The sequence below is a fragment of the Micromonospora jinlongensis genome, from assembly GCF_013410645.1.
Classification (GTDB): Bacteria; Actinomycetota; Actinomycetes; order Mycobacteriales; family Micromonosporaceae; genus Micromonospora; species Micromonospora zamorensis.
In genome coordinates this window covers 4,162,084-4,217,765 of sequence record NZ_JACCHK010000001.1, presented here as the reverse complement: position 1 = coordinate 4,217,765, position 55,682 = coordinate 4,162,084, and the positions used below count along the sequence as shown (strand labels likewise).

The window sequence follows — 55,682 nt, the reverse complement described above, 5'->3', positions numbered from 1 at the left end:
AGGCGTCGTCGCTCATGTCGCCCGGGTGGTTGAGCACCGCCTCGGCGCCCGCTCGCGAGAGCGAGGCGGCCAGCCCGTCGACCGGCTCACCGCGTACCTGCCGGGACAGCTCCCAGTCGGCCAGCGCGCTGATGTTGCTGATCACGTCGCCGATGCCGGCCCGGTTGTGCCGGTCCGGACCGCTCTCCACGAAGTCCAGGTCGACGATCACCCCGATCGGGATGTGGACCCCGTAGGAGCCCTTGATCCCGTCGGTGATCAGGCTGGCCACCGGGGAGGCGATCCCGTCGTTGGCGAGGCTGGTCGCCACCGACACCATCGGTAGCCCGCGACGGGTCGCCGCGTACTTGGCCACGTCGATGGTCTTGCCGCCGCCGATGCCGACGACCGCGTCGTACGACCGGGCGCGGAGTTTGCCGCCCAGGTCGTCGGCGGCGTCCAGCGTCCCGCCGGAGACGGTGAAGACATCCGCCGAGCGCAGCGAGGGTCGGATCAGCTCCGCGATCTGGGCGCCCTGACCCGGGCCGACCACCACCGCGACGTCGCCCCCGGAGGAGATCCGCCCGTCGGCCAGGATCGCGCCCAGGTCGGCGACCGCCCCGCGTCGCACGTCGATGTGCAGCGGGGTGAGGACGCTCCGAGCTAGTAGCGGCACGCGATCTCCCGCGCGCGGGCCAGGTCGGCGTGGTTGTCGACCTCGACCCACGGGACGTCACCGATCGGCGCCGCCCGCACCTCCCCGCCCCGGTCGGAGAACTCCTGGTAGCCGTCCTCGTAGTAGAGGTTCGGGTCCCGTCGCCAGGTCGCCTCAAGCGCGTCGGCGAGGGCGTCGGCGACCTGCGGCTCGATGAGCGTGGCACCGATGTACTCCCCGTACGCCTCGCCCGGGTCCATCAGCTTGGTGATCCGGGTGAGCTGACCGGCGGCGTCGAAGGTCGTCTTCATCTCCTCCTCGGCCAGCGGCTTGAGGGTGTCCACGGCGAGCAGGATGCCCGGGCCACGCTCGGCGAGCAGGGTTTTCTCCACGCTCACCGGGTGCACGGTGTCCCCATTGACCAGCAGCACCCCGCGCGCGAAGTACTCCCGGGCCAGCCAGAGCGAGTAGGCGTTGTTCCACTCCTCGGCCTTGTCGTTGTGCACCAGGGTGATCGTGACCCCGTACCGCTTCTCCAGGTCGGCCTGCCGCTCGCGGACCGCGTCCGCCGCGTAGCCGACCACGATCACCACGTCGGTGAGCCCGACCTCGGCGAGGTTGCCCAGCGCGATGTCCAGGATCGTGGTCTCGCCGTCCACCGGCACCAACGCCTTGGGCAGGGTGTCGGTGTACGGGCGCAGCCGGCGTCCCGCTCCGGCCGCGAGCACCATTCCGATCATCGCGACATCCTCCCTCGTCCTGCTCCCCGTCATCGCTGGAGGATAGCGCCGGTTGGTCGGGCCGCTCTGGTCAACCGGGTCAGCCGGGCAACGCCGCCAGGTCGGCGAGCATCGTCAGTCGCTCCTCCGCGCCGAGAGTGACGTACGGGCCGGCCGCCCGGCGATCGGTCTCCAGCTCGATGGCGGTCCGCTCGGGGCCGGCCGGCAGGGCGGCGACGCTCGATGCGGTGTGCCCGGCGGCTTCCCAGGCTGCGGCGTGCGCGTCGGCCCGGTGGTATCGCAGCGTGCCGAGTCGGTTGAGCAGCAGCACGCCCGACGGTGTGCCGTCCGGCTCGTGCGGGGGTGCCATCGCGGCGAAGGCGGAGCCGCCGCGGTCTCCCTCCTCGTCGGCCAGCACCAGGGCGTACGACAGCAGCCGGCCGAGGGCTGCCACCAGGCGTGACACCCGTTCGCCGTGCCCGTCCCACAGTTCCTCGGTGACCTCAGCGTGCACCTGGTACAGCTCGGTGAGGAAGGCCGCCCCCCGCTCGGTGGCGGAGAGTGTGCCGTCCGGGCCGCGGTGGAGCATCCCGTACGCCACCTGCTTGTCCACCGTCCGCCGGCAGACGGCCGGGTCCTGGTAACGGGTGATCGCCGCGAACCCCGGCCCGTCGACAGTGCCACCGGGTGCCGCCAGTCGGGTCCGCAGGTCGACCAGGAAGCCGGTCGCCGCCACTCCTCCGTACCGCTGGGACAGAACGGCCCCGCCACCGTCGCGGCCGGCCAGCATGCCGGCGCGGAAGGCGCGGTCCACGGCCGGGGCGAGCAGCCCGGCGAACCGGTGCGGCGCCAGCTCGACGGTGTTCACAGACCGATCGACCGCAGGACGGCGAAGCCCTCTTCCGCGATCCGCCGGATCAGCCCGTCGTTGACGTGGCGGTGCTCGTCCAGCAGGCTCACCTCGTCCTCGGCCAGCCAGCGGTATTCGGTGTGCTTGCCGGCCTCCAACCTCGGGCGGTCGAGGTCGCCGTCGACGCGGACCAGGAAGTCGTACTCGATGCGGGCCAGGCCGTCGTCGCCGACGTAGCGGTATTCGCCCACCTGGCCGAGGACGTGCGAGAGGACCCAGCCGGTCTCCTCGGTGATCTCCCGGCGCAGCGCCTCGTCGATGTCCTCGCCGGGGTCCAGGTGGCCGCCGACGATGTCCCAGCAGTTGGGGAAGAGGCGCCGTTGGGGTGAGCGGCGCTGGAAGAAGATGCGGCCGTCGTGGTCGACGATCAGCGCGCCGGCGCAGCGCAGGGGCTCGGTGGACACCGTTCGACAGTAGCGAGCGTCCGCTGTTGCGCCGAGGCTCGGTCTTGTCCCGGAAACATCCACGGACGACCATGTCGGTACCGGATGCCACCGTCCCAAGGGAGTGATGTGTGATGCAGGTACGGGATGCGATGTCCAGCCAGGTCCTCGTCGTCGGTCCGGAGCACACGCTCCGCCAGGCGGCCCGGATGATGTCGGCCCGCGGTGTCGGGTCGGCGGTCGTGATCGACCCGGACTCCGAGGGCGTCGGGATCATGACCGAACGCGACGTGTTGAAGGCCATCGGCGCCGGCCTGGACTGTGACGTGGAACGCACCGGCGCCCACCTGACCTGGGACGTGGTCTACGCGGGGCCGGAGTGGACGGTGGCCGAGGCTGCCGCAGCGATGGCCCGTGGCGGGTTCCGGCACCTGGTGGTGCTGGACGGTCGGGAGGTGGCCGGGGTGATCTCGGTGCGGGACATCATGCGGGTGTGGGCGGAAGATCAGGCCGCCGTCTCCACTACCTGACCAGGCGGGGCCGGAATCTCGGCCCGCGCAGGTGTGCCTGGCCGGATAGACGGGTAGGGATTCCTCGCGGGCGCGGAGATGCCGCCGCCCGCGGGGGAGGTCCCGATGCGCGACGCGGAGCGGCTGGTCGAGCAGCAGTACGCCATGCTCCTGCGTCGGGACGTGGCCCGTCTACCGGATCTCTACGCCCCGGAGGCGTTCTACGCCATGCCGGGCGTGACGGTCCGTCCGATCGAGCTGCCCGCACTCCTGCGCACCTGGACGGGCGCCTTCCCGGACCTCCGGGTCGACCCGGTGGGCGCGGTTCGCACCGGCGGTGGCGCCGCCGTCGAGCTGCGTCTGACCGGCACCCACACCGGCACGCTGCATTCGCCGTACGGCACCGTCGCTCCCACCGGTCGGACGGTGAGCTGGGAGGTGGCCGACGTGGTCCGGGCCCGCAAGGGTCGGATCACCGCCTGGCGTTCCTACTTCGACTGGAGCCAGCTCCTCGACGCGCTCGGCGTGCAGTTGGAGGGCCTTTCCCGGGAGGCGCACCACGACGCGCTCGCCCTTCCGGTCTGATCTGTCGCCGACCGGTGGAGTCGGGTCACCCGTCCCGGTGGCTCAGGATGCGGACATCGCCGTGCCGTCCGCGCGTCCCCCACCGCCGCCCGTACGCTCAACATCCATGACCGCCGAGCAGTTGATCTCCTTTGCCCGTGGGGCTCCCTCGCTGGACATCGTCGATGTCGAGGGGCTCAAGGCCGCCGCCGTCCGCGCCTTCGACGCCGACCCTGCGGGGGTCACGGCGTACGGCACCTCCGTCGGCTACCTTCCGCTGCGGAAGTGGATCGCCGAGAAGCACGGGGTGGAAGCCAACCAGGTGCTGGTCACCAACGGGTCGCTTCAGGCCGACGCATTCCTCTTCGACCACCTGGTCCGCCCGGGCGACGCGGTGGTGGTGGAACGCCCGACGTACGACCGGACGCTGCTCAACCTCCAGCGGATGGGCAGTGAGCTGCACGGCATCTCGGTCCAGCCGGACGGCCTGGACACTGCCGAGCTGCGCAAGCTGCTGGAGTCGGGGGTCCGACCCCGGCTCGCGCACGTGATCCCGAACTACCAGAACCCGGCCGGCATGACGCTCTCGGAGGGGAAGCGTCGGGAGTTGCTCGACCTGGCCGCCGAGTACGAGTTCACGATCTTCGAGGACGACCCGTACGCGGACATCCGCTTCCGTGGTGAGGCGCTGCCGTCGATGCTCTCGCTGGACACCCGCAACGTGGTGGTGCACGCGTCGAGCTTCACCAAGACGGTCTGCCCGGGTGTCCGGGTCGGTTATCTGGTCGGCCCGGCGGACCTGATCGCCGACATCGCCAAGAACGCGACCAGCCTCTACATCTCGCCCGGCATGGTGTCGCAGGCGATCGTGCACCAGTTCTGCGTCTCCGGTGACATCGACCGCTCGATCGAGACGGTCCGCGCGGCGCTGGGCGAGCGGGCTCAGGTGCTCGCCGAGTCGTTGCGCCGGCACCTGCCGCAGGCGCGCTTCGTGGAGCCCGACGGCGGCTACTTCCTCTGGGTGGAGTTCCCGGAGGACGTGCTGGTCGACCGGCTCGCCCCGGCTGCCGCCGAGCGTGGGGTCGCCGTGGTCAAGGGCAGCGACTTCGTGCTGGACGGTGGGCAGCACGCCCTCCGGTTGGCCTTCTCGGCGGTGACCGCCGACCGGATCGACGAGGGTGTCCGTCGCCTCGCGGAGGCCGTCGAGGCCGTCCGCGCCTGAGCCAACTGTCGGGTTCCTGACAAAACGACGATGCTGGCCGTCCCGGGACTCCCGTCCGGGGCGGCCGGCGGCCCACAATGCTGCGAGCGTCACCCGTGGATGTAGCGGAGATCACCGCCCGGCCTCCGGGTCGGCCCCCCATCTCGGGTGACGCGGCAGCACAACCTCCCGCCCCCACCGGTGCCGGGTGGGCCGTGTCGTCCCCGCACACCCCCCGATGCGGCCCGGCCCGCCCGGCACCACCCCCACGCGACAGCCGTCACACATGTCCTCGACAGCAGTCGGCGTAGCCTGCAAGCCGCAGCCGAGCGTGGGAGGTGACGCGATGACGGATCGGACAGAGCGGGACCGGACGGCGTCGTCCACCCCCGGTCGGGTGTTGCGACCTCGGGCCTGGCCTTCCCCGGTCCGGGCGATGACCCGGATCCTCAACGCCGACGGCTCGCCGCCCGTGCCGACCCCGACCGGCACCGACCGCAGCTCGGTGGTCGACTGCGCGCTGTACGTCGACGGCAAGCGGCAACCCGGCGAGTGGACGTACGCGGACGCCCTGGCGGCGGCCCGCCGCGAGGAGCACGGCTTCGTCTGGCTCGGTCTGCACCAACCGGAGCTGGCCGAGATGACCGCCATCGCGGAGACCTATGGTCTGCACGAACTCGCCGTCGAGGATGCCGTCAAGGCCGAGCAGCGCCCCAAGCTGGAGCGGTTCGGCGATGTCGTCTTCCTGGTGCTGCGTACCGCGAGGTACTGCGAGCACGCCGAGCTGACCGAGAACTCCGAGGTCGTGGAGACCGGGCAGGTGATGCTCTTCATCGGCCCGAACTTCGTGATCAGCGTCCGGCACGGCGACGCCTGCCGGCTCGCCCCGATCCGCGCCGACCTGGAGACCAAGGAGGATCTGCTGCTCCAGGGCCCGTGGGCGGTGGCGTACGGGGTGACCGACCGGGTGGTCGACCTCTACCTGGAGGTGGCCGACCAGCTCGAGGACGACCTGGATGTGCTGGAGGCCGAGGTTTTCGACCGCCACAGCCATGGGCGGATCCAACGGATTTATCAGATGAAGCGGGAGCTGGTGGAGTTCAAGCGGGCGGTGGTGCCGTTGCAGCGGCCCCTGATGACGCTGACCTCCCAGGTCAACCGGGACGTTCCCAAGGAGATCCGCCGCTACTTCCGGGACGTGCAGGACCACCTGAGCCGCACCGTGGAGCAGGTCAACTCCTACGACGACCTGCTGAACTCGATCCTCCAGGCGCGGCTCGCCCAGGTCACCGTCGACCAGAACAACGACATGCGCAAGATCGCCGCCTGGGCCGGTATCGCCGCGGTGTGGACCGCCATCGCCGGTATCTACGGGATGAACTTCGACAACATGCCCGAGCTGAAGATGACGTACGGCTACCCGGTGGTCCTGGCCATCATGCTCGGCGTCTCGTTGGCCCTCTACCGCTGGTTCCGCCGCAACGGCTGGCTCTGACCGCCGGGGGCGGAAGCACCCGCCCTGCCATGTGATCAACTCGGCTTTCGTGAAATCGGGGCATCCCGTACACCTGGATGCCCCGATTTCAAGGAAACCGAGTGGGTCTTGCTCGCCGCTCACGCGGGGCGCGGGGCGCGCGGCGAGCGCCGGCATGCGACAGCGCCGGCGAGCGGGGGTGACCCCCGCTGCGCCGGCGCTCGATGCTGTCGCTGGGTCAGCGACGGCCGTTGGTGCGGGCCGTGTCCTTGCCCAGTGCCTTGGTGAGGTCGTCGGTCGGCCGGCCGGAGACGTCCGTGGCGCCCTCGGCGACCGAGGGGACCTTGTCGGTCGGCCGGACGCTCGTCGGCTTGGCCGTGCCGGTGGTGCTGGCGCTGCTGCCGCCGGCCACCGCCGAGCTGCCGGCACCCGTCATCCCTGCCGCACCCGTCATGGCGGACCCGCCGGTCATCGCGGACCCGTCGGTCCCCTTGGTGGCGGACGGCGTGCGCACCTCGATCGAGTCGACCTCGTCGCGCATCGGCTCCAGGGTGCGGGTCGGGTCGTACTCGGCCCACTCCTGCTGCTCCCGGCGACGGCGCATGGCCACCGCGCCGGCCAGGCCGGCGACGACACCCGCTGCCAACAGGCCGGTCATCATCGAGCCGCTACGGCGCGGCTGCTTCTTCTTACCGGTGATCCGCATGGTCTTCGACTTGGCCTTCCTGGTCAGCGGCCCTGCATGCGCGGCGCCGTCACGGGCCGCCGCGGCCAGCGGTGCCAGCGTGGTGAGTGTCGTCCCCCAGCCGGTTGAGGCGCGGTCGCGCACCTTCGCCGCGGTCGGCGCCACGTAGCCACGGGCCACCTGGACCCGCGGACCGACGGTTGCGCCAGCGCCCTTCGCTGCGTGGTTGGCTGCCTGCATCAGGTGGCTGATGCTCTGGTTCAGCTCGGCCTTCGCCAGCTGCCCCTGGGACTTACGCCGCCCGAATCCAAACACGGTCCTACCTCCTGGGAGTTGTTCCTTCGTCATCCTCCACCTTCGGATGCCTCCGCGATGCCAGATCGGGCACATGGGAGGATCCGCATGGAACTGACCAACGAGTGAGGAGTACCCGTGGCCGAGGCTGTCTACGCCACCCTGCACACCAACGCTGGCCCGATCCGGCTGGAGCTCTTCCCGAACCACGCGCCGAAGACGGTCCGCAACTTCATCGACCTGGCTGAGGGCAACCGGGAGTACACCGACCCGCGCACCGGTCAGCCGGGCAGTGGGCCGTACTACGACGGCACCATCTCGCACCGGGTGATCAGCGGATTCATGGTCCAGATGGGCGACCCGACCGGCACCGGCCGGGGCGGGCCGGGCTACAAGTTCGCGGACGAGTTCCACCCGGAGCTGCGCTTCGACCGGCCGTACCTGCTGGCGATGGCGAACGCCGGACCGGGCACCAACGGTTCGCAGTTCTTCATCACCGTGTCGCCGACGCCACACCTCAACAACCGGCACACCATCTTCGGGCAGGTCGCCGACGAGCAGTCGGTGAAGGTCGTCGACTCGATCGCCAGCACCCCGACCGGCCCGAGCGACCGTCCGCTCCAGGACGTCGTCATCGAGCGGGTCGAGATCGAGCGGTCTGCTTCCTGACCGACCGGCGAGGTACCTTTGCTCGCATGATTGAGCGCTCCGGAGCACCGCACCGGCCTGCGCCGGTGGTTCGCGCGGCGGTGGACGGAGGGTCGGCCCGGTGAGCGAGTCTCCGCCGACCACCCCGGTCTGCTACCGGCATCCCGGCCGGGAGACCTACGTCCGGTGCACCCGCTGCGACCGGCCGATCTGTCCGGACTGCATGCGCGATGCGTCGGTCGGGCACCAGTGCCCGGAGTGCGTCAACGAGGGACGTCGCAGTGTCCGGCCGGCGCGTACCGCCTTCGGTGGTGGTACGGCCGGCCGGCACGGCTATGTCACGAAGACCCTGATCGCGGTGAACGCGCTGCTCCTGCTGCTCTCCATCGCCTCGGCCCGGGGTGGGGACGCGGCGATGGGGGGCTCCGGTTTCGGTGGCCTCATGGGTGGCAGCACGCCGCTGACCGAATGGGGTGCGGTGCTCGGCCGGGCGTACCTGTCCGATTACACGCTCGGTGGGATCGCCGAGGGCCAGTGGTACCGGCTGGTCACCGCGATGTTCCTGCACTACGGCGTGCTGCACCTGCTGCTCAACATGTGGGCGTTGTGGGTGCTCGGTCGGTCGCTGGAGGCCAACCTCGGGCGGGTTCGTTTCGCCGCGCTCTACCTGATCGCCGGCCTGGGCGGCAACGTGGCCGCCTATCTGTTCAGCAGCCCGAGGGCCGCCACCGTCGGGGCGTCGACCGCCGTGTTCGGTCTCTTCGCCGCACTGATCATCATCGAACGCAAACTGGGTCGGGACATCTCCCGAATCATCCCGATCCTGGTGATCAACCTGGTGTTCACGCTGGCGGTGCCGGGCATCTCGATCCCCGGGCACCTCGGTGGGCTGGTCGTCGGCGCGCTGATGGCGTTGGTGCTCGCGTACGCGCCGCGTGGCCGGCGCACGCTGGTGCAGGTCGCCGGCGGCGCGATCATCCTGGTGGTCCTGCTCGCGCTCGTGCTCTTCCGGACCGCCCAACTGCTCGGCTGACAGCTCAAGGGCGCGGGCGGGCGGCACGCAGTGCGGCGGCCACCTCTTCCGGGGTGGCACCCAGGTCGTACCGGCCGAACAGGTGCAGCGAGTTGCCCGCGTCGATCTCCAGGGTCTCGCTGGTCAGCCCCAACCGTGGCCGACGGTCGACGGCGATCGCCTCGACCGCCGACCAGGGCAGCAGCCGCCGGCCCGCGAACCCGTGGATGACGGTGAGCCCCGCCGGGTCCACCGCCAACCGGACCGGCACGACCAGATCGCGTACCGCCCAGACGGCCACCGCGACCGCGGCCAGGATCGCCACCACCAGGCGGACCGGGTCGCCGTCGGCGAAGAGCAGCCCGAGGGCGACGAGCAGGACGGCGCCGGCCAGCTTCGCCGCTGGCAGACTCGACGGCACTCGCCACTGCCGGGCCCCGGTGATCTCATCCACCCGCCCAGCATGCCAGCGGCGGTCGGATTCCGGCATCTCGTGATGGTGTGGCCGGACGGTCGGTCCGGGGACGACGTAGGATCGGGGCAGCCCAAGTTACCGGGGAGTAAACATGAGTGACGCGGTCATCGTCGGCGCGGTACGTACCCCGGTCGGGCGGCGCAAGGGCAGCCTCGCCGGCGTCCACCCGGTCGATCTCTCGGCGCACGTGCTGCGCGCCCTCGCCGAGCGCACCGGGCTCGACCCGGCGCAGGTCGACGACGTCTTCTGGGGCTGCGTGTCCCAGGTCGGCGAGCAGTCGTGGAACATCGCCCGCAACGGTGTGCTCGCCGCCGGCTGGCCCGAGACGGTCCCCGGCACGACGCTGGACCGGCAGTGCGGCTCCAGCCAGCAGGCACTGCACTTCGCCGCCGCGACGGTGCTCTCCGGCCAGGCCGACCTGGTGGTCGCCGGCGGGGTGGAGTCGATGACCCGGGTGCCGATGGGCTCCAGTGTGGCCGGCGGCATGCCGTTCAGCGACCAGCTCCGGGACCGTTACCGGGGTGTCGAGGGCTTCGCCGACGACGCGCCACTGCCGTTCAACCAGGGCGTCGGTGCCGAGCTGATCGCCCGGCGGTGGCGCCTCTCGCGTACCCAGCTCGACGAGTTCGCGCTGGCCAGCCACGAGAAGGCAGCCGCCGCACAGGACGCTGGCGCGTTCGACCCGGAGCTCACGCCGGTGCCACTCGGCGATGGTGGCAAGTTCGCCGCCGACGAGGGCATCCGCCGGGACACGACAATGGCCAAGCTCGGCGAGCTGGCCACGCCGTTCCGTGCCGACGGCGTGGTGACCGCCGGGTCCGCGTCCCAGATCTCCGACGGCGCCGCGGCCCTCGCGGTGACGACATCCGAGTGGGCCAGCCGGCACGGCCTTCGGCCGCTTGCCCGGATCCACACCGCCGTGGTCGCCGCCGACGACCCGGTCACCATGCTCACCGCCCCCATCCCGGCCACCGCGAAGGCGCTGCGCCGCGCGGGGCTGGGCATCGAGGAGATCGGTGTGTACGAGGTGAACGAGGCGTTCGCCCCGGTGCCACTGGCCTGGCTGGCCGAGACCGAGGCGGACCCGGAGCGGCTCAACCCGCGTGGTGGGGCGATCGCACTCGGTCACCCGCTCGGCGGCTCCGGTGCCCGGATCATGACCACGATGCTCCAGCACATGCGGGACAACGGGATCCGCTACGGCCTGCAGACCATGTGCGAGGGCGGCGGAATGGCCAACGCCACCATCGTCGAGCTGGTCTGACACCGCTGGGGGAAAACGCCTCGCCCCGGCCCGGGAGGGCCGCCTAAGGTGCCCAGCGTGACGACGATCGCCGGTGAGCGTGCCCCCGACTGGTCCAGTGAGCAGTGGCAGGTGCGGGCCCGGTCCTGGGTCGACGAGCGGCTGAGCCGGGCCGGCCGGCGGGTGACCGGTCTGGTGGAGCCTCGGGTGCGCCCGTGGTCTCTGGTCTGGCGGGTGCCCACCGACGACGGCCCGGTCTGGTTCAAGGCCAACAACCCCGGCACGGTGCACGAGGCCGCCCTGATCGCGACGCTCGCCGAGCTGACGCCGGAACGGGTGCTGACACCGATCGCGGTGGACCCGGAGCAGGGCTGGTCGCTGCTGCCCGACGGCGGCGAGTCGTTGCGCGACCTGCTGGCACGCGATCCCGATCTGGCGCACTGGGAGCGGGCACTACCCGGGTACGCGGCGCTCCAACTGACCACCGCGCCGCGCGCTGACGAACTGGTCGCCCTGGGCGTGCCGGACCACCGCCCCGAGGTGTTGGCCGGGCTCCTCGCCGAGCTGCTCGACGATCGCGAGGCGCTGCTGATCGGTGCCGAGGGCGGGCTCAACCCCGACCTGCACGAGCGGCTGCGAGCGGAGCTGCCGTCGTACGCCGAGCGGTGCCGCCGGCTCGCCGACATCGGCATCCCGGCCACGGTGCAGCACGACGACCTGCACGACGGCAACGTCTTCGCGGGCCCGGACGGCTACCGCTACTTCGACTGGGGCGACGCCTCCGTGGCGCACCCGTTCGGCACGCTGCTGGTGACCCTGCGGTCCATCCGGCACGCGAAGAAGCTGGCGGCCGACGACGCGGGGTTGGCGCGGTTGCGCGACGCCTACCTGGAGGCGTGGACCGACCGGTACGACCGCCGGACCCTTGTCGAGGCCGCCGACCTCGCGATCGGCCTGGGGCCGGTGAGCCGGTCGCTGTCCTGGCGGCGAGCTCTGGACACCGTCGACGAGTCCCGCGCCGAGTACGCCGACGCGGTCCCCGGTTGGCTGGAGGAGCTGTTCGCCGCAAGTCCCCTTCAACCGGACTGCTGACCACGATCCGTCCAAGTCGGAAGTCGGACAGGCAGTGCGACCTGCGGCGTGGAACTTCCAAAAAACCCGCGTGACCCACGTCACCCCGCCGAAGACGTCGTTGGGCAGGTCATGGACGTCTTCTCCCGAACGTTCCTTCCGGCCGCCGCTGAGGCTGGCCTGGCCGTGCAGACCGTGAGCCGGCACATGCCGGTCTTCCGGCGCTGCGTCGGCTCCGGTGACGCCACCATCCTGGTCACCCGTTGCAGCCGCCCCGACCGTCCGGTCACCGGCGACTACCTGCTGCTGCTCACCCACCGACGACTGGTGGTCACCCAGCAGACCCGACTACTGCACCGTCTGCGCCTGCATCTCAACACCGAGTTGCGCGAGCTGAGCAACGTCACCTGGAGCCCGGACCCGCGACTCCAGTCGGTCGAGATGGCGGCCACGGCGATCGACGGGATCCGCGAGCGGTTCCTGATCCGCACCAGTCACCCGAAGCAGGTCTGGCAGCTCGACGCGCTGCTCAACCATGCCTTTCGGACCCGCCTGCGGGTGCCCCGTGAGCGCATCCTCGCCACCATCGGTGACGCGCCGGCCGCCGCGCGGCCCAACGCGTTCCGTCCCGCCGTGGTGAGCTGACGCCCCACCGGGCTTTGCGTCGCCTTTACCCAACTCGAACACGCACCGATCGCGCCGGGTCCACCGGGTCGGCAATCATGGGCCGGTGACCGTCGAACCGCCGCACCGCGGGCTCGTCCTCGTGGTCGAGGACGAGCCGGCCATCGCCGACCTGGTCCGGCTCTATCTCACCAGGGACGGCTTCGGCGTCCACCTGGAACGGGACGGGGCGGCCGGTCTGAGCGCCGCCCGCCGGATCCGCCCGGTGGCCTGCGTCCTGGACATCGCCCTGCCGGGCCTGCCCGGCACCGAGATCTGCCGCCAGCTGCGCGAGGCCGGTGACTGGACCCCGGTCATCTTCCTCACCGCCCGCGACGACGAGGTCGATCGGATCGTCGGTCTGGAGTTGGGCGCCGACGACTACGTGACCAAGCCATTCAGCCCCCGTGAGCTGGTCGCCCGGGTGCGCGCGGTGCTGCGTCGTTCCGCCGGCGGCCCGGAGGGCGCGGACCGGCAGCGCGTCGTCGGCCCGGTGACGCTCGACCCGGCCCGCCGAACGGTCACCGCCGCGGGCGCACCGGTGCAGCTCACCTCCACCGAGTTCGACCTGCTGGCCCATCTGATGGCCCGGCCCGGCCGGGTCTTCACCCGCGAGGAGCTGCTGGCGGGGGTCTGGGGGTACGCGGCGCACGCCGGCACCCGCACGGTGGACGTGCACGTCGCCCAGGTGCGGGCGAAGCTCGGCCCGGCCAGCGTGATCCGGACCCACCGTGGCGTCGGGTACGCGGTCGATGCCTGACCACTCCGGGCGCGCCGGGTCGCCGACCATGTCGCTGCCGGTGGTTGGCACCTCCCCACCCGCCGCACCTCGACGTGGCGGCCTCGGCCGTACGCTCACCGCCCGGGCGGTGCTGGTCACCTGCGCGGTGGCACTGGTGTCGGTGCTGGTCACCGCGATCGTGGCGGTGCCGTTGGCGATCCGTGGCGCGGAGCGGCGCGACCAGGAGGCGCTCGCCGCACAGGCCCGGCTCGCGGCCGAGGTGCTGCGCACCCGCCTGGACCGGGGTCGCAGCGCCGACGAGGAGCGGCTCATCCAGCAACTGCGCAACCAGGACATCGACGCGTACCTGATCCGGCGCGGAGCGGTCGACCGGCCGGGGCTGCCACCTCGGGTGGTGCAGCGGATCGGCCAGGGGCGCAACGTGTCGGTCCGGCGCGTCGTCAACGGCGAACGTGCCCTGGTCGAGGGCCGGGCGCTACCCAACGGCAACGGGGTGGTGCTCTCCCGCCCCTCGGCGAACGGGCTGTGGGCCCGGGTGCTGCTGAGCCTCTGGTTGCCGCTGCTGGCCGGGTTGGCCGCCGGTGTGGTGGCCGGGTTGCTGCTGGCCCGCCGGCTGGCCCGGCCGATCCGCGTCGCGGCCACCGCCGCCGCCCGGCTGCGCGCCGGCGACCGCGCCGTCCGGGTGCCGGTCGAGTCACCGGACGAGGTCGCCGACCTGGCCGAGGCATTGAACGGTCTGGCTGGCGCGCTGGCCACCAGTGAGGGGCGGCAGCGGGAATTCCTGCTGTCCGTCTCGCACGAGCTGCGCACCCCGCTGACCGCGATCCGGGGGTACGCCGAGGCGCTCGCCGACGGGGTGCTCGGCGCGGACGACACCGTCGACACCGGTCGGACGATGCTGGCTGAGGCCCAACACCTGGACCGGCTGATCGGGGACCTTCTGGCGCTGGCCCGGCTGGAGGCCGCCGACTTCCCGCTCGAACCGGTGCCGGTGGACCTGACCCAGTTGGCCGTGGACGCGGAGCCGACCTGGTCCGGCCGGTGCGCGGCGGTGGGCGTGCCGTTCCGGTTGGAGACGCCAGGTCAGCCGGTGCCCGCGTACACCGATCCGGGGCGGATCCGGCAGGTGCTGGACGGGTTGCTCGAGAACGCGCTGCGGGTCGTACCCCCGGGGTCGCCGGTGGTGCTCGCGGTCCGGCCGGCGGGTGCGGAGCCGGCCGCCGGCGGTGAGCTGGAGGTCCGGGACGGTGGGCCCGGCTTCACCGACGACGACCTGGCGGTGGCGTTCGAACGCGGGGCGCTGCACCAGCGTTACCGGGGGGTGCGCAAGGTGGGCAGCGGGCTGGGGTTGGCGCTGGCCGCCGGCCTGGTCCGCCGGCTCGGCGGGGAGATCGCCGCCGGGCACGCGCCGGAGGGCGGTGCCGCCTTCACGGTCCGGCTGCCCGGCGATCCTTACCTGGCTCGAACATCGGCCTGACGCTCCGCTCGTCCTCGACGGAGATGCTGAGGGCTCCACGGACGAGAGGGAACGTCATGCCACGTTGGGGATTCGCCACCGGCACCACGGCACTGCTCGCGGCGGTCACGTTGGGCGTCAGCGGCTGCGGTGCGGCCGAGGTGGCCAGCCAGCCCGCCCGCGAGGCCGCCGTCGAGGTCGCCGCCGCGATGGGCGTGGAAGGTCAGGCGCTGACCGCGATGGGCTTCGACGCCGACGACCTGGACGTGCAGACCGTCGCCGCGCCGGCCACCCCGACGCCGGGTGCCTCCCCCACCGCCAAGGACAAGGCCCGGGAGAAGCGCGGCGAGGAGTGGCGCAAGCGCCGCCAGGCCCGGGTGCTGCTGCGAAAGAACACCCTGCACGGTGAGGCGGTCGTGAAGACGAAGGACGGCGGTACGCAGACCGTCGCCGTGCAGCGCGGCGAGGTGACCGCTATCGACGGTGACTCGATGACCGTCAAATCTACCGACGGCTTCACCATGACCTGGACCTTCGGCGACGACCTGCGGGTCGTGGAGCGGCGCGCCACCGTCCAGCCGAGCGAGGTCAAGGTGGGCGCGACACTCGGCGTCGCCGGTGCGAAGGACGGCGACAAGGGCGTGGCCCGGCTCATCCTCATCCCTCGCGCCAAGTGAGCGAAGGGGCCCCTGAGTCGGTCAGGGGCCCCTCGTTCCGTCAGTAGACGCGGGAGCCGATGAAGTCGTCGTGACCGTAGCCGACCGGGTTGGCGGCGGTACGGGCCTCGAACGACCACTGCTGCCGGGTGCTGGTGGAGCAGGTGGCCAACCGCAGCCGGGGAGCGCCCGACGACGGGCTGTCGAACGCCACGCAGAGGTTGCTGGCGGCGGCCGGCTTGATCTGGTTGCCGACGAAGGCGAACTGCTGGGCGGCAGTGCCGTTGCAGTCGTAGATGTTGACCGCCGTGCCGGAGGTCATCGATCCGCCGGCGACATCGAGGCAACGGTCGTGGGACAGCTCCGAGTGCAGTGACCGCTTGGCCGAGTCGTACCAGAAGCCCTGGTTGCGCCCGCCGTGGCAGCCGTACGACTGCTGGGCGGTGCCGTTGCGGGAGTCGTAACCCTTGCCGTCGACGCAGGTGTTGGTGGCGGGGTTGCGCAACTGCTTGAACTGCATCAGGCCCGGGTAGAGCACGCCGGCGCCGGTGCTGGCCGGGTCGACGCAGGTGGCCTGGTTCTGTCCGGAGTTCCAGAACTGGGTGATGCACTGGGCGAACATGCCGTGCCCGCGGGCGTTGGGGTGGAACGACTGCCGGGCGGCGTTCTCGTTCCAGATCCCAATCTCGATGTTGAGGCCGCGGACCGAGGTGTTGTCGGTGCACACCTCGTGGCCGTGGAAGAGCCGGCTGGCGTCCAGGTAGCGGGTGCCGGTCTGAGTGGCCGCCGCGCGCAGCGCCGACTCGAACAGCGGCACCGCCTTGTTGCGGGCGAACGCGGCATCGGCCAGGTATAGCAGGCAGCCGCCGGAGTACCAGCCGGGGAAGTTCGGGTTGTCCTCCACGTCCGGGCTGGCCGGGCTCGGGTACGACATGAGCACCAGTTCGTAGTCCGTGCGCAGGTAGCCGGCCCTGGTCATGGTCTGCCGGATGTCGGTGAGAGCGTCAGCAACCGCCCGGCGGCTGCCGTCGGTGCGGATCGTCCACTGGTCGGTGTAGTCGGGGTAGCAGTTGCCCTGGAGGAAGACCCGGCTGACCGCGCAGTCGGTGGCGACCGGGCCGAACTGGATGGTGCCGTCGCCGTTCGCGCCGACCACCACCCAGATCAGCTTCACGTGCGTGTTGCGCGCCTTGATGCCCAGGTAGTCACCCTGGTTCAGCTCGTTGTGCTGGGTCGGGCCGCCGGCGATGAGGTTCCACGGGGTGGCACCGGAGCAGGCGATGTTGTATCTCGCGTCCGACGGGATGCCGGTGCGGAACACCGCCTGGTCGTACGAGCGGTCGCACCAGTTGCCGTCCTGGTGGGTGCCGGGCACGTAGTTGCCGACCCCCTCACCGGAGATCTGGCTGTCGCCCATGGTGATCAGTGCGGTGCGGCGTTGCTCGATCGGGCGGATCGCGGGGGTGCCGTAGAGGGCGGTGGCCTCGGCGGCCCGGATGGCCTCGAGGTTGGCGGGGAGTGGTTGGACGGTTGGACGGTCGGCGGCGGTGGCGGGGGTGGCCGGTCCGGCGAGCATCGGTAGGACGAGGGCGGCGACGGCCACGGCGACGGTGATGGCCCGTCGTCGGGTCGCGCGTTCGGGCCTGGCGGGGATTGCAGGCATCGACGCACTCCTTTCGGCTCAGTCGCGGGACGTCGACTGAGTTACCAGACGGTAACGTGCGGATCAATGGATGTGAATGCGTCTCGGATCCTTGGGCGCGAGCTGCAGAACCGCCCGGATCGGACTATCCGGGCGATCGAGATGCGCCGAAGCGGACCGCCGGGTCAGCGGCCCGGCGGCAGGGCGTAGCCGACGTAGCCGCGGAATTCCAGCCGCCAGCCGGCCGGGACCAGCTTCGTGCAGGCCGGCCGGCTGCCGGTGCAGACGATCGCGTCGACCGAGGACGGGTCCGCCGGCGGTCGCTCCGGCAGCACCGACTGCAACGCCACCAGGTCCGGCGAACCCCCGTCCGGCTGCCGGAGCAGCAGCCACCACGGGTACTCCCAGTTGTCGTTCTGCTGCACCAGCCCGATCCGTCCGGCACCGCTGTCGCGGACCGCCGTGGCGGCCCAGCGGAACTCGTCGGCCCACTGCGGGCGCCGCAGGAACCGGGTGTCCCAGTCCGAGGTGGTGAAGACCGAACCGGCACCGACCAGCCGTCGCGGAAAGCCGTACGACAGCGCGAGCACACCGGCCAGCGCCGAGGTGGCCAGCACGGTGACCGCCGTCAGCGTGGCCACCGACCGGCGGGCTCCCGACCGGCCCGGGTTCGCGCGGCGGCGGCGGAAGAGCGCATCGAGCCAGAGTCCGGCCAGCGGCACGGCAAGCACCACGGCGTAGAGGATCAGCCGGTTGCCCCACGGCTGCCACTTGATCATCGAGGTGTGCAACAGGACGGCGGCCAACACCACCACCGCGTACGCGCGCAGCGGCCCGGCCTGCTCGGGGTCTATCCGGCGCGGACGGGCGAGTGCGACGACCGCACCGATGAGCACCAGCGCCCCGGTCAGGGGGAACGCCACCCGGTCCTCGTCCGGATACCAGGCCGGCTCCGGAAATATCTCCCGACCGAAGGTGATTGCGCGGTCCTGCGGGTCGACCCCGATCGCGCCCGCTCCGTCGATGATCGCCTCGGCTCCGACCCGGCGCAGGGGTGCCAGCGGCGTGTCGAACGCGGTGTGCCCGATCCGCAGAGCGTTGACCACTATCGACGGCGGGTCGTGCCGTTCCATCGGGATCGACTCGCGCAGCCGGGGCGGCCCCAGCGGGTGCCCGAACTCGGCGGTCACCCGGGCCAGGAACGGGCCGACCACCACGGCCGCGACCAGCAGGATCAACACCGAGGCACCGACCGTGCGGGCCAGCCCGCCGACCGGCCGAGGCCGCCGACCTCCGCCGGCCGCCGTCGGGCCGGGCGATGCCGCGCCGGCTGCCGTCGGGTTGGGTGATGCCGCGCTGGTCGCTGTCGGGTGGGGCGTCGCCGTGCTCGCGGCCCGAGCCAGCCGGAGCTGGGCCAATCCCCAGAGCAGCAGCAGCGGACCGACCGCGATCAGACCGCTGGTCTTGGTCACCGCGGTCAGACCGGTGGCCGCCCCCAACCCGAGCACCGTGCCCCAGCCGGTCCGCCGACGCAGCCCGTCCAGCACCAGGGTCGCCGCGCAGATCACCCACGCCGCGCAGACCAGGTCGGTCTGCGTGCTGGTCGCCTGGAGCACCACCATCGGCGTGGTCGCCAACACGAACGCGGTGAGCAGTTGGGCCCGCCGGCTGCCGCCGAGCTGCGCGGTGATCCGTGCGGCCACCAGGAGGCAGAGCACTCCGGCCGCCCACTGCACCAGGTTGTGCAGGTGGTCCCCGCCGGTGAGGAGGCGAAGGTGCAGCAGCAGATACTCGGCTCCGGGCGGGATGGTCACCTGCCGGTGGATGGCGGTGGGCCAGAAGTCCAGGTCACCCTGAGCGACCCAGTGCTCCACCTTCGGCAGGTGATAGGTCTGTGAGTCGAAGTTGTTCGGCTCCGCCAGCAGCGCGACCAGCAGCTCCAGCAGGACCAGCCCGCCGATCGCGCCGACGAGCAGCCGCTCGCCGCGTCCCGCCGTACGCCAGGCGTCGAGGGCCACGGCGAGCAGGCCGGACGGTGCCTGGTCGGCGCGGGTCGGCGTGGGGTCGGGCCCGGTCGCACCGGGCTCGACGGCGGCGGGCGGGTCGGCGCTGCGGCCGGACACCACGGCGCCGACCGGCACCGGTCGCGGCGCGGCCGTGAGCGTCGGCGCGGTACGGGTCGCGCGTCGCTGCCGCAGACCGGCTGCTGTCGCGGCGGCGGCAAGGAAGAGCAGCCACGCGGCGGCGAAGGCCGGCCGGGTCAGCGCGTGCAACGCGCCGAGGAGCTCGACGACGAGCACCGCGTACACGCCGGTGAGCAGTGCGGCGCGCACCACGGCGAGCCGTAGCGGCGCGACCGCGCCGACCTCGCGCGGCCTCATCGCGACGGTGAGCAGGAGCGCCCCGGCGGCGGGAACCGCCGCGAGCAGAGAGCCGGCAGCCGACATGGCGGGTAGTAAACACCATTCGTCTGCGCCCGCCACGCCGACGGCCCGTGGTGGCGGCACATCGAAGGTCAACCAGCCAGGCTAGGCTATGCCCGACGTGTTGTCGCCACCGTGGAGATTCCCGTGAAGCTCTCGATCCTCATGCCGGTCTACAACGAGGAAGAACGCATCGCGGATGCCCTCAAGCAGGCGTTGGCGGTTGACTATCCCTGCGAGATCGAGTTGGTCGTCGTCGACGACGGCAGCCGGGACGGCACCGGCGAGGTCCTCGGCCGCGCCGACGACGCACGTCTGCGTGTCATCACCCACCAGCGCAACGCCGGTAAGGGTGCCGCCATCAAGACGGCGGTCGACAGCGCGGAGGGTGACTACATGGTCATCCTCGACGCCGACCTGGAGTACGACCCGCAGGACATCCCCAAGCTGCTCGACCCGGTGCTCGACGGGCGGGCCACGGTGGTCTACGGCAATCGCACCTTCGGCAGCCACAGCGCCTACAGCTTCTGGTACGTGATGGGCAACAAGGGCGTCACGATGGCGGCCAACGTGCTGTTCAACTCGTACATCGGCGACCTGGAGACCTGCTTCAAGCTGATGCCGGTGGCGCTCTACCGGTCGCTCGACGTGCGCTCGCGCGGCTTCGGCATGGAGGCCGAGGTGACCGGCAAGCTGCTGCGTCGCCGGATCCGCCCGTACGAGGTGCCGATCAGCTACCGGGCTCGTGGCCGGGAAGAGGGCAAGAAGATCACCTGGAAGGACGGCGTCGAGGCGATCTGGATCCTCGGCCGCGAACGCGCCCGCCGTCGTTCCACCGCTCCCGCGCCGCGCTGACCGACGGCACTCGGACGGGCCGGCTAACCTTGAGTTGAAGTGCACTTCAACTCAAGGACCTGGTGATGCAGGATCTACTGACGATCGGTGAGTTGTCGGTCCGCTCGGGCGTGGCGCCGTCGGCGCTGCGCTACTACGAGCGACTGGGGCTGATCCGCGCCGATCGGACCGGCGGCAACCAGCGCCGGTACGCCCGCGCCGAGTTGCGGCGGGTGGCCTTCATCCGGATCTCCCAGCAGGTCGGCGTCTCGCTCGACGAGATCCGTGCGGCACTGGACTCGCTCCCCGAGGCCCGTACGCCCAGCCCACAGGACTGGGCGCGGCTCTCCGCGAGCTGGCGGAGCCGGCTGGACGAGCGGATCCGGCTGCTCACCAGGCTCCGCGACGACCTGGACGGCTGCATCGGCTGCGGCTGCCTGTCGTTGCAGCGCTGCACGCTCAACAACCCTGGGGACGCGCTGGCCGGCGAGGGCCCGGGTGCCCGGCTGGTGCTGCCCCGACCGGCCGACGACCCGACACCGGCGGGCTCGCCCGCCTGACGCCGGCTGCTCACCCGAGGGTGAGCAGCACCTTGCCGAAGTGATCGTTCGACTCGACGAGCCGGTGCGCCTCGGCCGCCTCGGTCATCGGCAGCCGCCGGTCCACCACCGGTCGGACCCGGCCCGCCTCGATCAACGGCCACACCTCGTCCCGTACGCCCTGGACGATCTCCGCCTTCTCCGCGATCGGTCGAGACCGTAGGGAGGTCGCGGCGACGGTCGCCCGCTTGGTCAGCAGCGCGCCGAGATCCAGCTCAGCCTTGCGCCCACCCTGCATGCCGATCACCACCAGCCGACCGCCGGTCGCCAGCGCCGAGACGTTCCGGCCCAGGTAGGACGCCCCCATGATGTCCAGGATCACGTCCGCGCCACGACCGTCGGTGACCCGCCGGACCTCCTCGACGAAGTCCTGCTCGCGGTAGTCGATCGGGTGCGACGCGCCCAGCTCACGCAGCCGGGAGTGCTTGGCCTCCCGGGCGGTGGTCACGACGGTCGCGCCGAGGGCCGCCCCGAGCTGGACCGCGAAGGTGCCGATCCCACTGCCCCCGCCGTGCACCAGCAGCGTGTCGCCCGCGCCGAGCCGCCCCACCTGAACCAGGTTCGACCAGACCGTGCACGCCACCTCGGGCAGCCCCGCGGCGTCAACCGAGTCGCAGGCCGGCACCGGCAGCAACTGCCCGGCCGGGACCGCAACACGCTCGGCGTACCCGCCGCCGGACAGCAGCGCACAGACCTGCTGCCCGACCGCCCACCCGGCGACCTCCGAACCGACCACGGTGATCACCCCAGAGCATTCCAACCCGGGGTACGCGGACGCGCCCGGCGGTGGCGGATAGTGCCCCTGCCGTTGCAGCAGGTCAGCGCGGTTCACCCCGCTGGCCCGCACATCCACGATCACCTCGTCGGGGCCCGGCTCCGGGTCGGGCACCTCGGCCCAGACCAGCGCTTCGGGTCCACCGGGCTGCGGGATGGTGATCGCCTTCATGGAGTCAGTCTTACCCGATCTCGCCCGGCACCGCAGGCGCACCCTCCAGCCCACTGTGGACGCGGCGGACCGCTTGGCCGGCGCATTCGGGGAGGGACGCCGGGCCGCCCGATGGGAGCCGTGGCAGACTGTGCGTGGCCGTACGCCTGCGGGTGGCGGCCTGGGAGGGTTCGCCTAGTGGCCGATGGCGCTGGTCTTGAAAACCGGTAAGGCAGCGATGTCTTCGTGGGTTCGAATCCCACACCCTCCGCCACGAACAGGGTTGATCGACTCGGTTTCAATGAAATCGGCGTATCGGGCCGCCCCGGAGACCGCGACTTCCATGAAGGCGAATGGATCACGGCCGGGCGGGCCCGGCCGAGACACCGGAACGCGCCTGGTTCCCGGTCACTCCGGCGGGTCTGTGGGCCGTCGGGCCTCGCGGATCGTCTCCTTGGCCAGTCGCTCCACCGCGCGTCGGCGTTCCTCGGCGATGGCCTGATCGTCCCGGCGGCGGAACGCGGTGAAGACGGCTGCCACGAAGTCCCGCCAGATGCCGGCCACGGTGTCCCCCTGAGGAACGTTGCCCGACCTCAACGGTAGCTCTGGCAAACCACCCCCTCGGTGAGCGCGTACTTCCGGTCGTTGGAGGGGCTGCGGCGGGGTAAGAAGGGGCTGGTAACTCCGCACACCGGAAGGACGCGTCCCGATGACCCTGGAACGACCGATCGCCCCGGACCCGTACGAGCTGCTGCCGACGCTGCCCTCGTTCACGCTGACGAGTGACGACGTGCAGAACGGCGAGCCGATGGATGCCCGGCACGCGCATGACAGCACCGGGGGTGACAACGTCTCGCCGCAGCTGACCTGGTCGGATTTTCCCGCCGAGACGAAGAGTTTCGCGGTGACCTGCTACGACCCCGACGCGCCGACCGGCAGTGGTTTCTGGCACTGGGTGCTGGTGAACGTGCCGGTCGACGTCACGCAGTTGCCCAGCGGCGCCGCCGGCGCGGCGGGCACCGACCTCGGCGGGGCGTTCTCGGTTCGCAACGACTACGGCCAGCAGGGCTACGGCGGGGCCGCTCCGCCGGCCGGTGACCGCCCGCACCGGTACGTCTTCGCGGTGCACGCCGTGGACGTCGACCGGCTGGACCTGACCCCGGACGCCACGCCCGCCTACGTCGGCTTCAACCTCACGTTCCACACCCTGGCCCGAGCGGTGATCCGCCCGACGTACCAGATCAAGGAATGATCCGTACCCCGCGATCTTGCACTTGATGGCGAAACACAGTGCAAGATCGCGGGGCCGGGTGGGTCAGGAGGGGACGCGGGCCACCGCGAAGACGGACTGCCCGAACGGGGGCCGGACGAGCTGCTCGGCGGCCTTGGTGGCGGGCAGGACGACGGTGTCGTACACCTTCACCATCGGGCCCTCCTTCGGCATCAGCCGGAAGACCTTGGTGGCCATGAAGTAACCGATCAGACCCAGCGCGTTGGCGTAGTGGATCTTCTCGACGGTCAGGCCGGCCTCGGTCATCGCCGCCTGGAGCGTCTTCTTCGTGTAGCGGCGGACGTGCCCCGTGGCGATGTCGGCCGGGCCCATCGCGAACTGGAAAGCCGGCACGATGATGATCACGGCGCCGCCGGGTCGGACCAGGTCACGCATGCTGCGCAGCGCGCCCACGTGGTCCTCGATGTGCTCCAGGACGTTGTACGAGACGGCGGCGCTGTAGTCGCCCCCGTCCTCGTGCGGCAGCAGCATCTGCCGGACGTCGATGTTCGGCCGCGCGGCGAGGCGCTCCTTGAGCTGCACCAGCCGGTCCGGGTCGGCCTCGGTGGCGGTGAACCGGGGCAGGCGCTCCGACCATTCCAGGGCGTAGTCACCGAGGCCGCTGCCGATCTCGATCGGGTCGTCGCCGAGGTACGGCACGGCCAGTTCGATGAACCAGCGGCGGTGGTTGACAGCGGTGGCCAAGCCTTCCAGCACCTCGGACTGCACGCGCTGATCCCCAGTGATTTCTGCCATGCGTCGATTCCTCACGATATGAACTCGACCCGTGCCTGGACCGACAGAGTGAATCATCCGCTGGGACGGCAGAAGAATCGGGGCATCGGGGGTGGCCGAATTGTGGTCGGGGGGTGGGTTCGTGATCGGCGGTCGGCGAACCCGGCACATAGTACGGCAGTACCCCGAAACATGTCACGGCAGCGCCATGCCCTGACTACCCTGTGAATTGTCATGACTACTCCCGAACCGGACGTGCCCAGCGACGGTCCGGCCGCCGCGTCGTCGGCGCAGGGGGCCTCTGGTGATGCTCGGCCGTCCCGCAGCGGGAAGTGGGCCGATCTGACCGCCGTGCTGAGCTTTGTGGTGCTCGGCTTCTGGGTCACCGGTCGGCTCTGGTTGGACCCGGGCAGTGATGTGCGGGACAACCAGTCAGATCAGTCGCAGTTCGAATGGATGATGGCGCACGGTGCGCGGGTCGTCACCCATTTTGTGTACCCGTTCCATTCCGACCAGATGAACGTCCCGGACGGCGTGAATCTGATGGCTAATACGTCCGTATTATCCATTTCATTGCCGTTGACGCCGATTACTCTGCTGTTTGGGCCTCGGGCGGCATTCCTGGTCTTTCTCACCGTCGGCATGATTGCCACCGCCACGGCCTGGTACTTCCTGCTCTCCCGGGTCCTGATCGGCACCCGGGGGCCCGCGTGGCTGGGCGCCGGCTTCTGCGCGTACGCGCCCGCCATGGTGTCGCACGCCAACGGGCACCCCAACATCGTGTCGCAGTTCGTCGTCCCACTGATCATCTGGCGCACGCTGCGACTCGGTGAACCGGGCCGTTGGCTGCGCAACGGGGTCCTCCTCGCGCTCGTGATCGTCTGGCAGGCCTTCCTCAACCTGGAGATCCTGCTGATGACCGCGATCGGGCTCGGCGTGGTCGTCGGCGTGCTCGCCCTCGGCCGCCCGGAACTGCGATCGCGAATCCGGCCCTTCCTCGCCGGCCTTGCCGTCGCCGCCGGGGTCGCCGGGCTGCTGCTCGCGTACCCGCTCTACGTGCAGTTCTTCGGGCCGGGCGCGTACTCCGGGCTGTCCCGCCTGATCCGTGGTTACTCCAGCGACCTCGCCTCGTTCGTCGCGTACTCCCGGGAGTCACTCGCCGGCAGCCCGCGCACCGCCGCCGGCCTGGCCAAGAACCCGACCGAGGAGAACAGCTTCTTCGGTTGGGCGCTGGTGGTGCTGGTGATCGCCCTGGTGTGGTGGATGCGCCGCTCGGTCGTGGTGCTCGCGCTCGCCGCGCTCGGGCTGCTCTTCGCGGTGCTCTCGTTGGGCCGCGAGGTCCGCTTCGACAACCGGGGTACGGGTGTGCCCGCTCCCTGGGCGGCGCTGGAGAACCTGCCCATCCTGCACTCGGTCGTGCCGACGCGGTGGGCGTTGGCGATCACCCCGATCGTCGGGCTGCTGCTCGCCTTCGGTGCGCAACGCGCCCACGAGCTGGCCCGCTCGCACCCGGCCGCTCGTGGGCAGATCCGCTTCGTCACCGCCACAGTGCTCGTGATGGCCCTGTTGCCGATCGTGCCCACTCCGCTGCCCGTGGCCCATCTGGACCCGGTGCCGACCTTCGTGACGAGTGGGGCGTGGCGTCCGTACGTGACGGGTGGGCGCAGTGTGGTGACCCTGCCGTTGCCGGACACCACCTACGCGGAGCCGCTGCGCTGGTCCGCCGAGACCCGGCTGGACATGCCGCTGGCTCGTGGCTATTTCCTGGGCCCGGACACCCGCCCGAACGCGGACCCCCCCAAGGTCGCGCTGTTCGGTGCCCCGCCGCGCCCCACCAGCAGCTTTTTCTCCACCATCCGACGTACCGGGGCAGTGCCGCCGATCACCCCGCAGGACCGGGTCAAGGCGGTCGACGACCTGCGGTTCTGGCGGGCCGGCGTGGTCATCCTCGGCCCGCACGAGCACGAGGCAGCGCTGCGTCGGGGGATGACCGAGCTGACCGGGATCCAGCCGGTCTTCACCGGCGGTGTGTGGGTGTGGGACGTGCGGCCGTTGACCGACTGAGTCAGCTGTCTAGCGGACGCAGCAGCCCTGGCAGACCTTCGGTCGCGGCAGGGTGAAGGCGAGGCAGCAGGTGCGCCGCTGCACGCTCGGCTCGCCGGTCGGCCCCGGCACCAGCTCGATCAGGTCGGCCAGGTCGAGTGCGCCGAGCAGGGTGTCGATGCTCTGCACCGTGGAGCCGGGCAGGCCGTCGGCGGCCCGCAGGATGCCGTGTGCGATGCCGGAGGCGACCGAGCCGAGCAGCGTCCGGGTGCCCACCCGCACCTCTGACTGGATCGCCGTGATGAGCGGTGCCAGGTGGGCGTCGAGCAGGGAGGCGCGCAGTGCGCCCAGCAGCTCCGCCTCGTCGGCGACGACCCGCACCTCCGGCAGGCCGGCGAGCGCCAGTGGGTCGTTCGGCAGCACCGCCACGGTGATGCCACGGCGCAGGCCCATGGTGAGCAGCTGCCGGTGGTCCTCGAAGTGGATCAGCACGTCGGCCGGGTCGAGCAGCGGCACCCGCCGGGCGGAGGCCCAGCCGAGCACGACCGGCAGCGCCGTCCAGTAGCTGTACGACTTCCAGGCCAGCGCGGCGCAGGCGTGTGGGGTGCCACCCCAGCGGACGGCGGCGCCGTTCAGCAGCTCTGGCAGCCGACTGCCGTCGATCAGGGTGGTGGCGGGCGCCCAGCCGAGCTCGTCTTCGACCACCAGGCCCCGGGCGAGCCCGGGGAGATCATCGGTGCCGAACATGGCGCGGAGCGCCGCGGTGACGGGGGCGAGTGGCGTGGCGGTGGCGTCCCGCCTCGGCAGCACCGCTGTCACCTGAGGTCCCCCGTCCGCGTGACCGAGGCGCGAGCCTCGGCGGACGACCAGTGCCGTCCTGAGCTAAGGCTAGCCTAACCATGCCCTCTGGTCTAAGGGAAGCCTCACCTTGGTCAAGTCGGGAGGCCCAGGTCACGCCGATCTTCCGGCGGGAACAGCGCTCCGTGCCTCGCGTACTACCCGGCGTCAACACGGGGAAACGCTGCCGGAGGATCGACGTTTGTCGGTGGATTGTCAAGCAGTGTGTCGGCAAGGTGCCAGATGCGTGTGCGCTCGGGCACAGAACGTGAAACTTATAGCCCCGGCCACGAGGAAGCTGATGACGACCTCACCCCTCGAACGGGCTGCCGACTCCTTCGCGGCCGAGCTCGCCCGGCAACGGACTGGGCGAGGGCTGTCCAAGAAGCAACTGGCCGTCCTGATGGGGTTCGACCCGTCCTACGTGAGTCACGTCGAGGGGCGCCGGCACCGTCCGACCGAGGACTTCGCCCGCCGCGCCGAGGCCGTCCTGGAGGCCAGCGGCGCGATCTGGCAGCGCTTCCGGGAGTACGACGACCTGCGGCACGCCCGCGCCGGTCAACCACACCGGGAGCCGTACCTGCCCGGTCAGTGGCTGCCGCCGGGCACCGGCCTCGTCGTGGAGCGGGAACTCGCCTCCCTCACCCACACCGACGAGGGCTACCGGTGCGTGATCCACCGCGAGCTGTACAACGCCGGCACCGAACCCGTCACCCGGTACCTGGCCCGGGTCGCCGTCGACCGCTACCCGAACGACCCCGGCCGCTCCAACCGGCACCACCGGGAGCACCCGCTGACCTTCGCCGAGCTGCAACTACAGGCCCGCAGGGACGACGGCGGCGGCGACCCGGAGCCGATGCACTGGCGGGCCAAACACGATCGGGACGCGTTCAAGGAGATCTGGCTGCTCTTCGAGAACGGGGAGCGGCGTTTCCCGCTCTACCCGGGCGACCGGGCCACCATCGAGTACGCGTACAGCGTCGGGCACGAGAAGTGGGGCCCCTGGTTCCAACGCGCCGTCCGGCTGCCCACCCGGCAGCTCGCCGTACGCCTGGACCTGCCGGCGACCCTCGACCCGCAGGTCTGGGGGGTGGAAACCTCCCTCTCCGCGGAGGAGGGCCCGCTGCGGACGGCCCCGCAACGGCACGACGAGGGCGACCGGGCGATCTACGACTGGCAGACCGACGACCCACCGCTGAACGCCCGCTACCGGATGCAGTGGCGCTTCCGCGCCCGACCGGAGACCGAACCCGACAGCGGCCCCGGCGCCGCCCGCGTCCGGCCCAGCGACCGAATGCGTGGGCTCGGCATCGTGCAACGCGGCGCCGACCTGCTCCGCCAACGCGTCCGGCCGCTCGACCTGCCCGTCGATGAGCCGGTTGCCCGGGACCTGGTCGACCGGCTCGTCACGGCCCTGGCCCGGCTCGACGAGCTGCACCCGTTCAGCAAGGGGGTGGGCGTGGCCGCCCCGCAGCTCGGCATCGACCGGGCGGTGGCCGTGGTCCGGCCACCGGACCGGTCGGCGGAGCCGGTCGTGCTGCTCAACCCCCGGGTGGTCGACGCCGACCCGGACACCGACGAGCAGTACGAGGGCTGTCTTTCCTTCTTCGACTTCCGGGGTCTGGTGCCCCGGCCGCTCCGACTGGACGTGGAGCACGCCCAGTGGGACGGCAGCCGGGTCATCACCTCGTTCGAGTTCGGCATGGCCCGGCTGGTCGCCCACGAGATCGACCACCTGGAGGGGCGGCTCTACGTCGACCGGATGGCCCCCGGCGTGCCGTTGGTGCCGGTGGAGGAATACCGCGAGACCGGGCACCCCTGGCGCTACTGACCAGGAAGGGACCGGGGCGCGTGCCCCAGGGGGCAGGGGCACGCGCCCCGGTGTGGGGGGAGGAACGTCTAGAGGTCACCGAAGGTGTCGTAGCGGATCTGCGGAGGCGGAACGTCGTCCGCGGCGAGCACCCGCAGGGTGGACCGGACCATCCGGGCCGAGCCGGAGACGAAGCAGTCGTGCGTCGTCCACGGGCCGTAGCGGGCCACCACGTCCGCGATGTCGCCCTGCTCACCGTCGAAGTCCGGGTCCTCACTGCACGCCGGGGTGACCGACAACCACGGGTGTACGGCCACCAACTCCTGCAACCCGGCCAGGCCGTACAGGTCCGCCGCCTGCCGGGCGCCGTAGAAGACGTGCACCCAGCGGGTCCGGTTGTAGCTGGCCAGCTCCTCCACCAGGGCCTTGATCGGCGCCAGGCCGACCCCGCCGGCCACGCAGAGGATGTCCCGTTCCGACGAGCGGTCCAGGGTCATCGACCCCATCGGCGCCGCGAGGCGGAGCAGCTCACCCGGTCGCACCCGACGCACCAGCGCACCGGAAACCCAGCCGGCACCCGGCGACCGCACGTGGAACTCCAGCACGTTGTCGTCGTTCGGTGCGTTCGCCACCGAGTAGTTCCGCCACACCCGGGGGTGGTGGCGCGGCACCTCCAGGCTCACGTACTGACCAGCCTTCCAGCGCAGCGGATGCTGCAACGCCCGGCAGGTCAGCACGGCGGTGTCCGGGCCGTACCGCTGGTGGGTCAGCACCTCGGCGTGCCAGAACGGCGGGTCGTCGTCGGCCGCCGCCCCGGCCACCATCAGGGCGGCGATCGCGGCGTACGCCTCGCGCCACGCCTGGTCGTACTCCAGGTTCCAGCCGTCGCCGGCGGTGCTGCGCAGCGCGTCCAGCAAGGCGACTCCCATCGTCGCGTAGTGCCGGTCATCGACGTGGTACTTGCGGTGGTCGCGGCCCAGCGCCCGGAGGAACTCGTCGAAGCTCTCCGGGTCGTCGACCGTGTGGATCGCCGCGATGATCGCTTCCAGCAGGCGGTCGCCCTGGCCGGTCATCTGCACCGGGAAGAGTTGCCGCAGGGCGGGGTCGAGCAGGAACAACCGGGCGTAGAAGTGCCCGCTCAGCCGGACCCGGTCGTCCTCGACCAGGGTCCAGCTCTCCTTCAGCAACCGCGCGAGGTTGTCCACGGGGCGCTCCTTCTCCAGACGGCAGCGGATCGGGCGCCCATAGAATCTCCACGGAGAGTGTCGACTGGTCGCACAGAATGTGCGATCGGCTCATGCTGGCCGGTCGGCCGTGCTCCGGGTGCCGCCCGTCGGGCAGAGTGGTGCGGTGACCGTTGAGCTGACCCGCCCGGTATCCCGCCGACTGCTGGGCACCGAGACGCTGCTGGTCCTCGGCCTCTCCCTCGGCCAGTCAGCGGTCTACGCGGTGGTCTCGATCATCGCGAAGCTGACCGCCGAGGGTCCGCTCTCCAAGCAGACCGCCTCGCTGAACACCTCGGCGTCGACCCGACCCTGGCTGGACCTCACCTACCAGTTGCTCGGCATCGTCTTCGCGCTGCTTCCGGTGCTGCTCGCCGTACACCTGCTCACCCGGGACCCCGGCGACCCGGCGCGGGCCCTCGGCCTGGACGCGCGACGGCCCGGTCAGGACCTGGCCCGTGGTGCCGGCCTGGCGGCGCTGATCGGCCTGCCCGGGCTGGCCCTCTTCTGGGTGGCGGCCCAACTCGGCATCAACGCCACGCTGGTGCCGGCGGCACTGCCGCAGGTCTGGTGGACGGTCCCGGTGCTGATCCTCGCGGCCGTGCAGAACGCCGTGCTGGAGGAGGTGATCGTGGTCGGCTACCTGGTCACCAGGCTTCGCCAGCTCCAGTGGCGGCTCGCCGCGATCATCGCGGCCAGCGCCCTGCTGCGCGGCTCGTACCACCTCTACCAGGGCTTCGGCGCGTTCGTCGGCAATGCGGTGATGGGCGTGGTGTTCAGCCTCTTTTACCTGCGCACCCGGCGGGTGCTGCCGCTGATCATCGCGCACACAGTGCTCGACGTGGTCGCCTTCGTCGGCTACGCGCTGCTGCCCCGGGAGTGGTTCGACTGGCTCTGACGGCTCAGCGCCGGTCGGGCCGGTAGACGGCCACCGCTCGAGACGCGAGCCGGTCGGCCGCCGCCGCGTCACCCAGCGCTGCCGCCAGCACCGCCGCGCCCGGAAGCAGCCGGGCCACCAGCCGCAACGCCACCCAGCCACCGGCCTGCGCCGTGAGCGGGGCGGCCAGCCGCCAGGCGGCCTCCGCCGCCCGCGGCCAGGCCCCCTCGACCGGGTCGCCCGCCGCCTGCGCGGCGGCCAGGGCCACCTCCGCGCTCGCCGCGTCCGGGTGCACCTGCGTGAGGACCAGCAGCTCGACGGCCCGGTCGGGATGCGCCGGATCCCTGCCGTACGCCGCCGCCAGGTGCAGCACCAGGTTCGCGTGCGTCCACAGCACCGAGGTCAGCTCGGCCAGCGGCGCGAAGAACCCGGCCAGGGCCGCCGTCGCCCCACCCGCGCCCGCCGAGCGGACGAACCGCCGGGTGGCCAACCGGGCCAGGCCGTCCGCGGGCGCGTCCGGATAGCGGGCGCGCAACCGCGCCGCCCAATCGGCCGCGCCGGGCCCGAGCGCCCGCACGGCCGCCAGGGCCAACAACTCCGGCGCGAAGCCCGGGTGGTCGAGCACGCGCGCGGCGACCGCCCGCAGCTCCGATTCCGGGGTACGTGCCAGAGCGGGCTCGACCTGCTGCTCGGCGGAAGATGCCAGTGCCGTGTGCTGCTCGGCCACGGGCTCGGGGACGGCTTTCCTCGGCGTGGTGCTCTTACGGGGTGATGCCGTGCGTTTGGTGGGACTGGCGGCGCGCTTGCGCGGTGCCGGTGTGGTCGGGGTCACCTCGACGGTGGTCTCGGCTGCCTTCTTCGGGGCGGCCGTCTTCTTTGGGGCGGCCTTCCGAACGGGGGTGGTCTGGGCCTTGGGCTCGACGCGTGCTGCTTGTCGTGGTGGGTCGGCGTCCGCCGTGGCGGCCTGCGGGCTCGGCCGATCGCCGGTTGCCGGGCGTGGCTGCTCGGCGTTCACCAGGTGTGGCTGCTCGCCGGTTGCCGGGTCTGCCTGCTCGGCGTTTGCCGGGTCTGGCTGGCTGGTGCTCGCGTCGACGCTCGGGGGACTCGGTCGGTCGCCGTTCGCGTCGCCGGTCGGCGGCTGTGGCTGCTCGGCGCCCGCGTCGCTGGTCGGGGCGCGCCTGGCCTGGCGGGGCAGCGGCCGGTCCGGATCCGGTGGTTGGAACAGCACCGCCGGGGCGGGCTTCGCCCGGCGAGGGCGCTGGCTCGCCGGAGCGGCTGGCGGCGGTGCCGCCGTCTCTGCGGGCTGCTCGGCGGCAGTCGGCGGCGTGAAGGTGGCCCGCGGGGAGCGCCGACGCGCTCTTTCAGCAGGCTCTCGACGGGTCGGCTCGCTGGGCGGCTGCTCCTGCATATCGATGGAGCGTAGTCCCGATCACGCCGCCGCACAGCGGTGAAACACGAGGGCGGGCGGTCCCGGTGGGCGTACCCCGGAAGTCGTTTTGCTCCCGGTGGGTGCCGACCTGTATCCTCGGGCGCGGTGGTCTGCGGGCCACCAGGGAGACTTCGCCTAGTCTGGTCTATGGCGCCGCACTGCTAATGCGGTTGGGGTCTTAAAGCCCCTCCCGGGTTCGAATCCCGGAGTCTCCGCGCGAAAGTCAGGTGTGTACACTGGCTGAGCACGAGCGCCCGTAGCTCAATGGATAGAGCATCTGACTACGGATCAGAAGGTTAGGGGTTCGAGTCCCTTCGGGCGCACAAGATCAAGAGGGGCCTGGGCTGTGGAAACGCAGCTCAGGCCCTTTCTGCTGTCCGGCTTGTTCGGACGATGGGTGTCACGTGGGTGCCACTCGGGTGTCATCACGCTCCGTGACGGCGGGTTCTGTCGGGGTGTTTACCTGGGGTTCCTCATGCTTGACGGGTGCCTGAGGGTCGGAGTATTAGCCTCTGGTCGGGTTGCGGGCGGTTGCAGCGGCCGTTCTTGCGGATCTTCGCGCGGGTCTCGTTAGCGTTGTCGGTGGTCGCGCAGGACCCGGACGGTGCGTTTGTCCAGCAGGTCGATGTCGGTCCACCGCAGTCCGCACATCTCGCCGCGGCGGAGGCCGCGCAGCGCGGTGAGCCACCAGAACGCGAACAGCGAGTCGGTGACGTCGCCGAGGAAGGTGGCGAGCTGGTCGGCGGTCCACACCGCCACGGCCGGCCGGACGCCGGTGTGCTGCCACTGAGCCTTTCCAATCTGATCTTGCAACTCGCGACGGGCGCGGCAAACCCGGTGATCGATGAGTGCGAGGCTCCAGGTAGGACAGCTGTCGACCAAGACTCGAAGCCCCGACCGGGAGCCTCGCCATGCTGTCCTGCCCCGCCACGATTCCATTGTCCAGCCGCACCCTGAACCACCTCGCCGTACGCATCCGCAGCCACCGCAACCAGCGCCGATCCCGGTGGCGGCACCTCGAACCCGGCCAGCAGGCGCTGCTGACGCTGGCTCACCTCTGTATCGGCGACCCCTACACCCGGCTCGCGGCCGGCTTCGAGATCGGCGTCGCTACCGCCTGGCGGTACGTCCAGGAAGCGATAGCCCTGCTCAGCTCAGCAGCCGACGACCTGGACACCGCGATGCGACGCATCCGGCTGCTGGCTGTACACGATCCTGGACGGCACCCTGATCCCGATCGACCGGGTCGCGGACCAGAAGCCGTACTACTCCGGAAAACATAAGCACCACGGCGTGAACGTGCAGGTCATCGCCGATGCCGCTGCCGGCTGGTCTGGGCTTCACCAACGCTGCCCGGTTCGGTCCATGACCTGAGCCCAGCCCGAACCCACGGCATCATCAAGGCACTGACCAAGGCAGACGTGATGCCTTCCCCGACAAGGGCTACCAAGAGCCCGCGGCAGCGTCCGCACGCCGTTCAAGCGGCGCCGCTTCCGCCCAAAGCTGTCACGCCGGCAGAAGGCCGTGAACCGCACCCACCCGAAAATCCGCGCCCGCGGCGAACGCGTGATCGTCACCCTCAAGACCTGAAAGATCCTGAACAAGCTGGGCTGCTGCCCACGGCGAACGACCCCCATCGTGCAGGCCATCCTCGTTCTGCACCGCGTCGAAGCAACCGCTACCCAGGATGAAAAGGCTCATTCTGTTGAAAGAACCTGTCGACCGATGGCTCCACGTCTTTATCCCATGCTGTCCGCCATGGACGTTACGACCCTGTCATCCCGAACCGGGCTCTACGCCTCGCTGAGATCACCTCACTGACTGACATGCTGTATCTCACGATCGACGGTGGCACCATGCCTCGAATGCCATGCAAGGTGTCCGAATTGGCGTGGAAGGAGATTAAATGCACTCATATTTGAGCTGCGCAGGGATCTTCTCTTCCTGTGATCATCGGCTACAATCTTGCGCGCACGGGGGATAGCCGTGGTCGCTACGGCACGGGGGGAAATCGTGAGCACGTCTGTACGTCACAGCGGGAGTGTGTTCTCCCGCGGCAATCCTGCATACCCCAGGCGACCCGCTCCGAACCCGAGACTCAACCACCGCATTTCCGCGCCGAGCTATAACACGGTCGTCATCGTTCCGGCGCGGAATGAAGAGGCCGGAATCTTGCTCTCCCTCAAGTCGCTGCACAGGCAGACTCGGCGTCCGGATCTCATCGTCGTGGTGGTCAACAACTCGACCGACAACACCGAGCAATACGCCGCCGGGTACGCGGGTGACCCGAAGACCCCACCGACAGTCGTTCTCACGCTGAACAACAATCCGCACAAGAAAGCCGGCGCCCTCAACTACGCCATGGAGTGGCTGCGAGTGCGGGTGGGCGGTCGCTTGGACGCCGTCCGGCACGTCCTCGCCATGGACGCCGACACCGAACTGCATCCCAACTTCCTCGAGCGAGCCATCAACGTGATGGCCTCCGACCAGAAGATCGGTGGGGTCAGTGCCGCCTGCTTCGGCCGTACCGGCCTGTGGGGCAGCCTCTGGCAGCGATACCTGCTCGGCATGCAGATCCTTGAGTACGGCCGTGCGGCACACGCGCGGTATCGAACCAACGTCCACACCATGTCCGGCGCCGGGTCCTTCTACCGGGGTACCGCCTTGCAGTCCGTCATCGATCGGCGGGGTCAGGTCTTCTGGGAGGACCACCGCAACCTGGTCGAGGACTACGAGACCACTCTGGCGCTCAAGGAAGCTGGCTGGAAAGTGACAGCGAACGAGTTCTGCATCGCCTACACCGACCTCATGCCGACCCTGCGCGAACTGGTTGTCCAGCGCGAACGCTGGGCCCGCGGCACTGTCGACGCGCTCCGCCTGCGGGGGTGGAGCGAGTTCACCCGGCGCGCCATTGTCACCCTGTTCTTCAACTTCTTCGGCTTCGCGTGCTTCCTGATCTGGGGGTCGGCGTACTGGACCTCGCTCGCCGGAGGTAATTTCCAGCACTGGCCGGCCATCTTGCTCCTGACTGCTTTCTGGGCCGTTTATTCGGCAGTGGCGGTCCGTCAGCTCGGATGGAAAGCGATGCTCGTCCAAGCGTTGCTGATTCCGAGCATGCTGTACACCATGCTCAACATTTACTGGTCCATCTCCTCCGTCCTGAAGTCGTATTTCACTCCTGTTCCCGCGTGGAAATAGGGGCGGTCCGGGGATGAATTCGCTCAAGGGTGCGGGTGCCATCGGGTTGCTCGGCTTGATTGCCGTTGCGATCAAATTCGCGGCCGACGTTCCTTATCTTGTATTCGTCGTGACGGCCATGCTGATGGTTTCTGCAATGTTCGTCTACCTTGCGTCACGCAAGCGTAACCGTCAGGATTTGGAAGTCGCCGAGTTGTCCGGCATTACGCGGATGCTCGGATTGGACGGAATCGCCAAAGCGAGGCGGGGGCGTGGCGCGCGACGACGTGGCGGGTCGGTGTTCGTGCCGGCGCTGCTCGTCGTTCTTCTCGTCGCCGGAGTAGGTCTCACCGGGTGGAACCTCGTGCGCCCCGAGTTCGAAGGGGCGGATCCCGATGCCGCGTCCGTGGACGGTCCGCTCCCCGGCCAGCCCTCGACGAAAACCAAGAAGCTCCCCGGGCATCCGGACGATACCTTCTTCGACAACTTCCATTACCGCGCCCACGACGACCCCGCGCTCGCCGCGAACGGGTGGCAGGTTCGCACAGAGGGCGGTGGTCCCGGTATCGCCGACTCCTGGACCGCCGACACGCTCAGCTTCCCCGTCGACAAGAGCGCCAAGGGTGGCAAGGCTCTTCAGTTGCAGGCCTCGACGGACGGTACTAAAGCGGGCACGCGCCAGACCGAACTCTTCACCACGGAAAGCGGCTTTTTCCGAGGTACGGTCGCGGCCCGCGTGTTCTTCACCGACAAGCCAGTGACCGGGCGCGATGGAGACCATCTCAACCAGGCGTTCTGTACCATCTCGCCCTTGCATGACTCGGCCAACTACAGCGAGCTCGACTTCGAGTATCAGCCGAACGGGGGCTGGGGTGCCGTCGGGTCCAAGATCGACATGGTCAGCTGGCGCAGCTCGACGCCGGGCGACCGGGCGACGGACGACTACAAGGGAAGCCTCGCCGGTTGGCGCACCCTGATGATCACCGTCACGGACCAGAAGGTCACCTACTCGATTGACGGACGCACGCTGTTCACCAGCACAGGCAAGAGCGTCCCACGCGAATCGATGCGGATCATGCTCAACACCTGGTTCATCGATCTGCCCTTCAAGGGCCGCCGCACCTACAACATGCGGGTCAACTGGGTCTACGCGAAAGCGAACCAGGTGATGTCGGTGGCTCAGGTGCGGAAGGACGTCGACCAGTTTTACACCAAGGGCGACAACCACATAGACACCCTGGCACCGAGCTGAGCTCCCTCGGCAACCTGGCCGGCATCCGCGAAGAACATCCTGGCTCGGCCCGGGCGGCCCTGGATCACATCTTCGACCCTTACCTGGCCGTCGAGCACCGTGACCATCCCGAAATCGGCCGCGCGTCCGCCGCGTTGGTCACGGACGTCGGACGTGAAGGCGTCGCGGCCCAATCCGAGTACCAGCACGGGCTCGAGGGCTTCTTCAGTGTCATCACAGAGATGGTGCTTGAGAACGCCAGTCAGTCCGGCACTCACCTGGATGCCGAACAGGCCCGCGAGCAGGCCATTGCTCTGTTCAGCCAGACGGTCGGCGCGCTCGTCGTCTCGCGAGCGGTCGTCAGGTCCTCCCCCGCCCTGGCGGACGAGATCCTCAAGGCGAACAACTCTCGGCTCAAGCAGGCTTGAACGGCCTCTCAGTCGGTGCGCCCGCGAGAGGATCAGAGGCCAGCAGGTGCGTGCTGCGGACGTCATCGTCTCCTCCGCGTCAGAGCGGGTGCGCCACACGCGGTCGACGAGGCTCACGTCGATCTCGGTGTCGCGATGCTCGAACCGCAACGCCATGGCCTTCTCCGTCTTCAATCTGCCGAGGTTCCCTCCTGAGGCTAGCGACGTCGACAATCAGCACCGACAACCTTCAGAAGCGCAAGAAGTACGACCGGAGTTCCGTGGGGGGACCGGTCCGAATCGTCGAGGAGACGGGAAGCCGGTCGCGGCTTGGACCAGAAGATCATAAAAATCGTCGAACGGTACGGGCAGGGGCGTTCCGCTGTCTGCATCACCATCGGCAGCGTTATCTATGGCGCTTCCGTTGGTGCTCGGATGCTGACCGATCTGCTCACCTGTTGGTGTTGAGACGGACGATGGCACCGTTGAGGGCGGTGGCGAAGAGCGTCCACGCGGCGTACGGGGCCAGTGCGACGGCCGCAACGCGGTCGGTTTGCGAGGCGCGGCGAAGCAGCACGAAGTTGGAGGCGTTGAGCGCGGCGATTTCGGCCAGCGCGACGGCGGGCCTGTGGGCCTTGAAGAACAGCGCGCTCCACCCGAAGTTGAGGGCCAGGTTGAGTGCGTATGCGCGGGTGAACGCGGCACGGTCGGCTTCGCTGGTGCGGTCCAGCACACGGGCACCGGCCACTGCGATCAACGCGTAGAGCGGCGTCCAGGCCAGCGGGAACGCAACGGGTGGGGGTTGCCAGGTCGGCTTGCGGAGCCGCTGGTACCAGCGCGAGGAAGCGTCGGTGACCGTCGCTCCTGCGGCGGCCGTCACGGTGACCGCCGCTGCGGTCTTGACCAGGGTTGGTAGTCGCATGATGTTCAGCTACCCGGCCTGCGACGGATCAACCGCGCCCGGTTACCGACGCGACGTCCGACTGGCGCCGCCGTCTCGATGCCGACGCCCGCTACGGTCCGGCAGCCAATCGGTGTTCTCGCGGGCTGACACCTCGGTTGCGTTTGAAGGCTGTGCTCAGGGCGAAGGAACTGCCGTAGCCGACGTGCCGGGCGACGGCGCCGACTGTGGCTCCCGGCTCACGGAGCAGGTCGGCTGCCAGGGCCAGCCGCCATTCGGTGAGGTACGACATGGGCGGTTCGCCGACGAGCGCGGTGAAGCGGCGGGCCAGCGCCGCCCGGGAGACCCCCGTCTTGGCGGCCAGCGAGGCGACGGTCCAGGGTTGGGCCGGGTTGTTGTGGAGCATCTGTAGAGCCCGGCCGACGATCGGATCACTGTGCGCTCTGTACCAGCCGGGGGCTTTGGCCGCAGGTCGGGCGAACCACTCGCGCAGCGCGGCGATGAGCAGCAGGTCGAGCAACCGGTCGAGGACCGCTTCCTGCCCCGGGTCGTCCTTGACGATCTCGGCGGCCAGCAGCGGGACCAACGGGGAGTCCCAGGAGTGGCCCGCGACCACCAGCAGCGGTGGCAGTGCGCTCAGGAGTCGCTGGCTGACCTCGCCCCGCATCGTGTAGGTGCCGGTGAGCAGCATTGTCGGGCCGTCCGGGCCGTTGCCCCAGGTGCGTACGCCCAGCTCCATCATCTCGGGCAGCTCCTGCCCGTCCGGGGTCGTGCAGAGCTGGCCCGGATGAATGATGACCTGCGGCGCCGTGGCCGGGTCGTCGGCGACCGTGTACGGGTCGGGGCCGCGAATGATCGCCAGGTCGCCGGGACCGAGGTGTACGGCGGCACTCTCGTCGGCAAGGACCCAGGCGTCACCCTGGACCATGGCCACCAGGGTGAGCGGCGCCTGGTCCTCGATCCGCATCGACCAGGGCGGGGTCAGGACCGAGCGGAGGAGGAACGCGCCCTGGGCTCGGGGTCCGTTGAGGAGGCTGGCGACTGCGTCCATGTAGACGATTACACACAGAGTCGCGAGCTTTGGCTATCCACAGTCTCACGCCGCTGCATTTCAATGATCCCTATGACGAAGGAACGAGAGCGGAAGACGGTCCTGGTGCTCGGCGGAACCGGCAAGACCGGCCGCCGCATCGTCGAGCGGCTGCAGGGGAGCGGAATGCCTGTTCGGGTGGGCTCCCGCTCCGCTGCGGAGCCGTTCGACTGGGCGGACCGGGCGACCTGGGCACCGGTGCTTCAGGGGGTCGGATCGGTGTATGTGTCCTACTACCCGGACCTGGCGGTGCCGGGTGCGCCCGAGTCGGTCGGGGCGTTCACTGAGCTTGCGGTGGCGTCCGGCGTCTCCCGGCTGGTGCTGCTGTCCGGTCGCGGTGAGGACGAGGCACGGGCCAGCGAGAGACTCGTCCAGTCGGCCGGGGTCGAGTGGACGATCCTGCGGTCCAGTTGGTTCAGCCAGAACTTCAGCGAGGACTATCTGCTGGAGCCGGTGCTGGGCGGCGAGGTCGTCCTGCCGGTGGGGAACGTGCCCGAGCCGTTCGTGGACGTCGACGACATCGCCGAGGTGGCCGTGGCGGCCTTGATCGAGGACGGGCACGCGGGGCAGGTCTACGAGCTGACCGGTCCCCGGCTGCTCACCTTCGCTGAGGCGATCGCCGAGATCTCCACAGCGACGGGCCGCCGTATCGATTTCGTCCAGGTGCCCCCCGACGACTACGCGGCGGCGCTCACCGCGGAGGGCACGCCGCCCGGGGTCGTGGAGCTGCTGATGTACCTGTTCACGACCGTGCTGGACGGGCGCAACTCCCATCTGGGCGACGGGGTCCAGCGCGCCCTGGGTCGAGCGCCCCGCGACTTCGCCGACTACGCCACCGACACCGCCGCCACCGGCATCTGGGACAAGGGACAGACATCATGAGAGTTGCGCAGCAGGTGTCGCTGATCGCCGCCACCATCACCAGTGGACTCATGGCAGGGCTGTTCGCCGCCTTCGCCTACGCGGTCATGCCCGCACTCAGGTCGGCTGACGACCAGACGTTCGTGGACACGATGCAGCGGATCAACGTGGCCATCGTCAACGGCTGGTTCATGCTGAGCTTCCTGGGCGCACTGGTGTTCGCCGCACTCTCGGCTCTCCTGGCCTGGCGGGGAGACGGCCGCCCGGCGCTGCCGTGGATCATCGTCGGGCTCACCCTGTACCTGGCGATGTTCGTCATCACCACCGCCGTCAACGTCCCGCTCAACGACAAGCTGGCGTCGGCCGGCGATCCCGGCCACATCGCTGATCTAGCAGCCGTACGTGAGCACTTCGAATCGAGCTGGGTCACCTGGAACATCGTCCGCGCGCTGGCCAGCACGGCCGCCTTCGGCTGCCTCTCCTGGGCTCTGGTTGTCTATGGGCGCGCCACCGGAGGTTAGGGGTTCGAGTCCCACCTACGGGTGGAGTTCGAGGGTGAGCAGCGGCTCGGCGAAGACGGGCGCCGGCGAGTCGGGGTCCGCGGCGACGGCCTCCTCCAACCGGCGGAAGCCGGCCTCCAGGTCGTCGGGGCTGAGCTGCGCGAAGAACGAGAGGGTACGCAGGCGCAGCCGTTCGAGCATGTCGCCGTAGGTGCCGGAGGACGGCTCGGTGACCGTGTCGAAGCTGGCGACGCGCCAGCCGAGGGACGTGAACGTCGCGATGACCTCGTGTAGTGGCTGAAACAGGGCGGCGTCCGCCTCGTACCCGTTGGGGAAGTGCGCCAGCCACCACGGTCGGGGATGGTGGTCGCTGAAGTTCGCCCGCAGCAGCAGCCGGCCGCCGGGCCTGATCACCCTGGTCAGCTCCCGGGCTGCCCGGGGCTTGTCCTGGACGTGGTGCCAGGACAGGAACATCAGGGCGTAGTCGACACTGTCGGACGGCACCGGCAGGTCCTCGGCGGCGCCGGCCAGATACCGCACGTCGGGGTGCTGGGGTTGCGCCTGTGCGACCTCGCGCATCCGGACCGATGGCTCGACCCCGGTGACCGGCCCGAACGCCTCCGCCAGCGCGGGTGTGAACCTGCCGGTCCCCGAGCCGACGTCGAGCCCCGTGAGCGGACGCCGGTCGGGCAGCACCGCTTCGAAGGCTCTGATCCATTCGCGCAGTTGCGGCTGGGCGAGCGCCCGGCCTCGCGCGTAGTCCTGGTGCTGCTCCGTGTCGTAGTCGATCGACCTCATCGCGCCTCCCGAATCAAACGGGCGACCGGAGAGCGCCGCCTCGATATATCAAGCCGATACATCGGGACGATATTCGACGCCCCCTCACCGCACAAGGTGTCTCTGCGCCTGGAGCCCGGCCGCGCGCGGCTTACGCGCTACCGGTAACCGGGTGTTCGGGCAGGCGTCACCGAGCCGAGCCCAGGCGACAGTCGAGGGCTTCGGGTGGTGTTCTGAATCCTGATGCGGGTCTGGCCGTTCCGGCCGGCCGCGCTGAGGCGGTCGCTCTGCGGACGTTCCGCCTCATGGGCAGCCGTCGATGTTAACGCGCACGAGCTGCCTCGCTCAAGGGTCCGGGTGGCGCCTGGGCCGGACGGAGGGGGCGGTGCCTGCGGAAGGTGATCACGTCCGAGGACCACCGTGCGCCATCGACCGATGTTCCCAGCAAGTTACGACTTGACGAACGCCATGTTATCGCTCACAGTCGATGCTTAAGGACGACGACACCTCTGGCTTACCGGGCGAGCCTGCCTCGTCGACCTCGAATCAGGCGTGCGCCAGGGCATGCAGACGTCTTGTTAGCGCTAACTACTACGACGCATGTGCCCGGCCACGCGTCGCGGTGCGCCCATCTTCGGGCAGGCCGCTCGGCTCTTGGTCATTGAAGGAGGATCATGTCTGCCCTTGATAGGTCTCCATCGATCGCGCCGCCGGCGCGGCGGCGATGGTGGTTGCCCCGAGTTCTCGCTGCTGGCGCGATGGCGGTGATGGTCGGCGGTGTCGCCGCGGCAGTGGTGTCGTCACCCGCCGCCGCGGCGACGGTCGACACGACCGCGTGGTACGTGTTGGTCAACCGCAACAGTGGCAAGGCCCTGGACGTGTACAATCTGGCCACGAATGACGGTGCCCGGATCACCCAGTGGGCCCGCAACAACGGCAACCAGCAGCAGTGGCAGTTCGTCGACTCCGGCGGCGGCTACTACCGGCTGAAGTCCCGGCTTTCCGGCAAGGTGCTGGACGTCTACAACTTCTCGACCGCCAACGGCGCCAACATCGTGCAGTGGAGCGATGGCAACGGCACCAACCAGCAGTTCCGGTTGGCCGACTCGGACAGCGGCTACGTTCGGTTGATCAACCGCAACAGCAACAAGGTGGTGGAGGTGCAGGGCGCCTCGACCGCTGACGGCGGCAACATCGTGCAGTACGACGACTGGAACGGCGCGAACCAGCAGTGGCAGCTCGTCCGCGTCGATGGTGGCGGCAACCCCACCACGCCGCCGCCGACGACCCCGCCGCCGGGCGGCACGTGCGACCTTCCCTCGACGTATCGGTGGTCCTCCACCGGGGTGTTGGCCAACCCGAGGTCGGGTTGGGTGTCGCTGAAGGACTTCACCGTCGCCCCCTACAACGGTCAGCAACTGGTCTACGCCACCACGCACGACTTCGGGTCCAGCTGGGGTTCGATGAACTTCGGCCTCTTCTCGAACTACTCGCAGATGGCCTCGGCCAGTCAGAACGCGATGAACTCGGGGACTGTGGCGCCGTCGTTGTTCTACTTCGCGCCGAAGAACATCTGGGTGCTCGCCTACCAGTGGGGTGGGCCGGCGTTCTCCTACCGGACCTCGACCGACCCGACCAACCCGAACGGTTGGTCATCGCCGCAGACGCTGTTCACCGGAAGCATCACCGGCTCGGGCACCGGTCCGATCGATCAGACTCTCATCGGCGACGGTACGAACATGTACCTGTTCTTCGCCGGGGACAACGGCAAGATCTACCGTGCCAGCATGCCGATCGGGAACTTCCCGGGCAGCTTCGGCAGCAGCTACACGACCATCATGAGTGACACCACGAACAACCTGTTCGAGGCCCCGCAGGTCTACAAACTCCAGGGCCTGAACAAGTACCTCATGATCGTCGAGGCGATCGGCTCGCAGGGCCGCTACTTCCGCTCGTTCACGGCCACCAGCCTCGGTGGTTCGTGGACGCCGCAGGCCGCCAGCGAGAGCAACCCCTTCGCCGGCAAGGCCAACAGCGGCGCCACCTGGACCAACGACATCAGCCACGGTGAGCTGCTGCGGACCAGTGCCGACCAGACGATGACCGTCAACGCCTGCAACCTGCAACTGCTCTACCAGGGCCGTTCCCCCAGCTCCAACGGCGTCGACTACGGCCTGCTGCCGTACCGGCCGGGCCTGCTGACCCTGCAGCGCTGACGGCGGGCCTGGCGACCCTGCAACGCTGATCCGTGAAAGGCGGGCCCGCGACGGACATTTCGTCGCGGGCCCGTTCACGAGAAAAGGCCTGTTGGGCGCTGCACCGCACACGGTCGGCACCCCCGGCGGATTAGCGGGCGTGGATAGAATCGGCTCGTGGCTCGTGAATACGACACCCAGCTCATCGAGTCGGTCGCGGTCCGCCGCGCCCGGATGCGTGAGCTGCTGCTGTGGGGCCGGCAGCGTCGGGTCCGTGCCACGGGTGACGGGTTCAGGTGGCTGCGGATCGGGCTCGTGTTGGCGGCCGTGGCCTGCGCCGGGTGTGTGGGCTGGTCCTTCCTCAAGGACGTCATCGCCGATCAGCAGAAAGCCCGCAACCCTCCGACGGTCCAGTCGGAGGGCACGCGATGACCCAGGCGCAGACGCCCACCGCCGCAGGCCAGCTCAGCCGGGTGACCCTGGCCGGCGCCCGCCGACGCATCGACCTGGTGCTGCCGGCCGACGAACCGCTCGGCCTCCTCCTGCCCGAGATCGTCGCCATGGTCGGTCACCGACCGATGGACGATTCGCGGGGATACCAGATCAGCACCCTCGACGGCACGGTGCTCGATCCGGCCGGCAGTCTGCGACAGGCGGCCGTCCCGGACGGCGCGATGCTACGGGTCGACCCGATCTCCGAGGCACCGCCGGCGGCGATCGTGCACGACGTCGCCGACGAGGTCGGTGACGACCTTTCCCGGCGGTACGGCCGCTGGGGCGTTGCCGCCCGGATGTGGACGGCCACCGCCGTGTGCCTGCTCGCCGCCACGATGGCGGCCGTGCTCGCCGCCCCGCGACTCGGGGCCGCGCTGGTGAGCGCGATCGGCGGGGTGATCGCGCTGTCCGGTCTCCTCGTCGGGCTGACGGCCAAGCGGGCCGTCGGGATGGCGGTGCTGCTCAGCGGTGCCGCGATGGTGATGAGCATGGTGCCCGGGTTGACGAACGGGCAGACCTTGCGCTGGGCGCTCTGGGCTGTCGGCGTCGGCTGCGTCGTGCTCGCCGTGGGCGCGGTGACCGGCAACCGTCGCGCCGGCGTCCTCGGTGGCGGCACGGTGCTGGCCCTGGTGGCTGGTTGGGGCGTACCACTGGCGCTCGACATGCCCGCCGAGCGTGTCGCGGCGGTGCTGGCGATCGTGTCCGTCGGAATGCTGGGGCTGCTGCCCCGGATCGCGATGATCGCGTCCGGGCTCACCCGCCTCGACGACCGGCGGAGCAACGACGAGCTGGTGAGTCGCGTGACGGTGGAGGCCGCTGTCGACTCCGCGCACCGCGGGCTGGCCGTGGCCGCCGTCGCGACGGCGACGTCGGCGACGCTCGGCGGTCTCGTCCTGGCGGCCACGGCGGGCCCGTGGGCGCTGGTGCTGGCGGCCCTGGTGGCCAGCGCTCTGCTGCTGCGGATGCGGGCGTTCCCGCTGGCCGTCGAGGTGGTGGGGCTGGTGACCGGCGCTCTGGTGATCGTGGGCGGCCTGCTGACGCGCTGGGTGCGGGACACGCCCGACGCGTGGTGGGGTCCGGCGCTCGCGGCGCTGGCCGTCTGCGCGGTGGCCCTCGTGATCCTGGCGTACCGGCCGCCACCGCACGCGCTGGCCCGAGCCCGGCAGTACGCCGACCGCGCCGAGGCGCTGACCGTGATGGCACTGGTGCCCGTGGCGGTCGGGGTGTTCGGGCTCTACTCGCGACTTCTCACCACGTTCTGATTGAGGCGGTGGCATGAGCGCTCCACCGGTGCCCGGCCCGACCCATTCCGGGGGACACGGACCGTACCCACCACAGCGGCGGGTGCAGGAAAGCTCGACCACCCCCGCTGCCGCTCCTCGGCAGCCGGCGTCGGCACCACAGGCACCGCCGCAGCCCGCGCAGGCACCCCGACCGGCACCGACGCCCCGGGCACCCGGCGAGCCGGCGGGGTCGGAGCCGAACGACCTGTCGATCGTCCGGCGGATCCGTGCCGGCGATCCGCCACTGCGGCGAATGTGGCGCAGCGCCAGCCGAATGTTCACCAGCAGCCGGGCGACCCGGGCGCTCGCCGACCTCGCCGCCGAGGTGCAGGTGCCGGTGCACACCGGCCGGCGGATCGCGGTGGCCTCCGTGCACGGTGGGGCAGGAAAGACCACGGTGGCGGCGGTGCTGGCATCGGTCTTCGCGGCGCGCCGGTCCGATCCGGTGCTCGCCGCCGACGCCGACCCGTACGAGGGCTCGCTGACCTGGCGGCTCGGCGTGCCGAGCGAACCGCCCCTGGACCGGCTGGCACCCGACCTGATCGCGGCCCGGGGCGGTGATCTCCGCGCGCTCGAACCGTTCCTTCCGCGCACCGGCACCGGCCTGTGGGTGTTGCCGAGCGGCACCGCGAACCCGACCCTGTGCAGCGAGGTGACGCGGTCACTGTCGCGCCTCTTCGCTGTCGCCGTCATCGACTGCCCACCTGGCCTGGAGTCGCGGACCTCGGCGGCGGCCATGTCCGACGCGCACTCGGTGGTGCTCGTCGCCGCGGCGACGCCGGACGGGGTCCGGGCCACCTACCAGGCACTGCGGCGGATCATCGACAGCGGGTACGGGTCGTGGCTGGCACGTGTGGTGGTCGTCCTGAACGCCAGCAACCCCGACGGCCGAGCCGCCCTCGTCGACGACGCCGCGCGTGAGCTGATCGAGCAGACAGCCGTACCGGTGGTGGTGTTGCCCTACGACCGTCACCTGGCGGCCGGCGCGCTCATCACGCCGTCACGGATCGGTGAGGCCACGCTCGTCGAGGCGACCCGCGCGGCCGCGTTCGCCCTGGCTGCGGCCAGGCGGATGTAAGCGGAGGACGCCCGATGTCGACGCGCATGGTGCACCGACCCACCCGAATGGCCCGCCCCGCGTCCACCATGGAACCACTCGTGCTGGACGCACCACCGCAGCTGCCCGACGGCCGATCCGCGGTGGGGCTCCAGGCGCTGCTGCCGATGGCCGGCGCGGGGGTGGCGATGAGCATGATGATGTTCATGCGCGGCTCCGGCTTCGCGGCGTTGGGTGCGGTGGTCATGGTCGTCGCGCTGGCCGCCGCCGGGGCGATGTACCTCACCCAGCTCGGCAAGGCCGGTCGGCAGCGTCGGGTCCAGCGTGAGCGGTACCAGGACTACCTGGAAGAGCTACGCGAGCAACTGCGCGAGGACGAGCAGCGCCTCCAGGAGCAGGCGACAGTGCTCGACCCGCCGGTCAGCCGACTGCTCGACGTCGTCCGCAGCCCGGCGCGGCTGTGGGAGCGCCGCCGCGCCGACATCGATTTCCTGCGGGTACGGGTCGGCATGGGCGCGCTGCCCGTCCGGCCGATCCAACTGCGCGAGCAGAGCACACCGACCAACCCGCTCGACCCGTTCATGCGCCACGAGGCCCACTCGCTGATGCGCCGCTTCGAACTGACGCCGGGGCTGCCGCTGCGGGTCGACCTGGACTGCGCCGGCGATGTCAGCGTGATCTCACCGGACCACCAGGAGGTGGTGGCCCTCGCCAGCGCCATCCTCGTCCAGGTCGCCGCGTTCCACGCCCCCGACGACGTGACGCTCGCGATCGTCACCACCCCGGAGCGGGCGGTGACCTGGCAGTGGGCACGCTGGCTGCCGCACCTGCTCGACCGGGCCTCGATCGGCCCGAGTGGCCCGACCCCGCTGCTGGTCACCGCCCCCGAGACGCTCGCCGAACTGCTCGCCGTCGACCTGGAGGAGCGGGCCACCAACGCGCTCAAGTCCTTCCGCCACAACGCCGGGCGCGCCGAAGCCCGTACGCGGTCGAGGTTGCTGGTCATCGACGACGCCCACGGCGAGGTCGCACGTGGGTTGGCGAGCCCCGACCAGTTCGTGGGCCTCGGGAGCCTCGGTGTCACCGTCGTGCACCTGCTCGCCGACCGGCTGCACGAGCCCGGCGACATCTCCCGCCGGATCACCATCGACGGCAGCTCACTCGTCCTGGAAGACCTCACCGCGTCGCCGCCGATGACCGTGACCGGCACGGTCGACGAGGTGCCGGTGCCGCTTGTCGAGGGCCTCGCCCGGGGGATCGCGCCACTGCGGCTGTCGGCCGACTCCTACGACGACGGCACGGGCACCCCTCCGGCGGACTTCCAGGATCTGCTGGGGCTGTCCGATCCCACGAACCTGGACCTCGCCGCGCTGTGGCGGCCGCGGGGCGAGCGCGACTTCCTGCGCGTACCGATCGGGGTCGACCCGGTGGGACGCCCGGTGCTGCTCGACCTCAAGGAGTCCGCGCAGCTCGGGATGGGCCCGCACGGGTTGTGCGTCGGTGCCACCGGGTCGGGCAAGAGCGAGCTGTTGCGGACGCTCGTGCTCGCCCTGGCGGCGAGCCACCCGCCCGACCGGTTGGCGATGGTGCTCGTCGACTACAAGGGTGGCGCGACCTTCGCACCGTTCGCCGAGATGCCGCACGTCTCCGGGCTGATCACCAACCTGGTCGCCGACGCCGCGCTGGTGGAACGGATGTACACCAGCCTCGACGGCGAGGTGCAGCGCCGCCAGCAGTTGCTCGCCGACGCGGGCAAGGTCACCGACATCGTCGAGTACCACCTGCTCCGCGCGGTGCAGGGCGAACGCAGCACCCTTCCCCCGCTGCCGCATCTGCTCGTGCTCATCGACGAGTTCGGCGAGTTGCTCGCCGCCAAGTCGGAGTTCATCGACCTGTTCCTCCGGATCGGGCGGATCGGCCGGTCCATCGGGGTGCACCTGCTGCTGTCCAGCCAGCGGGTCGAGCAGGGCAAGATGCGCGGCCTGGAAAATTACCTGGCCTACCGCCTCGGGCTGCGCACGCTCACCGAGATGGAGTCGCGCACCGTTCTCGACACGGTCGACGCGTTCCAGTTGCCGCCGTTGCCCGGCAACGGGTACCTGAAGGTCGACGTCTCGATCTACCAGCGATTCAAGGCCGCCTACGTGTCCGGCCCGTTGACCGACGGCGCCGATGCGGAGCTCGCCCCGATCGTCGGCCCGTTGGCGAAGCCGATGCCGGTGTTCGGCACCGTCCGCCGGGACACCGATGACGGCATACCCGAGGAGCCGAAGGCGACCAGACGCACCACCGGCCCGACGCTGCTGTCGACAGTGGTGGAGCAGATGTCGATGAGCGACCAGCGTGTCCAGGCGATCTGGCTGCCGCCGCTGCCGCCCGCGCTCACCCTCGACCAGGCAGCAGGTGGGATCCGCAGCACCCCCGAAGGGCTCCGCCTGGACATCGCCGAGCAGGCCGCCACCGGGCTGCCGGTGCCCCTGGGCCGCCTCGACGACCCGGCCCGCCAGTGGCAGGGCCCCTGGCTGATCGACCTGGCCGTGGGCGGGGGCAACGCCCTCGTGCTCGGTGGGCCCGGCACCGGCAAGACGACCGCGCTGCGCACCCTGGCGCTGGGTCTGGCCACCACCTACCGTCCGACCGACGTCGGGATCTACGGCATCGACCTGCTGGGTAACGGGTTGGCCGGCCTGGCCGAGCTGCCCCACGTCGGGGGCGTCGCCAGTCGGGAGGACCGCGAGCGCATTCGCCGCACCGTCGACGAGGTGCACGCCATGCTCGCGCAACGTCAGCGCGTCTACACCCAGCACCAGTTCGACACGATCAACGACCTGCGTGCCGCCGACGAGCGCGTACGCGCGGAGGTCGGCTGCGTCGACGTGGTGCTGTTGATCGACGGGTACGGCCAGCTCAACGCCGAGTTCGAGAGCCTCGAACCCAAGGTGCACGACCTTCTCGCCCGGGGCGGCCGCTACGGCATCCATGTGATCGGCACCGCCCGGCGGTGGAACGAGGTGCGCGCCGCGCAGCAGGTGGCCTTCGCCAACCGGATCGAGCTGCGGCTCACCGAGCCCGCCGAGTCCAGCATTGACGGCAGGCTGGCCCGGGGCATCCCGGCGGACCAGGCCGGTCGGGCGCTGACCAGCGGCAAGCTGTTCGCCCAGGTCGCCCTTCCGCGCCTGGACGGCCAGCCCGACCCGTCGAACGCCGGCCTGGTCGCGGCCGTGCAGTCGGTACGAGGATCGTGGTCGGGGCCCGTGCCGCCACCCGTCCGGGTGCTGCCCGCGGTGCTGCCGGTGGCCGACCTTGCCGGCACGCCGGCCGGGCACGGGGTGGTGCCGTTCGGTCGGTTCGAGAGCGACTTCACCCCTGCCGTCCTCGACCTCTTCGGCCGCGACCAGCACCTCCTCGTCCTCGGCGATCCCCGGACCGGCAAGACGAACCTGCTGCGGCTCGTGGCCGAGGAGCTGATGGGGCAGTACACCTCCGACGAGCTGGTGTTCGCCGTGTTCGATCCGCGTCGAGGGCTCGCCGACGTGGTGCCGGAGTCCTACCTTGGTGGGTACGCCACCAACGCGACACTCGCCCAGCAGTTGTCTGCGGCGGTGTGCAAGGAACTGGCGAAGAGGCAGCCGTCCGAGGCGGCACGTCCACGGATCGTGCTGCTCATCGACGACTACGACATCCTCGCCGCGTCGGCCAGCCAACCGCTCGGCGCGTTCGTCCCGTACGTGGCGGCCGGGCGCGACACCGGGCTGCACGTCGTGATGACCCGCCGGGTGGCCGGCGCCTCACGTGGCCTGTTCGAGCCGTTCCCGCTGGCCGTGCGCGAAGCCGGCTGCCTGGGCCTGCTCATGTCCGGTGACCGGACGGAGGGGCAACTGTTCACGGGCGTACGGCCGATGGTCCTACCGGTGGGGCGCGGGCAGCTCATCCGCCCGGGGCAACCCCCACGCATGACCCAGACCGCGTACCTCGGCGAGACCAAGGAGCACTGATGACGTACGACACGGTGGCCCTGTGCCGCGCCGAGCCCGACGCTGCCGCGACGCTCGGCGCCCTGCTCGCGGTCGGGTCCGACCTCAAGATGGACACTGTCGACTCGGCCGGGCTGATGCAGTTGTTCGACCCCGGCGACGGGCGGCTGCTGCTGACCGTCGAGACCGCGCGACTGGTACAGGTGCCAGGGGAGGCGGAGCGGCTGCTCGGGGTCACGCTCGACGACTCCTTCGGCGGCCGCGTCTGGTGGGTGGAGAGCCGGGCGCCCGACGACGACCCGCAGGCCGCCGAGGTGACCCGCCGTTTCACCGCCGCGCTCGTATCGATAACGGGAGGGCTGACATGGGCGGACCGATGACGGGGACGACCGACACGATCAGCGACAAGGCCGTCGTCCTGCACCAGCACCGTAGGGTGGTCGGCCTGTCGCCCTGGCTCGCCGAAGCCGCTGTCGACGCGGTCCGCAACGGGCTGATGCTCCAGTTGGTCACTCCGGCCGACGGCTTCATCACGTACCCGGTCGAGGTGATGCTCGCGCAGGCACAGGGGCAGTGGGTGGTGCGCGCCGGCGACCAGTACCGCGACGGGCTCACCGGCCTGCCGCTTCAGTGGGACGGCCACCGCTTCTCGTCGGCCAACGGCTCCCAGGGCGCCGGCGCGCTGCCGGCCTCCGAACCGTGGACCGGCGGCCTGGAGATCCAGATCGTCACGCTGCACCCGGCCACCGAGGCCCTGGACCTCGGCGCCAGCACCGAGGCCGCCGTGCGCGCTCTCACCGGCAACGACCCGGTCGGGTGGGGCGTCGCCGAGCCGGTGACCGATCCGTGGTCGCGCCGCGACCTCACGTCGTTCTGTCGTACGCGCGCACCGGCACCGACCAGCGTGGTGATCGTCGGCGGCGACAACCGGTCGGCGCTGCTCGGTGTCCTCACTGTCGAGCGGGTCGACGTCGGCGTTCGCGAACAACTCCGGCTGGCCGGCCCCCCACTGTCGACGGTTGACGAGGCGACGATCGAGGCGCTCGCCGAGAAGCTGGCGCCGACCGTCCGCAGCATGATCGTGGCCGTGCACCCGGGCCGGTCCGGCGGAGTACGGTCCAGCACGCCGAGCCTTCCCGCGCTGCCGTGGGGCATCCTGGTCGGACGTCAGGAACAGGCGCTCGACTCCGAGCCCGAGGTCGTCCCGGGCCGGGCGCTCGGCCGGGGCGCGCGGCGATCCTGGTGGTACAGAGTGGACAGCGGCCCGGGCGCCCCGTACGAGAACCTCGCGGCAGTGCTGCGCAGGTACGGCCTGCGTACCGACCGCCAAGGCACCGGCTGAGGGATCCACGAGCCGTTGCGCCCGGGCCGGCGTCAGCGGCAGCGCCGGGCCGACCGCATGGGACACGACTCGGTCTGGATACGCCGGACGAAGGCGGTCGGCGAGATTCTTCGCCGACCGCCTTCGTCCAGCATCACCTGCTCAGCTCTCTGCTACATAGCTCTCGATCGGGGTGCCGTCCTCGGCCCAGCGATGGCGGCTGAGCAACTTGCCCTGGTCGTCGAACTCGACACGGGCGGCGGGGTTGCCATTGCGGTGCCACTCCTCGTGGACGCCGACAGCCGTGCCATAGCGCACACTGCCCTCGGCCTTGAGTTCGCCACTCGGGTACCACTCGGCGGAGAGACCGTCCTCCATGCCGTTGAAGTACGTGGTGACGGCGATGACCTGGCCCTGCGGCGAGCGCTCGACCACCTCGCCGGTGAAGAGTTCGCCCTGGTAGGTCACCCGCAGGTCGTCCTCGGTCTCAACGTCGTCGTACTCGACTCGCATGGTGCCTACTCCGGGGTGGCCGCCGCACTCGCGACGGCCCTAGATCGGCTCGTGTGCGCGGTCGATGAACGAGCTCACACTCTCCGCCTCGGCACGGGTCTTCTCGTGCAGGCCCTGTTCGTTGGCCAGACGATCGAAGTAGCTCTTCTGGTCGGTGCCCCCGAGATCAAGAATCGTCGGGATGGTGATGATCGTCAGACGCCACTGCAGACGAGGAGTGGCCTCCTTGAGCAGGTCGACCACTCGGGCCCGTTCCGAATCGTCCAGATGCTCAGGCCCAACGCCGCGGAGCCATCGAACCAGACTCTCCGTCGCCCCTTGCACGATGAAGAAGACCCACGACCGACCGATGCTGTCAACGACCTCGTCCGGAGGCGTCGTCCAGGTGGCACCGAAGACGTCCTCCGCGTCCAGGGACGCCTCGGCCCAGTCGCGCACTCTCTCGGGCGTGACGTCGGCGAGGGTCGGCATCGACTGCTTGAGCCTCGCATAAAGGATGAACCAGTAGTCGTCGAAGAACGCCTTGGGGAGTCCCCAGTCGGTCTCGTCGCCGTAACGGTCCCTGACGTCCACCAGATAGGCGAGAGATGTCTCCAACGCCTGTATTGCTTCAGCCCGCTGCTGCGGGCCGGGCAACAGCTCTCGCGTCGCCTTGCCACGCTCGACGGGATCAGCCAGCCGCCACGGAACTGGCAGGGCGGCCAGCAATTCGGGGGCAACCCAGGGACCGGTCACAGGAAATCAACTCCGTAGGGCCTGAGGAAGTCACGCGCCGCGTCGAGGTTCGGCAGATGCTCGCCGAACCATGCAGCCGGCTTCTTCATCGGGTGCGCCGGGTCGGCCGCAGCCCGTTCCACCGCCTGGTGCAGCGCGGTCAACTGCTCACCGGACAAGGTACGCCCGCCGATCGTAATCGGTACGTTCTGGTCGGCGAGCCGTTCGATCGCCATTTGCGGCGGGTCGTTGCCAGCGCGGCTGAAGAGCCCCGTCCAACCCTCGTCGGTGCCGACCCGGACGCTGACCTCCCGTCCCGGGGCGCCGTCACGCCAGTCCAGCATGCGCTCCAACTGGGCCGGGTCGGATCGGAACTTGTTGGCCACGGTCTGCGCGGTGGCCTTGACCTCGACCACATGCACGTTGCCGTCAGCGGTCTGGTAGACGAGATCGGCTTCGGGGATGCGACCGGTGTCGACGACCGTGCCGTTGCCCAGGTTGACCCGTTCGCCAGCGACGACATTCAGACCGATCCGGCTGCCCGGCGCCAGGTCACCGCTCTGGAGCACATCGTTCGCGGCGCGCAACTCCGTCGCCGCGCCCTCGAAGGCGGAGCGGTCCCCGCTGAGGTTGTCGAGCATGTCGCGGAAGATGTCTCCCTGCCGGTCGACGCTTCCCGCCAGCCGCCCGGAGTCCTGAAGGTCCATGAAGTCCCGGACGGCCTGGTTGGCCATACCGTCCGGCAGATCGGTACGGGCGAGCAGGTTCTCCACCTGAGTCCGCGCTGCAGGACCGAGCCGGTCGGCCTGATCGACGAACCGCTGCTGCTCGGCCGGGGTGAGATCCCGCCCCCGGTCAGGGTTTCCCCCGCCCGGCGTCGTGTCGTCGGGGACGTTGCCGGGGGTGGTGTCGTCGGGGACGTTGCCGGGGGTGGTGTCGTCGGGGACGTTGCCGGGCGTCGTGTCCTCTGGAAGGTTGCCGGGAGGCGTGTTGTCCTCCGGCACGTTCCTCACCGGCGGGTTGTCCTCCGGCAGGTTGCTGACCGGCGGCTGGTTGTCTTCGGGCAGGTTCCGCACGGGTGGCGTGTCTTCCGGCCCGTTCCGCACGGGTGTGTTGTCGCCGGGGAGGTTGCCGGTGGTCGACTCTCCCGGGGTGCGCCCACCGGGTGTGTTGCCGGGGCCGTTGCCGGCGTCCATGTTCATCGGGTTGCCGCCGCGGTCGTTCGGCATCTCGACGTCGAAGCCGCGTCCGACCGGCACGTCGCCGGCAATGGCGGGCAAGGGCCCGATCTGCGGAATCTGGATGTCGAACTTCTTGGCGAAGTTGATGGCGACCTCGCCCACCGTGGGCAGGTTGTCGAGCCAGTTGCCGGCGCGGACCAGTCCGGCGCCGATTCGGGCGGCGGTCGCGCTGCCCCGGATGCTGTTGACCGCGGCACCCGCGCCGCGCACGCCGGATCCGGCGCCCTTGGTGCCGACGATCGCGGAGACGATGTTGAACGTGGCGAGGCCGCCGGCCCTCGACTTGTCCTCACTCCACATGTCGTAGGCGATGATGCTCTTGCCGGCGTTGAGGAGGAGGTTGCCCGCCTCGCGCTTCTCCATGAACGGCATGCCGACCGTCTGGTCGATCACGATGGTGACCGGGTTGATGTAGATGGAGACCGCCCAGACGAACTTGCCGAGACCCAACCATGACTGGCCGGCGGTGCCCCAACTCCATTCGCCGGTGGTCGGGTCGCGGCCGATCAGCCCGCCGAGGTCTTCGAGCATGGTGACGAAGCCTTCACCGATGCCACCGAAGAACGCGCCCACGTCACCGAGGAACCCGCGGTCGTGCTCCTCGTTGCTGCCCCACGGCAGGGCGCCGTCCTCGCCGGCAGCGGCGTTGAGCGTGTCGGCGTTGAAGCCGTACTCGCCGTCGTCGGCTCGACCGTCGGCGTTGTCGGCCCGGTACTGGCGGCCCCCGTACAGGGCGTTGATTGTGTTGGCGCACTTGCGCTGCGCCTCGAAGAACGCCGCGACCTGCGTGTTCACCGCAGAGATCAGGCCGTTGTGCTGGTTGACCTTGCCCTCGTCCTCGCGCCAGTCGTCGTCGTCCTTTGTCGACTCGACGAACTGCTCCGCCTGGCCCTTCAGCGCCGCGAGTTGGGCCTTGATCTCCTTGACCTCGCTGGCGTACGTGGCCAGGGCGGTGCCGACGGCCTGGACGTCCTCGCCGACCGAGGCCGACACGGTGCGTATCGGGCCGGAGGCGGCGAACAGCTGTGCCGCCTCCGGTGCCTCGTATACCGCGGCCAACCCCTGCCAGGTGGTGTCGATCGCCTGACCGGTGTTGGCAAAGTCGACACCGGTCGTCTTGATCGTCTGTGCGTGGGTGGCCAACTGCTCCATGTTGCCGGGGATCTGCGGAATCTCCCCTGGATTGATCATCGCGGCACCGCCCCACGGCCCGGCCCCGGCATCGTCGCCGAGGGGTCGGGTGCCGCCGAGGCACTGCGTTGCGCGTTGGCGGCCATGTCCAGATCACCCTGGACGTAGGCGTTCGTCGCCTGTGCCGCCGCATTCATGCACGCCCCCGTGCGAGTGAACACGAACTGGAGGTCCGTTTTGATCGACTCAACGAAGCCCTGAAGTGCCTGGCCGACGATCTCCGAACTCGACTGGACGGCGGAACCCTCCAGCGCCGAGTTGAATGTGGTCATCTGCCCCTCGAACGGGGCGGCCGCGGCATGGGTGCGATTCAGGACGTCGCGCACTCCACCGGGGGAGATGTCCCAGGCGCTCACGCTTGTGCTCCCTCGTCAACACTCGATGGAAAACAACTCAGCCGATGGACTGCACCGCCGTGCGCGCCTTGGACAGCGTGGTCGTCGCCGTCTCGTCGTTCTTGACCATCGTGGTCTTGACCAGATCGATGATCGTGCGCACCTCGCTGGCGGCGCGGTTCCACCGATCCTCGACGGTCCGGTATTCCTCGGAGACGCCGTCGGCCTGGAAGTCGGCCATCGCGGCCGACACGTCGGCGCTGCGCTGCGAGATCACGGCCTCCAGCCGGGCGATGATCCCGGCGAGGTCGCTCTGGACCTGCTGCGAGGTGCCCACGTCAAAGCTGCGTCGATCTGTGCTCATGATCTGTCACTCCCCCGGGGTCAGCGGCTGCTCGAGAACCTGGCCGCGTCGAAGTTGGCGGTGCCCGCC

Annotated in this window: 54 protein-coding genes, 3 tRNA genes and 1 pseudogene (2 of these 58 only partly in view); 33 read left to right on the top strand and 25 right to left on the bottom strand. The window is 70.3% G+C overall.

From position 1 onward, the window contains the following. The 4 genes from HNR22_RS18685 to HNR22_RS18670 all read right to left on the bottom strand — a co-directional run. Positions 1-655, bottom strand: the 5' portion of a protein-coding gene (locus HNR22_RS18685) for an iron-containing alcohol dehydrogenase family protein (protein ID WP_179781433.1). It extends 413 nt beyond the left edge of the window; the window shows 655 of its 1,068 coding nt (coding positions 1-655); it begins with the start codon at positions 653-655; the stop codon falls past the left edge of the window. Continuing rightward, on the bottom strand, positions 643-1,374 hold the full coding sequence (locus tag HNR22_RS18680; RefSeq protein ID WP_179781432.1) for a phosphocholine cytidylyltransferase family protein: 732 nt from the start codon (positions 1,372-1,374) through the stop codon (positions 643-645). Before HNR22_RS18680 ends, HNR22_RS18685 begins: the two co-directional genes overlap by 13 nt. 79 nt (positions 1,375-1,453) lie before the next feature. Continuing rightward, entirely contained in the window at positions 1,454-2,221 is a 768-nt protein-coding gene (locus HNR22_RS18675) for a hypothetical protein (RefSeq protein WP_179781431.1), read from the bottom strand. Then, positions 2,218-2,667, bottom strand: a complete 450-nt coding sequence (locus HNR22_RS18670; protein WP_179781430.1) for an NUDIX domain-containing protein — start codon at positions 2,665-2,667, stop codon at positions 2,218-2,220. Before HNR22_RS18670 ends, HNR22_RS18675 begins: the two co-directional genes overlap by 4 nt. 113 nt (positions 2,668-2,780) lie before the next feature. On the opposite strand from HNR22_RS18670, the gene HNR22_RS18665 reads away from it, so the two are divergent. The 4 genes from HNR22_RS18665 to corA all read left to right on the top strand — a co-directional run bounded on the left by HNR22_RS18665 (position 2,781) and on the right by corA (position 6,415). Then, entirely contained in the window at positions 2,781-3,176 is a 396-nt protein-coding gene (locus HNR22_RS18665; protein WP_088950701.1) for a CBS domain-containing protein, read from the top strand. A gap of 105 nt (positions 3,177-3,281) precedes the next feature. Then, entirely contained in the window at positions 3,282-3,740 is a 459-nt protein-coding gene (locus tag HNR22_RS18660) for an ester cyclase (protein ID WP_179781429.1), read from the top strand. 106 nt (positions 3,741-3,846) lie between these two features. Next, positions 3,847-4,941, top strand: coding sequence for an aminotransferase-like domain-containing protein (locus tag HNR22_RS18655; RefSeq protein WP_088950700.1), 1,095 nt, complete (start codon positions 3,847-3,849; stop codon positions 4,939-4,941). 325 nt (positions 4,942-5,266) lie between these two features. Next, entirely contained in the window at positions 5,267-6,415 is a 1,149-nt protein-coding gene (gene corA, locus HNR22_RS18650; protein ID WP_179781428.1) for a magnesium/cobalt transporter CorA, read from the top strand. Positions 6,416-6,632: 217 nt separating this feature from the next. On the opposite strand, the gene HNR22_RS18645 is transcribed toward corA, so the two are convergent. Beyond that, positions 6,633-7,427, bottom strand: a complete 795-nt coding sequence (locus HNR22_RS18645) for a hypothetical protein (RefSeq protein ID WP_179781427.1) — start codon at positions 7,425-7,427, stop codon at positions 6,633-6,635. Between the two features lie 84 nt (positions 7,428-7,511). On the opposite strand from HNR22_RS18645, the gene HNR22_RS18640 reads away from it, so the two are divergent. Continuing rightward, positions 7,512-8,042 (top strand): peptidylprolyl isomerase, encoded by a 531-nt coding sequence (locus tag HNR22_RS18640; protein WP_088950697.1) that lies wholly within the window; start codon positions 7,512-7,514, stop codon positions 8,040-8,042. 100 nt (positions 8,043-8,142) lie between these two features. Then, complete coding sequence (locus tag HNR22_RS18635) at positions 8,143-9,054, top strand: rhomboid family intramembrane serine protease (RefSeq protein ID WP_179781426.1); 912 nt, start codon at positions 8,143-8,145, stop codon at positions 9,052-9,054. Positions 9,055-9,058: 4 nt separating this feature from the next. On the opposite strand, the gene HNR22_RS18630 is transcribed toward HNR22_RS18635, so the two are convergent. After that, entirely contained in the window at positions 9,059-9,523 is a 465-nt protein-coding gene (locus HNR22_RS18630) for a PH domain-containing protein (protein ID WP_179781425.1), read from the bottom strand. Between the two features lie 76 nt (positions 9,524-9,599). Here HNR22_RS18630 and HNR22_RS18625 point away from each other — a divergent pair, with 76 nt between their 5' ends. From HNR22_RS18625 to HNR22_RS18600, 6 genes are all read left to right on the top strand, one after another. Then, on the top strand, positions 9,600-10,772 hold the full coding sequence (locus HNR22_RS18625) for a thiolase family protein (RefSeq protein ID WP_179781424.1): 1,173 nt from the start codon (positions 9,600-9,602) through the stop codon (positions 10,770-10,772). A 57-nt stretch (positions 10,773-10,829) separates the two neighbouring features. After that, positions 10,830-11,843, top strand: coding sequence for a phosphotransferase (locus HNR22_RS18620; RefSeq protein ID WP_179781423.1), 1,014 nt, complete (start codon positions 10,830-10,832; stop codon positions 11,841-11,843). Between the two features lie 111 nt (positions 11,844-11,954). Next, positions 11,955-12,467 carry a hypothetical protein gene (locus HNR22_RS18615; protein WP_088950692.1) on the top strand — a complete coding sequence of 171 codons (513 nt, stop codon included), beginning with the start codon at positions 11,955-11,957 and terminating at the stop codon, positions 12,465-12,467. An 85-nt stretch (positions 12,468-12,552) separates the two neighbouring features. After that, positions 12,553-13,245: a response regulator transcription factor gene (locus HNR22_RS18610; protein WP_088950691.1), complete on the top strand. Its 693-nt coding sequence runs from the start codon at positions 12,553-12,555 to the stop codon at positions 13,243-13,245. Next, positions 13,238-14,704, top strand: coding sequence for a sensor histidine kinase (locus tag HNR22_RS18605; RefSeq protein WP_179781422.1), 1,467 nt, complete (start codon positions 13,238-13,240; stop codon positions 14,702-14,704). The genes HNR22_RS18610 and HNR22_RS18605 overlap by 8 nt, the downstream gene beginning before the upstream one ends. A 56-nt stretch (positions 14,705-14,760) precedes the next feature. Continuing rightward, positions 14,761-15,360, top strand: coding sequence for a hypothetical protein (locus HNR22_RS18600; protein ID WP_179781421.1), 600 nt, complete (start codon positions 14,761-14,763; stop codon positions 15,358-15,360). A 40-nt stretch (positions 15,361-15,400) separates the two neighbouring features. On the opposite strand, the gene HNR22_RS18595 is transcribed toward HNR22_RS18600, so the two are convergent. Both HNR22_RS18595 and HNR22_RS18590 read right to left on the bottom strand, forming a co-directional pair. Continuing rightward, positions 15,401-17,002, bottom strand: a complete 1,602-nt coding sequence (locus HNR22_RS18595) for a ricin-type beta-trefoil lectin domain protein (protein WP_179781420.1) — start codon at positions 17,000-17,002, stop codon at positions 15,401-15,403. Positions 17,003-17,166: 164 nt separating this feature from the next. Next, positions 17,167-19,500 carry a phospholipid carrier-dependent glycosyltransferase gene (locus tag HNR22_RS18590; protein ID WP_246380934.1) on the bottom strand — a complete coding sequence of 778 codons (2,334 nt, stop codon included), beginning with the start codon at positions 19,498-19,500 and terminating at the stop codon, positions 17,167-17,169. 51 nt (positions 19,501-19,551) lie between these two features. Between HNR22_RS18590 and HNR22_RS18585 the strand changes: the two genes are divergently transcribed. Then, complete coding sequence (locus HNR22_RS18585) at positions 19,552-20,259, top strand: glycosyltransferase (protein ID WP_179781419.1); 708 nt, start codon at positions 19,552-19,554, stop codon at positions 20,257-20,259. Positions 20,260-20,324: 65 nt separating this feature from the next. Next, positions 20,325-20,798, top strand: a complete 474-nt coding sequence (gene soxR, locus HNR22_RS18580; protein ID WP_179781418.1) for a redox-sensitive transcriptional activator SoxR — start codon at positions 20,325-20,327, stop codon at positions 20,796-20,798. A gap of 10 nt (positions 20,799-20,808) precedes the next feature. Here the strand turns inward: soxR and HNR22_RS18575 are convergent, their stop codons facing one another. Next, positions 20,809-21,783, bottom strand: a complete 975-nt coding sequence (locus tag HNR22_RS18575) for an NAD(P)H-quinone oxidoreductase (RefSeq protein ID WP_179781417.1) — start codon at positions 21,781-21,783, stop codon at positions 20,809-20,811. A 163-nt stretch (positions 21,784-21,946) separates the two neighbouring features. Here HNR22_RS18575 and HNR22_RS18570 point away from each other — a divergent pair. Next, positions 21,947-22,036: transfer RNA gene (locus HNR22_RS18570), tRNA-Ser, on the top strand. Between the two features lie 134 nt (positions 22,037-22,170). Here the strand turns inward: HNR22_RS18570 and HNR22_RS18565 are convergent. After that, on the bottom strand, positions 22,171-22,326 hold the full coding sequence (locus HNR22_RS18565) for a hypothetical protein (protein WP_179781416.1): 156 nt from the start codon (positions 22,324-22,326) through the stop codon (positions 22,171-22,173). A 145-nt stretch (positions 22,327-22,471) separates the two neighbouring features. Here HNR22_RS18565 and HNR22_RS18560 point away from each other — a divergent pair, with 145 nt between their 5' ends. Then, on the top strand, positions 22,472-23,014 hold the full coding sequence (locus HNR22_RS18560) for a YbhB/YbcL family Raf kinase inhibitor-like protein (protein WP_179781415.1): 543 nt from the start codon (positions 22,472-22,474) through the stop codon (positions 23,012-23,014). A 63-nt stretch (positions 23,015-23,077) separates the two neighbouring features. Here HNR22_RS18560 and HNR22_RS18555 read toward each other — a convergent pair whose 3' ends face one another. Beyond that, on the bottom strand, positions 23,078-23,788 hold the full coding sequence (locus HNR22_RS18555) for a class I SAM-dependent methyltransferase (RefSeq protein WP_179781414.1): 711 nt from the start codon (positions 23,786-23,788) through the stop codon (positions 23,078-23,080). A 213-nt stretch (positions 23,789-24,001) separates the two neighbouring features. Here HNR22_RS18555 and HNR22_RS18550 point away from each other — a divergent pair, with 213 nt between their 5' ends. Further along, a complete protein-coding gene (locus HNR22_RS18550) occupies positions 24,002-25,831 on the top strand; it encodes a DUF6311 domain-containing protein (protein ID WP_246380932.1) in 1,830 nt (609 codons plus the stop codon). Between the two features lie 9 nt (positions 25,832-25,840). Here HNR22_RS18550 and HNR22_RS18545 read toward each other — a convergent pair whose 3' ends face one another. Beyond that, the gene (locus HNR22_RS18545) at positions 25,841-26,617 is read right to left on the bottom strand and encodes a hypothetical protein (RefSeq protein WP_179783613.1); all 777 of its coding nucleotides are present in this window, start codon (positions 26,615-26,617) and stop codon (positions 25,841-25,843) included. Positions 26,618-26,948: 331 nt separating this feature from the next. Here HNR22_RS18545 and HNR22_RS18540 point away from each other — a divergent pair, with 331 nt between their 5' ends. Beyond that, complete coding sequence (locus HNR22_RS18540) at positions 26,949-28,478, top strand: peptide deformylase (RefSeq protein ID WP_179781413.1); 1,530 nt, start codon at positions 26,949-26,951, stop codon at positions 28,476-28,478. A gap of 68 nt (positions 28,479-28,546) precedes the next feature. Here HNR22_RS18540 and HNR22_RS18535 read toward each other — a convergent pair whose 3' ends face one another. Next, the gene (locus HNR22_RS18535; protein ID WP_179781412.1) at positions 28,547-29,662 is read right to left on the bottom strand and encodes a globin domain-containing protein; all 1,116 of its coding nucleotides are present in this window, start codon (positions 29,660-29,662) and stop codon (positions 28,547-28,549) included. A 145-nt stretch (positions 29,663-29,807) separates the two neighbouring features. Here HNR22_RS18535 and HNR22_RS18530 point away from each other — a divergent pair, with 145 nt between their 5' ends. Then, positions 29,808-30,578: a CPBP family glutamic-type intramembrane protease gene (locus HNR22_RS18530; protein ID WP_179781411.1), complete on the top strand. Its 771-nt coding sequence runs from the start codon at positions 29,808-29,810 to the stop codon at positions 30,576-30,578. 4 nt (positions 30,579-30,582) lie between these two features. On the opposite strand, the gene HNR22_RS31685 is transcribed toward HNR22_RS18530, so the two are convergent. Continuing rightward, positions 30,583-31,965, bottom strand: a complete 1,383-nt coding sequence (locus tag HNR22_RS31685) for a hypothetical protein (protein ID WP_179781410.1) — start codon at positions 31,963-31,965, stop codon at positions 30,583-30,585. Positions 31,966-32,110: 145 nt separating this feature from the next. On the opposite strand from HNR22_RS31685, the gene HNR22_RS18520 reads away from it, so the two are divergent. Together HNR22_RS18520 and HNR22_RS18515 are read left to right on the top strand one after the other, a co-directional pair. Further along, a tRNA-Ser gene (locus tag HNR22_RS18520) sits at positions 32,111-32,201 on the top strand. A 35-nt stretch (positions 32,202-32,236) separates the two neighbouring features. Next, a tRNA-Arg gene (locus tag HNR22_RS18515) sits at positions 32,237-32,309 on the top strand. A 247-nt stretch (positions 32,310-32,556) separates the two neighbouring features. Here HNR22_RS18515 and HNR22_RS31880 read toward each other — a convergent pair. Next, complete coding sequence (locus HNR22_RS31880; protein WP_343059868.1) at positions 32,557-32,799, bottom strand: site-specific integrase; 243 nt, start codon at positions 32,797-32,799, stop codon at positions 32,557-32,559. Positions 32,800-32,897: 98 nt separating this feature from the next. On the opposite strand from HNR22_RS31880, the pseudogene HNR22_RS18505 reads away from it, so the two are divergent. The 3 genes and pseudogenes from HNR22_RS18505 to HNR22_RS18495 all read left to right on the top strand — a co-directional run bounded on the left by HNR22_RS18505 (position 32,898) and on the right by HNR22_RS18495 (position 36,415). Then, positions 32,898-33,677: pseudogene (locus HNR22_RS18505) on the top strand (transposase family protein). A 322-nt stretch (positions 33,678-33,999) separates the two neighbouring features. Further along, entirely contained in the window at positions 34,000-35,184 is a 1,185-nt protein-coding gene (locus HNR22_RS18500) for a glycosyltransferase (RefSeq protein WP_179781409.1), read from the top strand. 13 nt (positions 35,185-35,197) lie between these two features. Further along, the gene (locus HNR22_RS18495) at positions 35,198-36,415 is read left to right on the top strand and encodes a glycoside hydrolase family 16 protein (protein WP_179781408.1); all 1,218 of its coding nucleotides are present in this window, start codon (positions 35,198-35,200) and stop codon (positions 36,413-36,415) included. On the opposite strand, the gene HNR22_RS31405 is transcribed toward HNR22_RS18495, so the two are convergent. The 3 genes from HNR22_RS31405 to HNR22_RS18480 form a co-directional block, all read right to left on the bottom strand. Next, on the bottom strand, positions 36,370-36,978 hold the full coding sequence (locus HNR22_RS31405; RefSeq protein WP_246380930.1) for a hypothetical protein: 609 nt from the start codon (positions 36,976-36,978) through the stop codon (positions 36,370-36,372). The genes HNR22_RS18495 and HNR22_RS31405 overlap by 46 nt on opposite strands. A 274-nt stretch (positions 36,979-37,252) precedes the next feature. Then, positions 37,253-37,723 carry a TspO/MBR family protein gene (locus HNR22_RS18485; protein ID WP_179781407.1) on the bottom strand — a complete coding sequence of 157 codons (471 nt, stop codon included), beginning with the start codon at positions 37,721-37,723 and terminating at the stop codon, positions 37,253-37,255. A gap of 91 nt (positions 37,724-37,814) precedes the next feature. Then, a complete protein-coding gene (locus HNR22_RS18480; RefSeq protein WP_179781406.1) occupies positions 37,815-38,753 on the bottom strand; it encodes an AraC family transcriptional regulator in 939 nt (312 codons plus the stop codon). A 72-nt stretch (positions 38,754-38,825) separates the two neighbouring features. On the opposite strand from HNR22_RS18480, the gene HNR22_RS18475 reads away from it, so the two are divergent. Both HNR22_RS18475 and HNR22_RS18470 read left to right on the top strand, forming a co-directional pair. Beyond that, positions 38,826-39,674 (top strand): Rossmann-fold NAD(P)-binding domain-containing protein, encoded by an 849-nt coding sequence (locus tag HNR22_RS18475; RefSeq protein WP_179781405.1) that lies wholly within the window; start codon positions 38,826-38,828, stop codon positions 39,672-39,674. Then, positions 39,671-40,174 (top strand): anthrone oxygenase family protein, encoded by a 504-nt coding sequence (locus HNR22_RS18470; protein ID WP_179781404.1) that lies wholly within the window; start codon positions 39,671-39,673, stop codon positions 40,172-40,174. Before HNR22_RS18475 ends, HNR22_RS18470 begins: the two co-directional genes overlap by 4 nt. 15 nt (positions 40,175-40,189) lie before the next feature. Here the strand turns inward: HNR22_RS18470 and HNR22_RS18465 are convergent, their stop codons facing one another. Continuing rightward, complete coding sequence (locus HNR22_RS18465; protein WP_179781403.1) at positions 40,190-40,951, bottom strand: class I SAM-dependent methyltransferase; 762 nt, start codon at positions 40,949-40,951, stop codon at positions 40,190-40,192. Positions 40,952-41,604: 653 nt separating this feature from the next. Here HNR22_RS18465 and HNR22_RS18460 point away from each other — a divergent pair. From HNR22_RS18460 to HNR22_RS18430, 7 genes are all read left to right on the top strand, one after another. Beyond that, positions 41,605-43,146, top strand: a complete 1,542-nt coding sequence (locus HNR22_RS18460) for a non-reducing end alpha-L-arabinofuranosidase family hydrolase (RefSeq protein WP_179781402.1) — start codon at positions 41,605-41,607, stop codon at positions 43,144-43,146. 156 nt (positions 43,147-43,302) lie between these two features. After that, entirely contained in the window at positions 43,303-43,557 is a 255-nt protein-coding gene (locus tag HNR22_RS18455) for a hypothetical protein (RefSeq protein ID WP_088950666.1), read from the top strand. Continuing rightward, on the top strand, positions 43,554-44,882 hold the full coding sequence (eccD, locus tag HNR22_RS18450) for a type VII secretion integral membrane protein EccD (protein ID WP_179781401.1): 1,329 nt from the start codon (positions 43,554-43,556) through the stop codon (positions 44,880-44,882). Before HNR22_RS18455 ends, eccD begins: the two co-directional genes overlap by 4 nt. Positions 44,883-45,177: 295 nt before the next feature. Next, the gene (locus HNR22_RS18445) at positions 45,178-45,981 is read left to right on the top strand and encodes a MinD/ParA family ATP-binding protein (protein WP_218906498.1); all 804 of its coding nucleotides are present in this window, start codon (positions 45,178-45,180) and stop codon (positions 45,979-45,981) included. Positions 45,982-45,995: 14 nt separating this feature from the next. Further along, positions 45,996-49,955 carry a type VII secretion protein EccCa gene (gene eccCa, locus HNR22_RS18440; protein ID WP_179781400.1) on the top strand — a complete coding sequence of 1,320 codons (3,960 nt, stop codon included), beginning with the start codon at positions 45,996-45,998 and terminating at the stop codon, positions 49,953-49,955. Further along, positions 49,955-50,314 (top strand): hypothetical protein, encoded by a 360-nt coding sequence (locus tag HNR22_RS18435; RefSeq protein ID WP_179781399.1) that lies wholly within the window; start codon positions 49,955-49,957, stop codon positions 50,312-50,314. The genes eccCa and HNR22_RS18435 overlap by 1 nt, the downstream gene beginning before the upstream one ends. Next, entirely contained in the window at positions 50,311-51,276 is a 966-nt protein-coding gene (locus tag HNR22_RS18430) for a DUF6177 family protein (protein WP_218906495.1), read from the top strand. Before HNR22_RS18435 ends, HNR22_RS18430 begins: the two co-directional genes overlap by 4 nt. A 141-nt stretch (positions 51,277-51,417) precedes the next feature. Here the strand turns inward: HNR22_RS18430 and HNR22_RS18425 are convergent, their stop codons facing one another. The 6 genes in view from HNR22_RS18425 to HNR22_RS18400 are tightly spaced (at most 39 nt apart) and all read right to left on the bottom strand, a layout consistent with a single transcriptional unit that may run on beyond the window. Further along, positions 51,418-51,768 carry a toxin-antitoxin system YwqK family antitoxin gene (locus HNR22_RS18425; RefSeq protein WP_179781397.1) on the bottom strand — a complete coding sequence of 117 codons (351 nt, stop codon included), beginning with the start codon at positions 51,766-51,768 and terminating at the stop codon, positions 51,418-51,420. A gap of 39 nt (positions 51,769-51,807) precedes the next feature. Beyond that, entirely contained in the window at positions 51,808-52,503 is a 696-nt protein-coding gene (locus HNR22_RS18420) for a hypothetical protein (protein ID WP_179781396.1), read from the bottom strand. After that, positions 52,500-54,914 carry a hypothetical protein gene (locus HNR22_RS18415; RefSeq protein WP_179781395.1) on the bottom strand — a complete coding sequence of 805 codons (2,415 nt, stop codon included), beginning with the start codon at positions 54,912-54,914 and terminating at the stop codon, positions 52,500-52,502. The genes HNR22_RS18420 and HNR22_RS18415 overlap by 4 nt, the downstream gene beginning before the upstream one ends. Beyond that, positions 54,911-55,270: a DUF6507 family protein gene (locus HNR22_RS18410; RefSeq protein WP_179781394.1), complete on the bottom strand. Its 360-nt coding sequence runs from the start codon at positions 55,268-55,270 to the stop codon at positions 54,911-54,913. Before HNR22_RS18410 ends, HNR22_RS18415 begins: the two co-directional genes overlap by 4 nt. 37 nt (positions 55,271-55,307) lie before the next feature. Further along, the gene (locus HNR22_RS18405; RefSeq protein WP_179781393.1) at positions 55,308-55,613 is read right to left on the bottom strand and encodes a pore-forming ESAT-6 family protein; all 306 of its coding nucleotides are present in this window, start codon (positions 55,611-55,613) and stop codon (positions 55,308-55,310) included. 20 nt (positions 55,614-55,633) lie between these two features. Then, positions 55,634-55,682, bottom strand: the end of a protein-coding gene (locus HNR22_RS18400) for a hypothetical protein (protein ID WP_088950652.1). It continues 287 nt past the right edge of the window; the window shows 49 of its 336 coding nt (coding positions 288-336); the start codon falls outside the window, past its right edge; the stop codon is at positions 55,634-55,636.

What these genes read in the sequence shown, in the direction of transcription:
- eccD (WP_179781401.1), top strand. Translation starts at nt 43,554, where the DNA reads ATGACCCAGGCGCAGACGCCCACCGCCGCAGGCCAGCTCAGCCGGGTG.
- HNR22_RS31685 (WP_179781410.1), bottom strand. Translation starts at nt 31,965, where the DNA reads ATGCAGGAGCAGCCGCCCAGCGAGCCGACCCGTCGAGAGCCTGCTGAA.
- HNR22_RS18470 (WP_179781404.1), top strand. Translation starts at nt 39,671, where the DNA reads ATGAGAGTTGCGCAGCAGGTGTCGCTGATCGCCGCCACCATCACCAGT.
- HNR22_RS18445 (WP_218906498.1), top strand. Translation starts at nt 45,178, where the DNA reads ATGTTCACCAGCAGCCGGGCGACCCGGGCGCTCGCCGACCTCGCCGCC.
- HNR22_RS18415 (WP_179781395.1), bottom strand. Translation starts at nt 54,914, where the DNA reads ATGATCAATCCAGGGGAGATTCCGCAGATCCCCGGCAACATGGAGCAG.
- HNR22_RS18425 (WP_179781397.1), bottom strand. Translation starts at nt 51,768, where the DNA reads ATGCGAGTCGAGTACGACGACGTTGAGACCGAGGACGACCTGCGGGTG.
- HNR22_RS18645 (WP_179781427.1), bottom strand. Translation starts at nt 7,427, where the DNA reads ATGACGAAGGAACAACTCCCAGGAGGTAGGACCGTGTTTGGATTCGGG.
- HNR22_RS18660 (WP_179781429.1), top strand. Translation starts at nt 3,282, where the DNA reads ATGCGCGACGCGGAGCGGCTGGTCGAGCAGCAGTACGCCATGCTCCTG.
- HNR22_RS18405 (WP_179781393.1), bottom strand. Translation starts at nt 55,613, where the DNA reads ATGAGCACAGATCGACGCAGCTTTGACGTGGGCACCTCGCAGCAGGTC.
- HNR22_RS18575 (WP_179781417.1), bottom strand. Translation starts at nt 21,783, where the DNA reads ATGAAGGCGATCACCATCCCGCAGCCCGGTGGACCCGAAGCGCTGGTC.
- HNR22_RS18460 (WP_179781402.1), top strand. Translation starts at nt 41,605, where the DNA reads ATGTCTGCCCTTGATAGGTCTCCATCGATCGCGCCGCCGGCGCGGCGG.
- HNR22_RS18655 (WP_088950700.1), top strand. Translation starts at nt 3,847, where the DNA reads ATGACCGCCGAGCAGTTGATCTCCTTTGCCCGTGGGGCTCCCTCGCTG.
- HNR22_RS18680 (WP_179781432.1), bottom strand. Translation starts at nt 1,374, where the DNA reads ATGATCGGAATGGTGCTCGCGGCCGGAGCGGGACGCCGGCTGCGCCCG.
- HNR22_RS18665 (WP_088950701.1), top strand. Translation starts at nt 2,781, where the DNA reads ATGCAGGTACGGGATGCGATGTCCAGCCAGGTCCTCGTCGTCGGTCCG.
- HNR22_RS18630 (WP_179781425.1), bottom strand. Translation starts at nt 9,523, where the DNA reads ATGCCGGAATCCGACCGCCGCTGGCATGCTGGGCGGGTGGATGAGATC.
- HNR22_RS18495 (WP_179781408.1), top strand. Translation starts at nt 35,198, where the DNA reads ATGAATTCGCTCAAGGGTGCGGGTGCCATCGGGTTGCTCGGCTTGATT.
- HNR22_RS18550 (WP_246380932.1), top strand. Translation starts at nt 24,002, where the DNA reads ATGACTACTCCCGAACCGGACGTGCCCAGCGACGGTCCGGCCGCCGCG.
- HNR22_RS18465 (WP_179781403.1), bottom strand. Translation starts at nt 40,951, where the DNA reads ATGAGGTCGATCGACTACGACACGGAGCAGCACCAGGACTACGCGCGA.
- HNR22_RS18625 (WP_179781424.1), top strand. Translation starts at nt 9,600, where the DNA reads ATGAGTGACGCGGTCATCGTCGGCGCGGTACGTACCCCGGTCGGGCGG.
- soxR (WP_179781418.1), top strand. Translation starts at nt 20,325, where the DNA reads ATGCAGGATCTACTGACGATCGGTGAGTTGTCGGTCCGCTCGGGCGTG.
- HNR22_RS18595 (WP_179781420.1), bottom strand. Translation starts at nt 17,002, where the DNA reads ATGCCTGCAATCCCCGCCAGGCCCGAACGCGCGACCCGACGACGGGCC.
- HNR22_RS18605 (WP_179781422.1), top strand. Translation starts at nt 13,238, where the DNA reads ATGCCTGACCACTCCGGGCGCGCCGGGTCGCCGACCATGTCGCTGCCG.
- HNR22_RS18615 (WP_088950692.1), top strand. Translation starts at nt 11,955, where the DNA reads ATGGACGTCTTCTCCCGAACGTTCCTTCCGGCCGCCGCTGAGGCTGGC.
- HNR22_RS18485 (WP_179781407.1), bottom strand. Translation starts at nt 37,723, where the DNA reads ATGCGACTACCAACCCTGGTCAAGACCGCAGCGGCGGTCACCGTGACG.
- HNR22_RS18540 (WP_179781413.1), top strand. Translation starts at nt 26,949, where the DNA reads ATGACGACCTCACCCCTCGAACGGGCTGCCGACTCCTTCGCGGCCGAG.
- HNR22_RS18475 (WP_179781405.1), top strand. Translation starts at nt 38,826, where the DNA reads ATGACGAAGGAACGAGAGCGGAAGACGGTCCTGGTGCTCGGCGGAACC.
- eccCa (WP_179781400.1), top strand. Translation starts at nt 45,996, where the DNA reads ATGTCGACGCGCATGGTGCACCGACCCACCCGAATGGCCCGCCCCGCG.
- HNR22_RS18435 (WP_179781399.1), top strand. Translation starts at nt 49,955, where the DNA reads ATGACGTACGACACGGTGGCCCTGTGCCGCGCCGAGCCCGACGCTGCC.
- HNR22_RS18480 (WP_179781406.1), bottom strand. Translation starts at nt 38,753, where the DNA reads ATGGACGCAGTCGCCAGCCTCCTCAACGGACCCCGAGCCCAGGGCGCG.
- HNR22_RS18555 (WP_179781414.1), bottom strand. Translation starts at nt 23,788, where the DNA reads ATGGCAGAAATCACTGGGGATCAGCGCGTGCAGTCCGAGGTGCTGGAA.
- corA (WP_179781428.1), top strand. Translation starts at nt 5,267, where the DNA reads ATGACGGATCGGACAGAGCGGGACCGGACGGCGTCGTCCACCCCCGGT.
- HNR22_RS18560 (WP_179781415.1), top strand. Translation starts at nt 22,472, where the DNA reads ATGACCCTGGAACGACCGATCGCCCCGGACCCGTACGAGCTGCTGCCG.
- HNR22_RS18600 (WP_179781421.1), top strand. Translation starts at nt 14,761, where the DNA reads ATGCCACGTTGGGGATTCGCCACCGGCACCACGGCACTGCTCGCGGCG.
- HNR22_RS31405 (WP_246380930.1), bottom strand. Translation starts at nt 36,978, where the DNA reads ATGGCGTTGCGGTTCGAGCATCGCGACACCGAGATCGACGTGAGCCTC.
- HNR22_RS18430 (WP_218906495.1), top strand. Translation starts at nt 50,311, where the DNA reads ATGACGGGGACGACCGACACGATCAGCGACAAGGCCGTCGTCCTGCAC.